The following is a 44889-nucleotide window of genomic DNA, read 5'->3' as shown; positions in this document are numbered from 1 at the left end:
CTACTCCAATAGTGACATTTTCTCGGACGAGTTAGGGTGACATTTTCTCAGACAATTGACAGCGAAACAATCAGTTAACCTAAAGACAGCAGGCGAATGGGCTTCCCTTTCTAACCTAACGTTCATTAAAAACCGTCCAATTCCGCCGATATCGCGTACAAACAAGAAATAGGTATTCACCTTTGTTTCCTTCGATGAGTAACTTATTGTTGGTACCACTTTAATTAACGGAGGAATCGACGTGGGATACTTTGTTACTGTAGAGCCAGGTGTTAATTTATATGTGGAAGATATTAACCCAAGAGGAAACAAGACCATAGTGTTTATACATGGCTGGCCGTTAAGCCATAAACAGTTTGAATATCAATTTAACGTTCTTCCCGCAATGGGATACCGTTGTATAGGTATTGACTGGAGAGGGTTCGGTAAGTCGGATAAACCAATGAGTGGCTACAATTATGACCGATTGGCAGATGATATTCATACTGTAGTCAGTGCACTTCAATTAGAAAATTTCACGCTAGTGGGACACTCCACAGGCGGAGCGATCGGGATTCATTATATGGCCCGGCACAATGGTTACGAAGTATCCAAACTTGTTCTTATTGGCGCTGCAGCTCCCATAGGCTTTACAAAAGAAACTGCTAACAGACTACTTACTGAAACATTAAATGACCGACCTAAGATGATGCGGGAAGTAACAAACACCTTTTTCTTTCAGTATATAACCGGCCCATTCTCAGACTGGTTTTTTCAATTGGGATTAGAAGCAGCAGGTTGGTCAACCGCGGCAATCATAATTTTACTAAGAGATGAGAAGCTTGATGCTGAGCTACAAAAGATATTAGTCCCTACTTTAATCATTCACGGTATTCACGACAAAGTGATTCCGTTTGCACAAGCTCAGCAACTAAATCAAAATATAAGAAATTCACAGCTTATCCCGTTTCAATACAGCGGTCATGGACCATTCTGGGAAGAACGTGATAAGTTTAACCAGTTATTGATACAATTTATTGGCTGATAGTTCTCTTTAGCTACCATGAAACGAGAGCTGAATAACCCTTACCACGAGACTGCCGCTGAAAAGATTGGCAGACTAATTCCGCTAACGGACGTATGCGTCAGTCGGCAGCCTTCTGCTGATATTCAACAATTGGACTTGTTATGTTCAAATGTGTAATGTTTTCGAATTTTCAAAATTAATGTTTACCTCACAAGGGTTATTTGATAATATAATCACAATATTCAAATGTGATGAAGAGAAGAGTAAATAAATGAATTCTTTCACAGAGAGCTCCGGTAGCTGAAAAGGAGTAAGAGTTCCTTATTGAAAAAAGTCTCAGAGCAGCACAACGGAACCCAAGATAAAGGGGGATGGTGTGTCAGGAGCTCCTGTTACAGAGCTAGAGTATAAGCATTACAGGGTAATGCCGTACTTGAAGAGGCTAATATGGTGACATATTAGTGAATCTAGGGTGGTACCACGAGGATACAAATCTCGTCCCTAAGACTGACCAAGTCTTGGGGGTGGGATTTTTTTTATTGGTGCAAAGAAATACAGTTTACATTCAACATAAGGTACACCCAATTAGACTGTTTGAATAGTTATTTTAAAAGATCATACCATATAGAAGGGATTGAATATCTTATGACAGAAAAATTGAAGGTTGGTATTGTAGGAGGAACGGGCATGGTGGGTCAGCGGTTTGTTCAGCTGCTGGACCAGCATCCCTGGTTCAAGGTAACGGCCATTGCAGCTAGTAGCGGTTCGGCAGGTAAAACTTATGATGAATCCGTACAAAACAGATGGAAGCTGTCCACTCCGGTTCCTGAAGGTGTGAAAAATATCATCGTTCAGGATGCTTCGAAGGTGGAAGAAGTTGCCTCTCAGGTCGATTTTGTTTTTTGTGCAGTCGATATGAAAAAACATGAAATTCAAGCGTTGGAAGAGGCATACGCAAAGACGGGCACGCCCGTTGTTTCCAATAATTCGGCTCACCGCTGGACACCTGATGTCCCAATGGTCATTCCGGAGATCAACCCGGGGCATCTTGAAGTGATTGCTGCACAGAGAAAACGGCTCGGAACCCCGACTGGATTTATTGCTGTTAAGCCTAACTGTTCCATTCAGAGCTATGTGCCGGCACTCCATGCACTGCTGGATTACAAACCAACAAAAGTGGTGGCATCAACGTATCAGGCGATATCTGGAGCTGGTAAAAACTTTACCGATTGGCCCGAGATGTTAGATAATGTTATCCCTTATATTGGCGGCGAAGAAGAAAAAAGCGAGCAGGAGCCACTGCGTATATGGGGCAGTATTGTAAATAATGAAATTATTAAAGCAAGTGCACCATTAATTACAACGCAGTGTGTACGCGTTCCTGTATTGGATGGACATTTGGCTACAGTATTTGTATCGTTCGAGAACAAACCATCGAAAGAAGAAATTCTCGATCGCTGGCTGCAATTCAGAGGACGGCCGCAGGAGCTTGGCCTGCCAAGCGCTCCAAACCAGTTTATCACTTATTTTGAGGAAGAGAACAGACCGCAGACGAAACTTGATCGAGACATTGAGCGCGGTATGGGAGTTTCAGCGGGTAGGTTGCGTGCGGATTCCATATACGATTATAAATTTGTAGGATTATCTCATAATACATTGCGTGGAGCAGCGGGCGGTGCTGTTCTGATCGCCGAACTGCTTAAAGCTGAAGGATACATTCAGGCAAAGTAGAAACATGAACACAATCATTCGAATAGCTAGACAAAACAACTAACGAAAAACGATAGCAATGCCAAGAGGGCTGCCACGTGGCAGCCCTCTCGCTTCGCTAACTGACAGGAAGCGGAACAATTACACAATACCCGGGTTGGCTAACAGAAGGTCTTCGGTGGTTTCCCAGAGACGTGGTAAGAAGTGAATGACATTCTCGGCGCGACGAATAATTGAGTCCGAAGAGGTGATTCCAAGGTCGGCAACGATCGCGTCAAAGGCCGGAGCGAGTTGAAGCTGCAGATCTGGGGCGTCAACAGCCAGAATCTTGTGGCAACGGGCAAAGGTCGCAACGATCCAGAATAGTGCTTCGCGGTGATAGCCGGCGCGGATGAGTTCTCGACTTCCGTCGATTGCAATTGGTCTGGCTGTGATTGTGATATCGGTACTAAAGAAAAATTGTGTCTTGGCTTTTGCTGTTGTAACGTCAAATGTTCGGGCGAGCTCGTCGAGGTGATGTTCGACGTGCCGAGGAGTCAAATGATCGCAACCAAGCAATCTCAATAATTCTGGATAGAAGTCGATGTGACCATACTCATTAAGCACGTTGTGAGCGGCGAGGTAGCGGAGTCGTACAGTGGGGTTGCGAAGTGCTGCTACAAGAAGGACGTGTGTAGTTATGCCGGTCGGAAACAGCCATGCCGTTATCTGGTCGTGCCATGGTGCGGAGATATCGATTGCCCGCAACCCGTACTCAATCTTCTGCCGAGCGTTCTCGCATCGGCGACGAACCCATACCCTTTCAGCAAAGTGTTGAGAGACCTGTGTTTGCACTCTACGCAGTTTTCCTGTGGGGTCTGAAATGATTGTATCCATGCGTAAACTGCCTGCAAGGTGATAGGACGTCAAAACGTCCTCGATAGAAGCGAGCTGATTCCATGACAGATACGTGATCTCAATCAACGTAGTACGGTAGACGAACTTCCCAATCTTGGGAGGAGGTTCCGCCTTTTCGGTAACAACCACAACATCGATATCGGAAGCCTCAGACATTACCAACTCATCAGGCAGCCCAATCGTCGAGCCGCTGAAATACGCCCCCATGAACCCTGCTTCCGTACTAGCGTGCTGCATAACCCACTCTGCCGCTGCAGCTCGAGCAGTCCCAACTCTCATGAATCATCCTCCTTAATATTCATGCCAAAGAAATTACCTTTTCGGAATAATTTGAATGACCTTATTATAAAACTTTATCTAAATATTGGTAGTCTGTTTATTTTTTAAAAAATGATTTATTATATGGGTATAAGACAAAGTGGCGGATGAGCTTCTTTCTACCATTGTTCCACAAAGAAAGGGCCATCCCAATGGGTGGCCTTTAAACTTGCCGTTTAAGATGGCGCAGAGAAGTAACTTTTCCTCCGCACGGTAATGCCTTCAATATTGCAACATACCTCCATATCCCACCGTCATAAGCCATTTACCATTGATTTTTTATGAAGGTAATGATGAAAGAGTTGAAATGGTGGTAAAGGAACTGGCAGAATAACACAAGGGAAGGGTATAATAAATTGGCAGAAGCAAAACTAATTAAAATAAGTCAATAGAAATAAAGGTGATACGATGACAGAGGAAGAAGCAATAATAGAAGCAGGATGGAACTTCGACAACAGTTACGCTCGTCTGCCGGAATCAGTTTTTACCAGGATGAACCCAACCCCTGTACGCTCGCCGAAGCTGGCCATTCTTAATGAACCTTTGGCAGCAACTCTTGGGTTGAACGTCCAAGCGCTGCAAAGCAATGATGGCGTAGCGGTGCTAGCCGGCAACCGGGTTCCCGAAGGCGCTTTGCCTCTTGCCCAAGCTTACGCGGGTCATCAATTCGGGCATTTTAACATGTTGGGGGACGGCCGGGCTCTGCTCCTTGGCGAACAGATCACTCCCCTGGGTGAGCGGGTCGATATTCAACTTAAGGGTTCTGGTATAACGCCATACTCCCGCAGGGGCGATGGCCGGGCCGCACTTGGGCCGATGCTGCGCGAATACATCATTAGCGAAGCCATGCATGCGCTTGGTATTGCTACCACCCGCAGCTTAGCGGTGGTGACAACCGGTGAGTCCATATTCCGCGAAATTGAGCAGCCTGGAGCAATTTTGACCCGCGTCGCAGCCAGTCATCTGCGCGTCGGCACCTTTCAATACGTTTCACAGTGGGGCACAGTTCAGGATCTCCGGACCCTGGCTGATTACACATTGCACAGACATTTTTCAGAAGTTGACGCTGATGAGAACCGCTATATTTCACTGCTTAAGGAAGTAATCAAGCGTCAGGCCGTGCTGATTGCAAAATGGCAGCAAGTTGGCTTTATTCACGGGGTGATGAACACCGACAACATGGCCCTTAGCGGAGAAACCATTGATTACGGCCCTTGTGCCTTCATAGATGTCTATGACCCGGCAACGGTGTTCAGTTCCATTGACATTCATGGCCGCTATGCTTATGGTAATCAGCCGCGTATTGCCGCCTGGAATCTCGCGAGATTTGCTGAAGCTCTGTTACCGCTGCTGCATGACAACGAGGAGAAGGCAGTTGAACTGGCCGAGAATGCGATTTCCGATTTTGCCCAGCTGTATCACCGTAATTGGCTAGCGGGAATGAGAGCAAAACTCGGAATCTTTAACGAAGAACAACAGGATGAAGACCTTATTGAAGAGCTCCTCAGTATGATGCAGAAATATCGTGCGGACTATACCAATACCTTCCGTGCGTTAACTTTTGAAAAGCCGGAGGATACGGTCCTGTCTGGCACCGCGGAATTTACACAGTGGCAGGAGCTGTGGCAGGCGAGACTGGGCAGGCAGCAGGAACCAAAAGCCTCCTCGTATCAGTTGATGCGCAGCAGCAATCCCGCACTAATCCCTCGCAACCACCGGGTAGAAGAGGCACTCGAAGCCGCGGTGAAACAAGGAGACTACAGTGTGATGGAGCGGCTTCTTGATGTTCTTTCGAGCCCCTACGCGCACTCCCCAGAACAGGTTGATTACTCCACATCGCCTTCACCATCAGACCGTCCCTACCGAACCTTTTGCGGGACCTGATATAGAAGCAATAGACTGACTAATTATCGTAAAAAACTTGACTTTCACGAGCACGGTTTTATGAGGAAGGGAAAGTTAAGATGTACTAACGCCGGATAAACAAGATTGCGAAGATGCTGGAACAAGGAACAGAGCGCAAAGAGTTTAGCCGCCCGAAAGGGCGGCTTTACTGCTGCCCTTAACCTCGGTACGATACCGCGTGATCAAGTCCGGTACATTTCCTTTATCGTTTTGATAATGGTGTATTGGATTTCCTGCAGCACATCATTTCTATAAATAATCGAGATTGGTGTATCCGGCAAAGGTGGTGTCAATATGATTTCTTCCAACTCGCGATGTTGCAATTCCACTTCAACAATACTTTTTTGCAGAAAAGAAATGCCGAGACCGCTATTGACCATCGTTTTGATCCATTCCAGATTCTTGATTTCAATCGTGTTATATTCCTTCAAACCGTGCTTACTGAAAAAACGATCGATGATGATGTTTTTGTTGGACGCTTTTGCAAACACGATAAATTTTTCATCCGCCAGATCCTTAATCTTTATAGGACCCAGTTTGACGAGAGGATGGTGGGGAGCGGCGACCAGCACTGTTTTTTCCATTGCGATGGGGATAATGGTATAGGACTCATCTGTTGCTTCCGAATCAAGAAATATGAACCCGACATCGGTTTCTCCTTTTTTGATATCATCGACGATTTGCATTGTTGTACTTACGTTCACATTAAACTCAATATCCGGAAAATGTTCATAAAGGGATTTTAAAACGCCTGGCAAGATGAACCGGCCCACATGGTTGGGACAGGATAATCGCAGTCTGCCGACGCCCCGATAGCCCGATTGCAGCACTTCATTCCCCTTCAGAATCGAGCGCAGTCCTTCCTTATAGAAGGGATAAAGTTTTTTTCCTGCATCCGTTAAAACAGCCTTTTTGCCACCGTTACGTTCGAACAAAACCGTATTCAATTCCTGTTCCAATTTCTGAATACGCAAGCTGATGGTCGGTTGGGAGATGTGCATTGAACTGGAAGCTTCTGAAAAGCTTCCCATCTCTACAACCTTTAAAAAGGCTTCTATGTATTTCAGTTCCACTGGACACCCCTCCAAATATTTAAAAACCATATAATTAATATTGGAAAATACAATTATTAAATCTTTCAAAACATCAATATACTATAACTATGAATGCAGCAGCTCACTTCCAATAGTAAGCGCTATCATTTATTTTATTAATGTTATTTGCTGATGTCACGAAATTTCTCTCAAAATGGTGAGTGGAAGGATGAGGACAATGGAAGAACAGTTCGAGATGAAGGAATGGATGAAATCGATACCCGAATCGGAATTCCGGAATTATGTAAAATCCGGGCACAGAAGACCTTTAACGATGGGGAAAAATCCAGCGCTTGTCGTCATTGACGTTACAATCGGATTCGTAGGTTCCAAGCCGCAGCCGCTTGAGGAAGCATTAAAGGAATACTCTTCGGCTTGTGGAGACGCATTTTGGAAGGACGTGCCGCAATATCAGCGTTTGATTGCATTATTCAGGGAGAAGAAGTACCCCGTGATCTTTACAAGAGCTGATCGCTACAATCAGCAGTTTGCGGGGAAGGCGACAAAAGCGGTTCGTCAGATCGACCCGAACGATCCTTACTTCAATGAATTTCCTGCAGCCGTTTCCCCGCTGAAAGAGGAGTGGGTGCTCGATAAAACAAAAGCAAGCATGTTCTTTGACACCTCACTAAACAGCTACCTTGTCAAACACCAGATCGATACGGTTGTTGTATGTGGCGGCTCTACCTCCGGTTGTCTCCGGGCATCGGTCGTCGATTCGTGTTCACACGGGTATACCACATTTGTGGTGGAGGACTGCTGCTTCGACCGTTCTTATTTTGCTCACTGCGCGAATCTGTTTGACATGGATGCCAAATACGCATCCGTACTGTCTTTAGACGAGCTCGAACAGAAAATGGTGTCGATTGATCAAGATGTTCCTTCTCTATCCTGATGTTTAGGTGCAGCAATAACATTCAACACAGGGGGAATTGTAAACGATGAAACATTACCGTCAAACAGGGATACGCCGCATCATTTCCGTATGGATAGCAGTATGCTTGTTTACCTTCCTTATCACAGCTTGCGGTCAGTCCAGTACGAATTCAACGCTAGGGGTACAACAATCTGCACAAGCCGGCAGCCAGGAAGCGGTCTCTCCCTTTGAGGAAATTGCCTCGTATGAGGGAGCGGACAGAGAACAATTCCTGTTGGAAAAAGCAAAACAAGAGGGTGAGATCAATTTGTATACCTCAATGAGTGCACCGGATATTGAGCACATTGCTAAAGCATTCACCGACAAATATGGCATTAAGGTTAACATCTGGAGGTCGGGCTCTGTAGAGGTCCGTGCTCGTGTCGTCACTGAAGCGGGGGCAGGCAAGCTGAATATCGATATGGTGGAGGCGGTGGGGCCGGACATTGAGGCGATTCACCAGGAAGGCTTGTTACAAAAGATAACTTCGCCTTATCATAAAGATTTAATGAAGGAAGCTGTTCCCCCACATCAAGAATGGGTTGCCGCAAGAATTAATCTGATCGTTCAAGCTTATAATACCAATAAAATAAAAAAGGATGACCTTCCGAAAACCTATGAGGAACTGCTAGATCCAAAATGGAAGGGGCAACTCGGAATTGAATCGACCGATGATGAGTGGCTTGCGCCTTTGGCGATGGAATGGGGAGAAGAGAAGGGAATTCAATATTTCAAGGATTTGGTGAAAACAAACGGCTTGACCGTTATTAACGGTCACTCCCTTCTGACGCAGATGGTCGGAACGGGCGAGGTGCCGATCGGATTGACTGTATACAGTTATAAAGTGGATCAGATGAAAAGAGAAGGGCAGCCGATTGATTGGTTCGCACTTGATCCGGCCATCGCTCTGCCAAGCGGGATAGGCATAACCAAAAATGCCCCGCATCCCTACGCGGCAGCTCTCTTTTATGATTATATGTTGACCGAAGCTCAGCCGATTATGTTGGAGAGGGATATGACGCCCACTAGCACAAGTCTGGACACAGGGCTGCAGAACGTACCGATTAAGTTTCTGGATTCGGCCAACCTGCTTGCCGAGCTTGATAAATGGATGAATCTCTATGAAGAGATTATTGTAAGACAAAGTACAAAATAATTGACGTAGAACCGTATAGATTTCTATACGGTTTTTTTATCACATCGTAATGCAGTGCGTTGTGGACACTTTTTAACGGTTTACAAATAACTGCCATATAACTGTAAATAGATATTTTAATCTATAAATAATAGTGATACACTATATAGGGTTATTTTCTTCTAATTTTAGCGTATAAGGACGGTAAAAATGAGCAACAGAAAATCTAAAACAGACGTTATCTTAATTGGTGCCGGAATCATGAGTGCGACTTTGGGGTCACTGTTGAAAGAATTAGTACCGGACTGGGAAATTACAGTGGTTGAGAAGCTCGCAAACGCAGGAGAGGAAAGCTCTAACGAATGGAATAATGCAGGAACGGGGCACGCGGCACTGTGCGAGCTTAACTACACCGTTGAACAACCGGACGGATCCATAGATGTTAGCAAAGCCATAACTATTAATGAACAATTTCAAGTTTCAATGCAGTTCTGGTCTTATCTTGTAAACAGCAAGCTGATAAATAATCCGCAGGACTTTATCATGTCATTGCCTCATATTAGTTTTGTACAAGGAAAACAGGATGTAACGTTTTTAAAGAAACGTTATGAAGCACTATCTAACAATCCCTTGTTTCAAGGGATGAAATTTTCCGATGACCCGGAAAAACTGATGGAATGGATTCCACTTATGATGAAAAACCGTTCAACCAATGAACCTATCGCTGCAACAAAAATTGACTCTGGAACTGATGTCAATTTTGGTGCTTTAACACGCATGTTATTTAACCATTTAAAGAGTAAGAACGTCGAGATAAAATACAAACATAGTGTTGATAATATAAAACGTACTAGCGACGGGTTATGGGAATTAAAAGTGCGCAACGTCGATAACGGTAGCGTCGAACGCCGTACTGCAAAATTCGTCTTTATCGGGGGCGGAGGAGGAAGCCTGCACTTGCTGCAAAAATCCGGTATTCCTGAAGGAAAACATATTGGAGGATTCCCGGTAAGCGGACTATTTATGGTCTGTAATAATCCGGTTGTTGTAGAGCAGCATCACGCAAAAGTATACGGCAAAGCTAAGGTTGGTGCTCCACCAATGTCTGTTCCGCATCTTGACACAAGATATATCGACAATAAAAAATCGTTGTTATTCGGGCCGTTTGCCGGCTTCACACCAAAGTTTTTAAAATCCGGTTCCATGTTTGATTTGATCACTTCCGTAAAACCGGATAATCTCGTAACGATGTTGGCGGCAGGCGCAAAAAACCTTGCATTGACAAAATACCTGATCGAGCAAGTTATGTTATCGAAAGAAAAGCGCATGGAAGAATTACGGGAGTTTATCCCGAACGCCAAAAATGAGGATTGGGATTTAGTCGTAGCGGGCCAGCGTGTGCAAGTTATCAAGGATACTGCTGCAGGCAAAGGAACGCTACAATTCGGTACGGAAGTTATTAGTGCCGCTGACGGCTCGATCGCCGCATTGCTCGGCGCATCTCCGGGTGCTTCTACCGCCGTTTCCGTCATGCTTGAGGTCATAGCAAAATGCTTCCCGCAACATATAAAAGCCTGGGCACCGAAAATAAAAGAAATGATTCCTACTTATGGCGAATCACTAATGAATAAACCAGAGCTTATCGAAGAAATTCAGACTTCAACAGCGCAGACGCTTGGTCTAAGCGAAAACCTGCCGGTACAGACAGCTCGCCGAACTGTATCATAAGTTTGAGTTAATTTCTGTATGATTTTTTAGATAACTTTTTTTAAAGCAATTATGTATTCTCAGTTATAGATATCCATAGATGTTGTTATGACATCCAGTCAGGGGTTCGCAGAAATGCGAATCCTTTTTATGTATTCGGAGGTAGAAATGCTTATAGATATTGTAGTCTATGCAGAAATTATCGGATGAATTTGTCCTGGTACTGGCCGGGCGGAATTCCGAAGTGCTGTTTGAAGACATACGAGAAGTGCTTAACGCTTACATAGCCGATCTTCTCAGCAACGTCATAGACCTTTACCGCGGGTTTCTTTCGCAGTAGGGAGGCCGCATACTCCATGCGGACGCGCGTCAAATATTTGATATAGGATTCTTGTGTATTCTGGTGAAACAAGCTGCTTAAATAGCTATAGGAGAGCCCCATCTTCTCTGCAATATGACCCAGACTAATAGGTTCGGTGAAATTCTCCATGATATAAGCTTTTACTTTTGTTACAATCTCATGTTCGCTGCTTTCCGGTGCATGGAGAGGACGTTCCTGCTGTACCTCGGCATACACGCTTTCCAGCATTTTGCGATATAAGGAAACCGCATCAGCCGAGCTGTATTTCTCCGGTCCGGATAATGTTTGCTGCTTCATGATTTGCAATGCGGCACCGATCCGTTCCTGAATCGTTTCCTCTGGGAAGACGCGTCTCACATTCTTTAATATATATAGGCCAATTAGAACCAGTTTCCTTCGATCCATCGGCTCCAGTTCTTTGGCAATCAACTGAAGCGAAGCGTGAAGCTTCATTCCGAGGTCTTCCGCGGAGGCAGCAGGAAGGGTTGAGACCGCTTTTTCCAGTCTCCGTACCCTCAGATGCAGTTCCGTGTCATCCATGAACAAGGTCCCGGTTTCCTTCGGTTCCGTAAACAAGAGCCGCTTCATCGCTTGAGATGCTTTACGGTAGGAGAAGATGAGCTGCAGAACCTCCATTTCCGGAGAGCCCAATGCCCCATGCAGATGGAGATTCGTCATCTCAACTATTTTCCGCGACAACTCCTCGAATAAATCTTGGCAGCGATGAAAGACATCGGTTGCGTCATCGCCGGCCACAAACAATACCGTTCGCTCCTCATTGTCAATAAAGGGAATTGTCCCCGGGCTGGAGGCTGTCAGCTCGTTTGCGGTCTGATGCACAATATAACGGTATAAGGCCTTGTGACTGGCTGAGATTTCGCGTTCGAACAGCTGGCTCTCGTCCAGGTCCACAATCATGATGGCTCCTTCTGCGTCAAGCAAGCTGATCTTTAACCGATGCAGCATAGGATACAATATTTTAATTTCCATATTGTTGTCAGAGATGACAGCGCGCAGAAAATTTCTGGCCACCTGCTCCCGCGACTCCGTCGACAATGACAACAGTGATCGATAAGCCGCTTCATCCGATCGCTCGGCTGTCAGCTGCGAAGCAAGCTTACTTAAGACAGCGGTCACCTCCTCATTTACGATCGGCTTCAGCAAATAATCATGAACGCCATGCTTCATCGCTTCCTTGGCCATGAGAAATTCGTCGTATCCGGAGAGGATGACGGTGTGAGGCCTGGAAGGTCGTTCGGCCAGTTTCTGCACAAGCTCGAGTCCTGACATGCCCGGCATCTTGATGTCAGTTACGATCAGGTCGAAGACTTCTCCTTGATCAAGAAGGGCCAATGCTTCCTCTCCGTCGCCGGCTTCGCCGGCGCATAACCACTGCGGGTGCATCAGGCTTATGTTTGTCTTGAAAAATTGCCGCGTTAACGGTTCGTCATCTACAATCATCAGCTTAAACATCGCATGCCTCCTTAGGTGCCATATTAGGAATCGTAAGGACCACTGTTGTTCCTTCATGAATCGAACTTGAGATGCTTAACCCGTATTCCTGCCCGTAACGCACCTTGATTCGTTGATTTACATTGACGAGCCCGATGCCGGAGCTGCTTCCGTTACCGCCGCTGTCTTCTTCCAATCCGTCGACTTTTCGCTGAAGGCGATGCAGCGTCTCCATGTCTATGCCTTGGCCGTCGTCCTTTACTGCAAAAACAACACGGTTTTGAACGATTTCGGCAGTGACGGTAATCGTTGTTGGCCCTTTTTTTCGCTCACAGCCGTGCAGGACAGCATTTTCCACCAGCGGTTGAAGCAGCAGAGCGGGGACGGGATAACGTTCCAAGGCGCGATCGACCGCAATGTGATAGGAGAGTCGTCCCTCGTATCGGCTGCTTTGGATGCTCAGATAAGCATGAAGCAAGTCCACTTCCTTGTACAGCGGTATTTCCTTGTCCCATTGCGACATGCTTCGCAGAATTTTGCTCAGCTCATGAATATGTTGATTCGCCTTGTCCGGCTTGCCGGATTGGATCGACAAACTGATCATGTTGAGCGTGTTAAAGATGAAGTGGGGCTGAATCTGGCTGAATAAGGCGTTGATCTGCGCTTCCTGCTGCAGCAGTTTGGTTTCATAAACCTCGCGCACCAGCGTCGTATTCTCTTGCAGCATCTCGCCGATTCGTTTGACTAAGCGATTGAAGGCGGATCCCAAATAGCCCATCTCATCTCTCCGGCTGCTTTGAAAGGTCACGTCCAGCTTGCCTATTTCTACTTCTTTCATAAGCATCACAATGGATAAAAGCGGTTTTAGAAAGTACCGTACATAAATCATGAGCAGCAGGATAAAGACGAGCGCGCTGCCAATAGAGAACATCAAGGCTCGATTGCGCGTTTGGATGGCTTCGCGATTCATCTCTTGTACCGAATTAACCGCAACAATCTTCCAATTGGTCCTGGGAATAGCAGATGTATTGTATAAGTAATTATCATTGTTAGGAATATCCTGAGACAGTGCAGATAGCGCCGTACCCTTGTGCGTTTCATCAGAGGCATAAATAAATTCATTATATTCGTCAAGGATGAATAATCCGCCTCCCCAACCCATCTCGGCCCGGTCTACAATTTCCACGATGGCGTTATAGTTGGCGTCCGCTTTGATCACACCCAAGATGTTTTGCGTATTGCTTATGCTTCTGAGCTGCTTGATCACTGAGAATACCTCCACACTGCCTTTGCTTCGGACGAACTCATTATTACGCGCAGGCACAAAGATATATTCCTGGGAAGCCAGCGCTTGTTTGTACCAGTCGTAGGCTTCCAAGCTCTCATCCGGAACGAGATTCGTAGGCAAGCGGGCGCTGGAGTAAATATGGTCGGTAACAATCGATACGCGCAAAATATCCTCGCGGGGATAAATCATGATTTCATCCAAATAATTTTCAATCAAACGCCGTTTCTCCAGCTGCTCCAGCTCCGTTTCCCCGGGAGGTTCCTCAAGCGCCTTCATGATGCCGGCATTTCGATAAGGGGATAGGGTCAACCGGTACAAGTCATCCAGATACGTATCGATATTCAGAGCAGCCTGATCGATGATTTGCTGTACTCTTTCTGAGGACTGGCGCTGAAAATCACGGGTGTATTGAATATAAGAAAGATAGGATTCCAAGAAAACCGACAGACAGAGCAGGAGACAAGACATCACGGTCAGCTTGGACATCAGGCTCCATTCACGGTAGTGTCTAAGACGAAAAGGAAGTTTAATAGGAATCCCTCTTATCTTTATTAGATATTTACTAGTCAAATTAATTTTATAGGATATTATGGACAGATTGTAAAGCACATCTAAAAAAAGCGTACCAAAATCGCGAATATCAGGTATTTTAAGAAGTAAGGATGAAGAGTTACGCTAGAGAGGCAATAGACAAACAATTTATGGGGAGGAAATAAAGTGAATCGACGTCTTATTTCATGGTTGATGTGTGCCGTATTGGTTATCATGCTTGTTGCGGGTTGCAGCTCGACCGGCAGCAGCACAGCCGGCAATACAAGTAACGGGGAGAATGCCGCTGCGGCGAATGACACGAACGTTACGAACAACACGAACGACTCCGCGACAAACGAGCAGAAAGAAGAGGTAACGTTAAAGTTTTTCACAGGTAAGGTTGAAACGATCGATCTCATAAATGAGCTGATCACAAAGTTTGAAGCAGAGCATCCTCATATTAAAGTAGAGCAGGAATACCAGAAGGATGCAAGCAACGTCATTAAAGTTAAATTCGCCTCGGGGGACGTGCCGGATATTACGACGGTTTATGCACAGGATTATGTCGATCAAGGCAAGTACCTGGATCTGTCCAATGAAGCCTTCTGGGCGCGCGTTCTGCCGGCTATCAAAGAACTGAACACCGATATCAAGACGGGCAAGCAATTCCGCGTTGCGACGAATGTGACGATGGCGGGCATCTTCTACAACAAGCAAGTGTTCGAGGAGCTCGGACTCAAGGAAGCGGCGACATGGGAGGAATTCAAGTCAAACCTCCAAACGATTAAAGACGCGAAGCCGGAAATGACGCCGATGTTCCTGGCGGGCAAGGATTCCTGGACGCTCGGACATCTGATCGAGTTTATGGCACACGGCGTCATTAAGCAGAAGCATGGAGTAACGGACGCAAGGAAGGCATTCATCAACAATGAATCCGACAAGCTTGAATTCGATGCGGCAGGCGGAGGAATTGAGGCTTTCGCCGGAAGGCTGCTGGAGCTGAAGGAAGCGGGACTGATTAATAAGGATGCCTTGACGGCGACTTACGATAACCAGAAGGAAGCATTCGCAAGCGGCCAGTCGGCGCTGTTCAGCCAAGGGATGTGGGTGCTTGGAGACCTGCTGAAGCTAAACCCTGACATGGCCGGGAATATCGGGTTTGCACCGTTTCCCGCCATTGTGGACGGTACGGAGCCCGTCGTGCTCTCCGCGGAGGATTCCGTGTATGCCATCACATCGGAGTCGGAGCATCCGGAAGAAGCGAAGCTGTTCTTGGAATTCCTGTTCCAGCCTGAGAATTTAAAAGCGTACAGTGAATTCTTGAAATCTCCTCCGGCATTCACGGATGTCAGTGCGGATTGGGGTCCGCTGAAGGATCAAGCTGCAGCGGCGCTGGAAACGGGCGTGAATATTGCGTTCACCGAAACACCTTCGGGCTTCTCAGGCGATGATGCAGGAAGAATGGTACAGGAGCTTCTCGCAGGCAAATACGCAAGCTCCGGCGATTTTGCCGCTGCTTATAAGGAAGCATGGGATAAAGCATGGAGTGCCACGAATAAATAGCAATCACATAACAGGAGAGAGAAACCATGCGAATATGGATTCACAAAATCAATGCTAATCTGCATCGTTATATGGCGCTGCCTGCAATCCTGCTGTTTGGTTTGTTTTTTCTGTATCCGCTTGCCCAGGGCATTGGCATCAGCCTGACGGATTCCAACGGCATGACTACTCCGAATTTTGTCGGGCTGCAGAACTTTATCGATTTCTTTGCGGATGACCGGGCCCGTAACGATGTGCGGATCACGATACTCTTTGCCCTTGGCAGCGCGCCGCTCCTGAATTTGTTCGGTCTACTATACGCGCTGTTCTTGGACCGGGGACTGCCGGGCAAAGGGTTCGTAAGAGCCGTCGTTTATTTGCCCGCCGTCATCAGCCCGCTCATTATGGGGTACGTCTGGTACTTCATTCTCCAGCCGGAGAGAGGTTATCTGGCTCATGTGCTGAAGGAGATCGGACTGGGATTTTTGGATGTCAATTGGCTGGGGGAGAGTTCTTCAGCGCTCGTCGTGCTCATCGCGGTGAATGTGTGGCAGTATGTCGGCATGACCATGATCGTTTATCTAGCCGGACTTCAAGGGATTCCCGCGGACCTTTACGAAGCTGCGACGATCGACGGAGCAAGCAGGTGGGGGGCTTTGCGCTATGTGACGCTGCCGCTGCTGTACCCGGCAATCAAGATCAATGTGGTCACGAATATTATCGGTTCCTTATCCGTCTTTGAAATTATCGTTGCTTTAACCGATGGCGGACCCGGTTATGCAACGGAGTCGCTTAGCATCTATATTCTGAGAATGCTATATGGAAGCTTTACGGGATATTCCACTGCCGTTGCGCTGATCCTGTTCCTGATTATACTGATTCCGGTTGTGCTCTTTCTACGAATCACAAGGAAATCCGAATATGAGCTGTGAGAGGGAAACGATATGAGCCCAGAATTAAGACAAGGATTAAAATATTTAATCGGCGGGATGATGGTTCTGATATCGATCATCCCGTTCTATGTCCTATTGTACCTTGCAATGAATACGCCGGCCGGCAGCATGTTTAAAGGCCTGTTCTTGCTGCCGGACTTTTACTTTACCAACTTCGTCGACGCGTGGAACGGCTCCAAGCTGGGAAGGGCGATGCTCAATTCCACGATCATTACTTGCTTGGCCGTGACATTGATTGTGTTTGTCGCCAGCGCAGCCGGCTATTCCATTGCCCGGTACCGAAGCAGGTTGAATCTTACAATATTCAACACACTGCTGGCCTGCATGATGATACCCGCAATCATTATTACCGTACCGCTATACAGCCTGATGAAATCGATTGACGGGATCAATACGTACTGGGCGATGATTCTGCTCACCGCCGCCAACGCTTTGCCGTTGTCCGTATTTCTCTATGCAAGCTTTATCCGTACGCTGCCGAAGGAGGTCGAGGAATCGGCGGTCTTGGATGGCTGTACTTACTTCACCGCATTTTACCGTGTGACGTTTCATTTCCTGCGGCCTGTAACGTCAGCAGTTGTGATCTTGACCGGGCTCGGTATTTGGAACAATTACGGACAAGCGGTGTTCTTCCTGCAGAGTCAGGAGATGCGGACGATTCCGCTCGCCATCAGCATGTTCTTTCAAACGTATGGCGCGAAGTGGAACCTGATGGCAGCAGCGGCTTTGATCGGCCTGGCTCCGGCGGTGTTGGTATTCTTACTGTTCCAACGTTATTTCATTAAAGGTATCACGGCTGGAGCGCTGAAAGGATGATGGATTTGGATCAAATTAGCGTACGAATACAAGATATATACCCCACCAAGGCACAGTTCCAAAGCGGGGAGAAGATTACGTTAGCTATTGAACTGGCGAACGATGGGGCCACGGAGCAAACCATGGCAGTAAGCTGTACGATCCGGGAACTGGATATGGAGGTGGGATTTCATTCTGTGCCATCGATTGCAATCTTACCTGACGATACCGTGACAGTATATATAGAGGCTGGGCCGTTTGAAACCGCATTCACTGGATACGGAGCTGAGGCAGTGCTGTCCATTGAGGGCATAGCAGCGGATTTGTCGACAACAGCTTTCGATGTCGTCTCGGATTGGCGGGTTGCGCCGCGTTATGGCTTTCTCAGCGACTTTGGCAGCGCTGAAGCCGGTGACAGGGAGGACGTGAAGTGGCTGGCCAAGCTTCACCTGAATCTTGTGCAATTTTACGATTGGATGTACCGGCATGATGACTTGGTGAGCGAAGACGATACGTATGTGGATCTGATGGGGCGGGAGGTGAGCCGCGCAGTCGTGGAGGAAAAGATTCAGTTTTGCCACGACTGCGGCATGAAAGCGATGGCCTATGGCGCAGTATATGCGGCCAGTAAGGAATTTGCCGAGCGGCATCCAGATTGGAGGTTATATACAAGCGCAGGGGAACCGTATGATTTTATCGGAATCTTCAACATTATGAATATTGCACCGGACAGTCCTTGGCATCGCCATATTGTGAACGAGTACAAGAGGGCTGTGAAGATTCTGGATTTCGACGGAATTCATATGGATACCTATGGTTTTCCTAAGACAGGCTGGTCGCGATTGGGCGGAGTGCAGAGGCTGGAGAGGCTTGAGACGCAGTTCGCACCATTGATTGAAGCGGCGAGAGCCGAGCTTTCAGAAGCAAAGAACGATATTGCGCTCATCTTTAACAACGTGGGCAACTGGCCTGTCGATCCCGTTGCCAGAACGAGTCAGGATGCCATATATGTGGAGGTTTGGAAGCCGTATGAACGTTACCATCATTTAGCGGATATCATTCGTTGGGCTAAACATTGCAGCGAAGGAAAGCCAGTGATACTCGCTGCTTACCTGAAGCCGTTTCGCGAACTAGGACCACTTGGCGAGGAGGGAGCTGAGCATGCATTCCGCTTACTGAATGCGGTGATCACGGCAAACAGGGCTTACCATTTGCTTCATGGGGAAGCGGGCGGCGTATTGACGCAAGGCTACTATGTCGATCACTCCAAGCTGAGACCGGATTTTATGGGCGTCGTACGCAATTATGCCGACTTCGGCGTGCGCTATGGTCATATTCTCTACGATAACAGACTGAAGGACGTGTCGATGACCCACGCCGACGGCGATAATTTGGAGTATCGGTTGGAAGGGTTTCCTTACAGCACCTACGGGGAAGCAGGGAAAGTATGGACGATGATAGTGGAATGCGAGTCTATGAAACTCCTTCATTTCATTAATCTGGTCTCTGCGGCGGATGACTTCTGGAATGAGCCTAAGCACGCGCAAGCTCCGGTCGAGCATCGCCTAGTTTCAGTTGCCTTGGACGGCGAAGTGGAGTCGGTTCTTCTCGCAAGCCCTGATGTAAACTACGGAAGACCGATTCCCTTGGATTACCTGATCGAGGTTACTCCGCGAGGGAAGGTGATTAGGCTGGAGCTCCCGCCGCTGCTCTATTGGGATATGGTGATTATACGAATAAAGCAAGCTGATTAGACCATTGTTCCTTATTAGCCTCCCTAGATGGGAGATTGCTATAACACGGGACAAGATTCAATATCTTGTAAAAGGAGAGATGTGATATGCGAAGAGTAAGTTGCCTGGTTGGACTGGTCATGTCGTTCGTACTCATTGCGATGTCCGGGATTGTGCCGCCTTCTGTGCAAGCTTCCGGGACAGGGATCATTAAAAGGGTGTACACCGACAAAGCGAGGTACAATCCCGGAAACGCGGCTTCAATCAAGGTGGAACTTACGAATGAATCCGGCGCTTCGTTTAGCGGAAATGTCGATCTTTCGATTCATCATCTGGAAACGCTATTGCATACCGACTCCTCTTCTATTCAACTTCCAAACGGAGCTTCCACCACAATCACATTCACATGGACGACGCCAAATACTGATTTTCAAGGCTACTTTGTTCATGTTGCAGCCGGCGCATCCACAGGTGCTACCGCAATCGACGTATCCAGCAACTGGACCCGCTTTCCTCGCTACGGGTACATGAGCGAATATCCTTCTGAAGCTTCCTCTGTTACGGACGCCAGAGTAAAGCGAACGATGGAGGATTATCACACGAATGCTTTTCAGCTATATGACTGGATGTGGCGCCATGAGAACAACATTAAACGTACAAATGGGGTGATTGACGAATACTGGACGGACTGGAGCGGCAAGCACACGATGTACTGGCAAACCATTCAGAACCTGATTTCATCGATGCACAACTACAATGCAGCTGCGATGCCGTATACGATGAACTATGCTGCGCTTCACAACTATGAGTCGATCTCCGGTGTAGACCCCAAGTGGGCGATGTATGAGGACAGCGCTCATCAGACACAAATGGGATTCGACTTCGTTGACAATGACCCCGATACGTGGCTATGGCTCTTTAACCCGGCCGATACCAACTGGCAGAATTACATCTTCGCCCAGTACCGGGACATGATCTCCACAGCCGGGTTTGACGGCATACATCTTGACCAGATGGGCGAGCGAGCCGACCCCTATGACTACTATGGAAACGTGATCGATCTGGATAACAGTTTCTCCGGATTTATAAATAATCTGAGGAGCAACTTGAACAGCAACAATATGAGCGACAAGGTCCTCACCTTTAACAACGTCGACGGCGCAGCGAATGGCTGGGCATTCGACGATGTCACGAAGAATGCGCAATACGATTTTACCTACACGGAAATCTGGGGCAATGCAAACGACTACATCGAGTTGAAGGCTCTTATTGACAAAGCAAAGCGCAATAATGGTCAGAAAGCGGTTGTGCTGGCGGCCTATATGAACTATGAGGAAAACACCGGCACCACGTATGAGGCGGAGTCTGCGACGCTGAACGGCGTTACGACGAACAATAATCATGCGGGTTATACGGGAAGCGGTTTCGTGGACGGGTTCGGTGATAACGGCGACTATGTCGAGTTTTCGATTCAAGTGCCGGAGGATGGCTGGCATGGCCTCGTATTCCGCTACGGAAACGATACGGGGACCAACAATTCCCGCAGCCTGTATGTGGACGGCAATTTTGTTAAACAAATCACCGGCTTCCTGGATCAGGACAGCTGGGGCACCTGGAAATTCGACGCTTACCACACCGTCTGGCTGACAGCCGGTTCGCATACGGTGAGAGTGGCGAAAGAAGCAGGAGATACAGGCTTCATCAACCTGGACAGCATGACGCTCGGTACGTTCAATGAGCCGTCCGTCCGCCTGACGGGAGCAGCCCTCGCGGCCTCCGGCGCTACCCGGATCGAGATGGGCGAGGGCGATCAGATGCTGGGCCATCCGTACTTCCCTAACCGGTCGAAGCAAATGCGCAGCAGTCTGAAGGAAGCGATGAAGAATTACTACAATTTCATTACCGCATACGAGAATTTGTTGTTCGATAAAGATGTGTTCAACAGTGACTCAGGCGCGCAATTCGTTGAGATCTCCGGCCAGCCGGTTGCGGGGAGCGGAACCGCAGGGAGCATCTGGCACTTCATGAAGCAAAGCGACAACTATAACATCGTGCACCTGATAAACTTGAAGAACAGCACCGATACCGATTGGCGCAATTCCGACTCGGCTCCGACGACGCTAACCAATTTGGCTACTAAAGTCTACATCGGTAATCAGGAATCCGTAACAGGCGTTTATCTGGCATCTCCTGACATTTCGCTAGGGGGCACGCAATCGCTCAGCTTCACGACGGGTACGGACAGCAAAGGCAAGTATGTTTCGTTTACAATACCTTCTTTACAATACTGGGATATGATTTATATGAAACGTGCCTTTACGACGCCTACAGACGATATTTACGAAGCGGAGGATGCGATCAAAGTGAATGTCGGCGTCAATACGAACCATGCCGGGTATTCGGGAACCGGTTTTGTTGACAACTTTGACAACAATGACGGCGTTACTTTCACGGTCTCGGCTTCTCAAGATGACGATCAAGTGCTGCGTTTTCGTTATTCCAACGGCGGTTCGGATGCGACGCGTGATATCTTCATAGATGGTAATTATGCCGGAACCATCTCATTTCCTGCAACCGGGAGCTGGAGCTCTTGGGCAACATCTGAATTGACGGTAAGACTGAAGAAGGGTATTCATACCGTTACGATCTGGAAGAACGCATCCAATATCGGAGCCATCAATCTAGATTACCTCGATCTCGATAAAACCTACATTTGGCAGTTCGACCGTCAGATCACTTCTGTACCGGCAGGTTATCGGATCACGTTCCGCACCGGCGCTTCCGGGTGGGTGCATCAAGGGGTGAACAATTGGCAAAATGTTGTGGATGTCAAGATGATGCCCAATGGATCTCAAGACGGTGGTCTGGATCATGAAATATCGGTTGGTCCATTCACCTCTGGAACAATAGTCGATTTCACCTTCCTTTGGGACGATAATGCGAATGGCATTATGGAACCCATTATCGATCGATGGGAAGGAACGGACTTCCATATCACAGTGAATTAATTCACGAAAGGTGGCGAACCAATGGGGAGCTTTTATAAGAACACGATGAGAAGTATTCTACTGTCGGGTCTCGCACTTGCGCTTTTCTGTTCTGTACTTGCGCCGTTTCCCATTCCACGGGCGGACGCATATGTCAATGCGCTCGGCAACGTGATTGGAACAACTGTAACGGGAGACACCCTCACGTTAACCATAGATAACGGAGCAGAGGCGAATGACGATACGCTCATATTCGATGTGTTGAAGGAAGATATCATAAAAGTATCGTACCGGCCAAACAATGTATCGCCTAGTCCCGACACCCCGATGATTGACCCGAATAAAACTTGGAGTGCCGTCGGGTCGGCCATCGATACATCGGGTGATCCAATCACGATTACAACAGCGAAGATGAAAGTGGAAATTGTTAAAAATCCGACTCGAGTTACGATCAAAAAAACAGACGGCACGACATTGTTGTGGGAGCCATCCGGCGGAGGCGTTTTCTACGATGGAATCCGTTTCATGCATAGCGCTAATCATAATATCTATGGCATCCGCAGCTACAATGCTAATGAAGCGGCACCGGATATTCTCAGAAACTCAAGCGATCATCCAGCTCACGCGGGTAATCAAGGGGACTCGGGCGGACCGCTGATGTGGTCGACGGCCGGATACGGAATCCTGGTTGACAGTGACGGAGGATATCCTTATACCGATACTACCGGCAAGTTGGAGTTTTATTATGGAGGCACGCCAACGGAGGGCCGCCGATATACAAAGACGGATGTTGAGTATTACGCAATTGTCGGCGAACCGGAGGAGATTATGTCCGGCGTTGCCGAGATCACAGGGAAATCGCCGATGCTGCCGAAGTGGTCTCTCGGTTTTATGAATTTTGAGTGGGACACGGATCAAGCCGAAATGACGGGCATGGTCGATATGTATCGCGCGAAGAACATTCCCATTGACGGGTACGGTCTTGATTATGATTGGAAGAAATACGGAGAATCAAACTATGGAGAATTCGCTTGGAACACGGCGAACTTTCCGGATGCCGGCCCGGCTTTCAAATCCGCCATGGACGCGAAGGGTATCAAAATGATCGGGATTACTAAGCCAAGAATTGTTACTCAAGATCACAACGGAAACAGAACAAGTCAGTATTATGATTCGGAAGCCGGAGGCTATTGGTACCCTGGCCATAATGAGTACCAAGATTATTTCATCCCCGTGCTGGTAAGGAGTATAGATCCTTACAATGCCAGCATGCGGTCATGGTATTGGGATCACTCAAAGGATGCTTTCGACAAAGGCATTATTGGCTGGTGGAATGACGAAACGGATAAGGTGGCTTCCGGGGCTGCGCAATATTGGTTTGGTAATTTCACGACGACTCATCTCTCCCAAGGGATGTACGAAGGGCAGAGGGCTTATACGAACAATGCGACAAGAGTGTGGCAGACGGCTAGAACGTTCTACCCCGGTGCACAGCGGTACGCGACGACGTTGTGGTCGGGCGATATCGGCGCTCAATTTGAAATGGGCGAGAAGGTGGGCTGGGCTTCGGGCATGAAAGAACAGCGCACCGTAATGCTTTCTTCCGTCAACCTTGGGCAGCCGAAGTGGGGAATGGACACGGGCGGATTTAATCCGTCTGACAGCAACCCGAGCCCTGAGCTATACGCCAGATGGATGCAATTTGCCGCATTGACACCGGTATTCCGCGTCCATGGTAATCTTTATCATCAAAGACAGCCTTGGCTTTATGGAAACACAGCAGAAGAAGCCGCCAAGAGTGCAATTCACTTAAGATATAAGTTGATTCCTTATATGTACGCATATGAAAGAAGCGCGTATGAGAATGGCAACGGACTCGTAAAACCTCTGATTTTTGATTATCCGACGGACCCGAATGTCAGCAACTACGTGGACGCTTGGATGTTCGGAGATTGGATGCTGGCAGCTCCCGTCGTTGACAAGGGCCAGACAGTTAAAAAAATCTATCTGCCTGCAGGAAGATGGACCGATTATTTTAAAGGTGATACGTATTCCGGCGGTCAGACAATCTCGTATCCTGTGAATGCCGAAACGTGGTCGGATATTCCGCTGTTCATCAAGCAAGGCGCGATCATTCCTTCGCAGGAAGTTCAAGATTATATTGGGGAAAGCGCGGTTTCGACGATCGAAGTGGATGTGTTCCCGGATACGGCAGCAACCAGCTTTACTTACTATGATGACGATGGAGCAACTTACGATTATGAAGACGGTGAAAATTTCAAGCAAACGATGACGGTACAGGATAAAGGAGCAAACGGTATTTCCTTCAACATTGCTGCCAAATCGGGTACTTATATCCCTGATGTTCAGGATTATATAGTCAAGATTCACGGCAAAGCCGGCACAGGGGTTGCAAGCAACAGCATGCCGCTTCCTGTTTATGCGGATCTCGCTGCTTTGAAAGCGTCGGATGGCGAAGGATGGGCCACAGGGAAAGGTATTTACGGCGATGTGACTTATGTCAAGGTAACCGCCGCCAGCTCAACTGCAAAGGACATTGTCGTAACCGGCAATGGAACCGTATCGGCGGCATCCATGAAGCTGGAAGCGGAAGAAGCTTCGCTTTCCGGGAATACGACAAGTACGAAAGCATCGGTTAATAACAACCATGCAGGCTATTCCGGCAATGGATTTGTAGATGGCTTCCATAACACGGGTGCTGCTGTTACCTTCTACGCGGATGTAACAGCAGGCGGCGATTACAATGTTGATTTGCGGTACGCCAATGCCACGGGGGCGGATAAGACGGTAAGTATATTCGCAAATGGAAAGCAGGTAAAACAAACAAATCTTCCCAATCTTGCGAACTGGAGTACTTGGTCTACCAAGAGTGAGACGATTCCATTGTCATCCGGCCGGAATGCTATTGCGTATAAATATTATAACGATGCAGGCGATACAGGTAACGTCAATATAGACTATATCTCCGTTCCATTCCATCCTGCCATCGCCAAATATGAAGCGGAAAGCGCAGCATTGTCGGGAGGGGCAAGTACGAATCAGAATCATAAGTTCTACAGCGGCAAAGCATTCGTGGATAACATGACTCTCGCGGGAGCAGCGGCTTCCTTCCAAGTGACCGTTCCATCGGCAGGCAACTATGAGGTTGCGCTGCGATATGCGAACGGCACGGGCACAACGAATACACTCAGCACCTATGTCAATGGTGTTGACGTTGTTCAAGCGAGCTTAACCAGTCCGGGAACGAGTTGGGATGTGTGGCAGGACCAGACGCAGACTTTATCCTTAAATGCGGGCAGGAACACCATCGCCTACAAGTATGATCTTGCTGACAGCGGCAATGTCAATCTGGATCGTATCCTGGTTTCATCTACACCGCCTGGAACACCATTATCTGAGGTGAATCTACTGGATAATCCGGACTTCGAGCGGAATGACGCATTGGGAAGCAACTGGACCGAGTGGCATCCTTCCGGCCAGGCCATTGCTTACGGTGTCGACAGCGGATCGGGATCTAACCCGCCGATGTCTTCATGGACGGGAGATAAGCGTGCTTACTTTTATTCCAGCAGTGCTTATCAGCAGAGCATACATCAGGTCATCAATGTTCCGTTAAACAACAGTAATTACAAATTTGAGGCTTGGGTCAGGCTGCAATATGCGACCCCGACGATCGCGAGAGCGGAAATTGCAAATTATGGAGGCAATGCAATCTATCAGAATATTTCAAATGACGGAGTATGGAAATATATCAGCGTTGATAACATTTACGTTACGAATGGACAAATCGATGCAGGATTCTATGTGGATTCCCCAGGCGGCACCGTACTGCATATCGATGACGTAAGAATTACCCGGAAATAAACTGTAAAATTAAGAGGAGCCGTCCCAAAAGCAGTTTTTTGCTACGCAGGGACGGCCTTGTCTTCAGAGTTTAAGCAAAAAAGCGCGAGTTTGGGGGTTACTTGACCCCCACGATTCGCGCTTTTTGGTTCATCGTTACCCATTTGACCAGATTATGGGCAAGCGAAAGCCACCCGACTTCCAGGCTCACCTTCGGTAAGCCGCGAAGCAGGAATCGCCGGAAGCTCCAGTTGCTCTTCATTTCTCCAAACGCACTCTCCGGTTCAATCATTCGGCGTACCGAGAGCTTATAGCCTTCAAACAAACATCTACTTATTGACGCGCTTAATTATAAGGATTCTAATTCCGCATGTACAGCGGCTGCTACATTCTTTTGATAATTTAATCCCCAGACTTCCATCACGCTTATAATGGGCCGTAACGAATTTCCGAGCTCGCTAAGCTGGTACTCGACTCTTGGCGGAACCTCGGCGAAGACTTCGCGAGTAACAATCCCATCTTCCTCCATCGATCTCAGGTTTTGCGTTAATACCTTTTGACTAATATCGGGTATCCTTTTACGAAGCTCGCCGAAACGTTTGGCACCGGGAAGCAGCTCCCGTAATATAAACAGCTTCCACTTGTTGCCGATTAAGCCGACTGTTGTCGCGACAGGGCATAAGGGCAATTCTTTGCTATTGGGTAACATTCGTGTCCCTCCATTAGTTACTTTTAGGTTCCTACATAATAAAAAGGTGCCTACTTTCAAATGTACTTTATTGCTTATATTATAAATGCAGAGATACGAAATGCAAAATGTTCCGAAGAGAAAAGGAAATTGTCACTCTAGAGGGAGAAAAAGGGGGGCCTCCGTATAACTTGGCTCCTGTCTTCCGCGACAATGTATTGAACGCTAATCCTAGGATTGCAGAGGTTATCAATAAGGTTAGCAGCAGGGGAAACGCTGCTGATTCGAGGCGGTACCAGCTCGGTCGGATTGGCTGCGCTACAGTTGGCCATAGCCGCCGGGGCGAAGGTCTTCTCAACGACGAGAGACCCCCGCAGGATAGATATCGTGAAGCAAGCGAGATTCCGGATATCAAGAGCGTCGCTTTTTGCGCGATCTCTACTGGGGTATTCGGGTTTCCCAAAGCGGAAGCCGCCCAAATAGCCGTTGAAACGGTGAATGACTGGCTAAATACGCACGACCACCGTTTTGAACGGATTGTCTTTAATGTTTATAGCGATGAAGATTATCTGGAATACCTTCGGGTATTCACGTCCTGATCTTCGGGAGAGAGTGTCTTTTAACTCAACGAACGGATTGGAGCTGTAGATCGAAATGAATTTAATGCGAGATCATCATCAGCTTAGATTTGCTCTCATACTGGCGGCTTTTTCTGCGCTGGGGCCATTTACAATCGATATGTATCTTCCGGCATTTCCTGAAATGATGAAGTTTTTTGGAACCAGCGCATCGGTCATACAGGTGAGTTTAACCGCATGCATTTTAGGATTAGCCATAGGCCAAATCGTTATCGGAGCTTTAAGCGATGTGTATGGCCGACGTAAACCGCTATCAATCTCGATGATACTCTATTTCCTTTCCTCATTTGGATGTGCGTTTGCACCGAATGTTACGGTGTTCATTCTATTACGTTTTATTCAAGGATTTGCCGCGGCCGGCGGAATTGTGATCACTCGGGCGATTGTTCGCGACAAGTACAGCGGGATCGAATTGGCAAAGTTTTTTGCCCTCCTCATGATGATTGGGAATGCCGCCCCATTGCTTGCGCCGCTTGCAGGGAGTGCTGTACTTTCTTTCACCGAATGGGTTGGAATGTTTATCTTTTTGGGGCTTCTTGGGCTGTTATTGACGAGCATAACAACATGGAAGCTCAAGGAGAGCTTACCTGTTGCGCAACGTGTCCCCAGCAATGTAGTGGGGTTGTTATCAAACTTTAAAACATTACTTGTAAATCGGACGTTTATGGGTTATGCGTTAGCTCCAGGCATCATGTTCGCAGGCGTCTTTGCCTACATTTCGGGAACTCCATTTATTTATCAGAAGATATACGGTGTGTCGCCTCAAACGTTTTCGATACTCTTTGCGCTTAACGGTGTCAGCTTAATCTTAGGATCCCATCTGGCAAGGCGACTGTCCGGACGTATGCCGGAACGTCGTTTTCTTCTATTCGGAATGTCGCTGGCCATGATCACCAGCACGGCAGTCCTGATTGTGGTTCTAGCACATGGACCTTTATTTACGCTGGTTATACCGCTTTTTTTATTAGTCGGATCGATCGGAATGATCTCACCCGTATTTTCTGCATTAGCGATGGATTTGCAAGGGCATATTGCAGGCAGCGCCGCCGCGCTGCTGGGTGTCTTCCCTTTATTATTCGGTTGTATCACTTCCCCGCTTGTGGGGATTGCGGGGGAATATTCTGCTTTACCATTAGGGATCATTATTTTTACAACGAGCTCAATAGCCATTATCACATATGTAGTCCTGGTTTTCAGGAAAAAGGAGCGAAGTGTACGGTGATCGCGGTTCAAGATATTGTTGCAAAGAAAATTCTCACGGAAGCAAAGGGCTATTTGGATGTCGGATTTACCCATTCCTTAAATCCATATGGCGGCTGCGCGTTCTCCTGCCGATATTGTTATGTCAGGGAAATGCCGATTCAACGATTCAAAGATATTCCTTGGGGAGAATGGGTGGATATCAAAACGAACGCGGCGGAAAATTATCGGACCGAGATGGTTAAGTTACGCCGCAAAAACAAACCCATCCATATCTTTATGTCTTCAGCCACAGACCCCTATCAGCCGATTGAACGAAAGGCGACGATTACGCGGCGAATATTGGAAACGATGATTGATATGCCGCCGGATTTGCTGCAAATCCAGACACGAAGTCCGCTCATTAAGAGAGATCTTGATTTGTTAGTCCAACTAAAAGAGACATGCAGCATCCTGATCTCGATGACGATCGAAACGGATCGGGAAGATATCAAGCATATCTTCGCACCGTATTCGCCTGGCATCAAGCTGCGGCTAAAAGCATTAAAAGAACTGCATGAGGCCGGAATCGCTACGCAGGCCTCGATTTCGCCCGTACTGCCGTTTACCCCTCACTTTCCTAAATTGCTGGAGGGTATCGTAGATCGGATATGGATCGATACGCTAAATATCGGGGACGGTTCAATGGGGAAGCGTTCGGCGAGCCTTGGGATGCCGCAATTGTTTGAAGCAAACGGTCTATCGGATTGGTACCAGCGGGATATTCATACGCGAGTCGAAAAGTATTTTAAGAAAACGTTCCCCCAGGAAATGATCCATGTCTCCAAAGAAGAAGCTTTCCCGATCCAAGAGAAAGGATCGAATTGATGAATCAAGAAGCTCGATCAGGCGGGTCAAGCAGGGGGCATATGATCACGGGACCGCTCAGCGATGCATTAGTCAGAAGAAGCCAATGCACCATCGCACCGTAACGATTAATTAAGGAGGAAACTACTATGAACACACAGACCATCACTTACGACCTTGGGAAGCTGCCAGAAGGAGCCCGAACTCAGTCCGTGACCGCCAATCCGACTACAATGGGTGGGCGGCAGGCATTATGCATTACACTGACGGATGAAACTTCAAAAGGCGAACCAAACATTGATTTCATTGATATGCCGACATTCTTGTTGATTCCTGGAGATTTCAAAAACGGAACGATATCGGTAGACTTGTTCAGTAAGTTACGAGACGATGCTCCGGCTTATGCACGCGGGTTCGCAGGACTGGCATATCGCATAAGCAATAGTGATGATGTCTTTGAAGCAGTCTACCTTCGTCCGTTAAACGGCTTAAAGACAAAGCCCGAGTCGCCTCGCGATAAGCGTGCCGTCCAGTATTTCGCATACCCTGATTGGCGGTTCGAACGGCTGAGACAGGAATACCCGGACGGTCGTTTCGAGGCGGGAGCGGACATTGGTCCTGCCGAATGGATTAATCTCACGTTGGAAATTGACGAGATCCACCTGACAGTATTTGTCGATGGGGCCGAGTACATGTCATTAGACAAGACTAAGGCGGAGGCAACCTCGGGAAACATTGGTCTGTTCGTAGACATTGGGACCGAGGCTTTCTTTTCTGATCTTCGGATTACACAGCGTTGATGTCATCGAAAAGGGAGAATATGACATCTAACTAAAAACTGCAGTAATTACGGGAGGAAGATCTGGAAGGAAGTCAAGTGCTGCTATCGGAGTTCTGAGGAAGAGGAGTATTCTTGAATATATTGCGGAAAGCGACATCGCTATCGAATCCTTCGTTGCTAGACTGGACAGAAATAAGATAATCATCGGTTTCATGTCCTTATTAACTCTATATAATTTGCAATATCGCTTTCCGTCATGGCACCGGTGATCACCTGCAGCAATTGCAAGTGAAGGAAATTTTAGTGAAGCGAGACGGCATGTCGATTTACGGACAGGCCTATATTCCTGGTGATGGAGCCGGATGGTATATCATGAAGAAACAACAATCCGGCCAGATTGTTACGACTGACTCCGTAGCCGGACATGTCGTTTCTGATTAGATATCCGATTAAAGCGTTCTTTCTAACAGGGCTCCCACTTGTTTGGCCATTGCTTGCGGCGGATGAGGCATGCCATTTCGGATCCACCACTCAATCACCCCTACATAAGCTGTCCCCGCATATTGCAACATAACATCTTCACTTAAATCCGTATTTCGTTCACTTTCTTTGTCAATCTCACCTTTAAAGCCTTCCATAAAATAAGCAAGAAGCCGGGTTCTGAAAGAGGATGGGGCACCTTTCGCCTCTTTGCTTGCTAACATGGTCGAAAAAAATAAGTAATTTTTCTCAAAATATTCAAAATAGGGTATAAGCGCTTCGCTCCAATCCATCTGGCAAGCCCACTTATCCATTTCCCCTAATTCATTTAAATGGCCTTCTATGAGTTTATCTAATAAATCGTATTTATCCTGAAAATGTAGATAAATGGTTCCGCGGTTTACGTTTGCCCGATCCGCAATATCCTGAATGGTAATATCATCAAAGTTTTTTTCAGTCATCAGTTCGATAACAGCTTTTCTCAAGGATTCTTGTGTTTTAAGAATTCTCCGATCTAATTTGGCCATTGTGATCGTCACCAAGCTTTCTGAGATAATTAACATTTTGTATAATTCTGTTGATATATCAACGTTTCGGATTCTTTTAACCATTGAATGTCCTTTCCTTGCTTATATAATAATAAACATAGGTTGATTAGGCAAAGCGTTTTGTTTATCGATCTTATGTTGCGCTTATTAGTATTTCTAAACAAGCATGAAAATATTGAAATTCTATTCATGGATTACAGGAGGATATGTATGATTCAAACTAATGCACGTGCTGTATTTAATCCGGAAGGCCCCTTCAAACTGACAACGATCGAACGCAGGGATCTGAAGCCGCATGATGTTCTCATTGAGATTAAATTCGCTGGTATTTGCCACTCCGACATTCATACCGCTCGCGGCGATTGGGGACCGGTCCAATATCCTCTCGTGCCAGGGCACGAGATCGCCGGTATCGTTACCCAGGTCGGTTCGGAAGTGACCAAGTATACCATTGGCGACCGAGTAGGGGTTGGCTGCATGGTTGACTCCTGCGGAGAATGCGCGAGCTGCCATAAGGGGGAGGAGCAGTATTGCCTTAGCGGGAATACGGGCACCTATGGAGCCATCGACCGATACGGGCAATATACGCAAGGTGGTTATTCTACCCACATCGTCGTAACGGAAGACTTCGTGGTTCGAATACCTGACGGTATGGAGTTGGACGCCGCCGCTCCTCTCCTGTGCGCCGGCATTACGACGTACTCGCCGCTGCGTCATTGGGGAGCCGCTCCCGGCAAGAAGGTAGCTGTCGTCGGACTTGGCGGGCTTGGACACATGGCTGTGAAGCTCGCTCATGCCATGGGGGCAGAGGTAACGGTTTTATCGCAATCTTTAAAGAAGAAAGAAGACGGTTTGCGGCTTGGCGCGGACCATTACTACGCGACGAACGATCCGGAGACGTTCAAGAAACTGGCCGGTACGTTCGACCTCATCGTGAATACGGTGAGCGCGGAAATCGATATTAATGCCTATCTTTCGTTGTTGGCGTTGGACGGTACATTGGTCAACGTCGGTGCGCCGGCGGAACCGCTGCCGGTTCAGGTATTCTCGCTGATCCCTCATCGTCGGTCGTTCGCCGGGTCGATGATCGGTGGCATCCGCGAAACGCAGGAGATGTTGAACTTTTGCGCCGAACACAACATCGCTCCCGAGATCGAGGTCATTTCCGCGAATCAGATCGATGAGGCCTGGGAACGGGTACTCGCTTCGGATGTCCGGTATCGTTTCGTAATCGACATCGCCACGATGGAGAACGAATAACGAGTCATTCTGGCGATATTTTAGGGTTGGCTTCGCGCAACAACTGAGGGATTCGACAATGGACGTTACCTTGAAGTGTCCTACCAAGGCGCAGGCGCTTTTTCAGATATGGGCGGACCATCTGTCCCGAGAACGCCTAAGCAAGCCGCGGAGTCCATCCTTTGGTTGGCGACGATCGGACCTGAAGGGCCTAACGGGGGATTGTTCAGAGACGGCAAACAAATCGATTGGTAATGGAGGTTCTTGAAAATGGAAATCAAAAGAATCGGTACGCAGCCTTCCGGCAAGGGGCCTTCCGAATATTTTACTGGCACGGTTCGGATTGATCCCCTGTTTGGAGCACCCGGTCCTGCACGCGCGGCCGGAGCGAGCGTTACGTTCGAGCCTGGTGGACGGACGGCATGGCATACGCATCCGCTAGGTCAAACTCTGATTGTAACCTCAGGCTGCGGAAGAGTTCAACGTTGGGGAGGTCCCATTGTGGAGATTCGTCCCGGCGATGTAGTCTGGTTCCCGCCGGGCGAAAAACATTGGCATGGCGCTTCTCCAAGCACAGCAATGACTCACATTGCCATTCAAGAGCATCTTGACGGTAAGGCGGTCGATTGGATGGAGCAAGTCACCGACGATCAGTACAACGCCCAGCCGGACTAGGAGACTCTCGAGGACATGACCAATAACAACAATCGGCATGAGGTTAGATTGGCATTGCTGCTAGGTTTATTTTCGACGCTGGGGCCATTTACGATCGATATGTATTTACCTGCGTTCCCGGAGATGGCAGAACAATTCAATACGACGCCTTCCCTAATCCAGTTCAGTCTCACCGCTTGTTTACTTGGACTCGGCGTGGGTCAACTCGTGACGGGGGCGCTGAGCGATGGGTATGGCAGACGAAATCCATTGCTCATTTTTATGGCAGTTTATGTCGCCTCTTCGTTAGCTTGCGCATTCTCACCCAATATAGGGCTATTGATCGTATTTCGGTTTATGCAGGGGTTTGCCGCTTCGGCGGGCATCGTGATCTCTCGAGCCATCGCACGGGACCTGTATAGCGGTAAAGACCTCACTAAATTTTTCTCGTTGCTTTTGCTTGTAAGTAATTTGGGACCTCTCACGGCTCCCGTTGCAGGCAGCGGCGTCCTTTCGTTCACGACATGGATCGGTGTATTTATAACTTTAGCACTTCTGGGCACGTACTTGTTCATAATGACAAAATGGCGTTTGCAGGAAACCCTGCCTTCCGAGCGCCGCAGTCCTACGAATTTCGGGCATCAGCTGCGCGCCTATAACTTGCTTTTGCGGGATCGCCAGTTTTTGGGCTATATGCTGGCGCAGGGCATTATGATCGCCGGGGTATTCGCTTATGTTTCCGGTACGCCCTTCATTTATCAAAATATATATGGAGCATCTCCCACCGTATTCGCTCTCCTGTTCGGGTCTAATGGGATTAGCTTGATTATTGGCTCCCAAATCGTCGGACGGATGTCTCATCGTGTATCTGAACGCACCTTCCTGCATTTCGGCCTGTGGCTAGCCCTAGTGGCAAGTGCGGCTGTCATAATCGTCGCTGTCGTCAATGGACCGCTGTTCACATTGGTGATCCCGTTGTTTTTCTTTGTAGCCGCAATCGGGATCACCTCGACAGCCGCCTTCCCGCTTGCGATGGAGGGTCAGGCTCGCATGGCGGGAAGCGCGGCAGCGCTGCTCGGCGTTGTTCCCTTCCTGCTAGGCGCGGTCGTCGCTCCATTGGTTGGCATTGCAGGCGAAGATACAGCCGTTCCGCTGGGCGTCATTTTACTTTGTGCGAGCGCAGCTGCTATACTGGCATACTTCTTACTCGTAAAGTCTCAACAAGGCTCGTCCCAGAATGCTGCGAATGAATCCAAGTAGCTAGGAAATGAAGGAATGAGGTAAAATCTTGATAAAAAACAGTACCCTAGTGGGCACACTAGAGGTACTGTTTTTGGTTTCCTGCGTTATGGGGCTATAGATTCAACTGGGTCCCGGTAAATGCGAGTGCAACAAGTAATTGAAATTGCCTTTCCAAGGTATTGACTTGGAGTTAACTCCAGACGGTAGAATCATTGATGAGGCCTAGTCCAATAAAGAAGGAGTGTATCGGTCAATGGAATATGTGAAGCTAGGAAATACCGGTCTGGATGTATCAAGGATTTGTTTGGGCTGCATGGGATTCGGTGATGCATCGCGTTGGACGCATCCATGGGTACAGAATGAAGAACAAAGCCGTGAAGTGATCAAGAAAGCGCTCGAGCTTGGGATCAACTTTTTCGATACGGCAAACGTATACTCGGCTGGAACAAGCGAGGAATATGTCGGACGCGCGCTCCGGGATTTCGCGAACCGCGATGAAGTAGTCATCGCGACCAAGGTTCATTTCCGCATGCATGAAGGCCCGAACGGGGCGGGGCTTTCCCGTAAGGCGATCCTGAGCGAAATCGACAAGAGCTTGAAGCGATTAGAGACTGATTACGTGGATGTGTATCAAATTCACCGATGGGACTACAATACGCCGATCGAGGAAACGATGGAGGCTCTCCATGACGTCGTGAAAGCGGGGAAGGTGAGATATATCGGCGCCTCCGCCATGTTTGCCTGGCAGTTTCTGAAAGCGTTGCATGTGGCCGAGAATAACGGCTGGACGCGGTTCGTTTCGATGCAGAATCATTATAACCTCATCTACCGGGAAGAAGAGCGCGAAATGATTCCTCTCTGCAAGGCGGAAGGGATCGGCGTCATTCCGTACAGCCCGCTTGCATCCGGCCGCCTGACGCGCGGTGGGACGGAGGCGTCGCATCGTTCCGAAACCGATAAGGTGCAGAAGTCTAAATATGATGCTTTCGCCGAGGCGGACCGCCTGATTGTGGAGAAGGTGGCCGCAATCGCCGAGCAGCGCGGAGTCTCGCGCGTGCAGGTCGCGCTTTCCTGGCTGTTGCAAAAGGAACCAGTTACCGCTCCCATCATCGGTGCGACGAAAGAATCGCATCTCGAGAGCGCGGTCTCCGCGCTTGAAGTCAAGTTGACGCCGGAAGAGATTGCGTCGCTTGAGGAGCCATATGTACCCCACCGGGTTGTCGGCGCTTTGTGATAACCGCAGGGATTCGGGATTTGATAGGGGAAAGAGTACGCTTCGTTATTACGAGCGCATTGGTTTAATTCCCCCCGTAAACCGGAACAAAATCGGTATACGGGATTATACGGAGGAAGACATCAAGTGAATTGGTTTATCAAATGCATACGGCAAAGCGTCGGTCTTCCTGTCGAAATGTTGATTGAGTACGTGAGCCTATTTCAAAAAGGCGACGATACGCTCGTGACACGGAAAGAGCTTCTGGTCGACCAACGCAATCGGCTGGCTGACAAGATAGAAGAAATGACGAACACGCTTATTGCGTAACAATAATTGCAGCTAGAGAGCCGATTTTCGTCCCCGTTGACCATTATACAGAAACAAAATCGGGATAATAAGAATAATACCAATTCTGAAGATGGAGTCCAAACCTGAATTTACAGAGTCGGCTTATTACGAATCTGCAGAGTAGGGAGGAAGAGTAATTGTAAATGTTGTTCCAACGCCCTCAACACTATCAATACTAATATCACCTTTGTGTAAGGTTATAATCTCTTTGCAAATAGCCAGCCCTAAGCCGGCACCGCCTGTTACTCTTGAACGTGATTTGTCAACACGATACAAACGCTCCCAGATATGAGGAAGATCTTTTGCCGGAATACCAATGCCTGTGTCCGAAACCTTTATGAAACAAAGATTATTTTCATTGTGAGTTGCGAGATGAATCGTTCCATCCTTGTTTGTGTACCTTTTAGCATTTTCAAGCAAATTAATGATAACTTGCTGCAGCCGTCTTTCATCACCCCAAACATAAATGGAGGCCGGCGAAGGAGAGTAGGTAAGGCTAATACTTGCTGACTGTATAGGTTCTGCCATTAAATCGAGAGCGTTAAGAATGACCTTTTCAACAGAAATGCGTTTACATTCAAATGTAAAGGACCCCTGTTCAAGGTTGGCCAAGTCAAAAAGATCTTGGACCAGTCTTTGTAGCTGTATGCTCTGTGAATGCAATAACGAAAGATACTTATTTCGATCTTGATCGTCTGGAATCTGGTCTTTGTTTAAGAGCTCAGAGTAACCTTTAATGTATGTTAAAGGTGTCCTTAATTCATGTGAGATATCTGCTAAAAACTGATTTCGTTGTTGCTTATAATACTGAATGTTTTGGGACATTTGATTTACTGCTTTGGATAATTGCGCGATTTCATCGGTCCCTTTCTGAGTTAGCTCCCAGTCATGGTGACCGTCCGAAATCCGTTTTGTAATGTGAATGATACGCAACAGAGGCTGGACAATCCGATTGGAAACTAGATAAATGAGGACCGCGCTGATAACCAAACCTATAATAGCCACACCAATAAAGGTTGTATTCAGCGTAGCCACAGCTTTGCGTATAGGAGAAGTAGGGCTGAACATAATCACCTTACCAACAGTTTGCCCGTCCGAACTGATATCGGCTTCTGTGACAAAGTAATCTTCTTCTTTCCAGTTTGAAGCGATCACCGGCCCGTGGCCTTCATTGCCATGAGTAATAATGTCATTCAGATATGCAAGGGACAATTGTGAGATCCCCTGGGAACCTCGAAGAATATTTCCCGAAGCGTCCAGGATCAACAGGAGATTATTTGATGAACTTTCCATGCTTACCACATGCTCCATCGTTGCTGGATCGAAATGATCGGTTAGTATCGTAGCGTAGTTATGGCTCCGCTGGTTCAAATAACTAATCGTGTCGTTTGTATAAAACCGTATGAATAAACCATACAACACGCCTTCAATCAATAAAATCAAGGCCAAAAAAATGAGGACAAGCATCGTCCCAAGCTTACTTGCAATACTATTCAATTTAAGAACTCTCATGGCATATATATCCCGTTCCCCAGACTGTTTTTATTACTTCCTGCCCTGGAAGGCCTGCTTTAGACAGCTTTTCTCGTAAGTTTTTTATATGCGTATCGACGGTTCGATCGTCATTGACATAGGCCGTTTTCCATATTAATTCGAGTATATCATCCCGATGAAAAATTCTTCCCTTATTAGAGAGGAAGAGTTTCAAAATGGCATATTCCTTCGGGGTCAATGCAAGTTCTTTGGAATGAACCATCGCCCGATGGGTCGCTAAATTTAACGTCAGTCCCTTATAGATAAGAAGTTGATTTGGCTTTTTAAGCTGTCTATCGTCTTGTAGGAAACGTTCCCGTCGAAAGATGGACTCGATACGAGCTAGTAGCTCCTGCTGCTCAAATGGCTTAGTTATATAATCATCTGCTCCTATGCGCAAACCTTCAACTTTGTCGATCGTACGTTCTCTCGCCGTTATCATAATAACAGGCGTCGTGTAAGAAGCCCGAATGGCTCGACAAACTTCAAAGCCATCCATAATCGGCATCATCACATCCAACAAGACCAAATCATACGATGTTTGTTGCATCTTCAAAAGCACATCTTCGCTATTGCTGATTGCATCAGCTGTATACCCATCTGCTTTTAGATACAGCATAAGAAGTTCACGCATTGGTTCTTCATCATCAACGATCAGAATACGCTGCTCTTTCATGTTGCACCTCTCAAAATTAGATATGTCCTACTATCTATTCTATCCGTAGATTTTGAAGAAAAAGTGAAGAAAGTATAATGCCTGTAGGGTTGTTCTCTTCTTATAATCGTATTACTTTCCGCAGTAAGAAGCTACATTATTAAAAAGGAAATTGATATTATCCTATTTTGTATCAGGTGAAGGAGTTATAAATATGGAAGTCATTTTCTCAATCCTCATGATGCTCCATGGTATTTTTACAAGTGATTCAAGTGAAGCGAATTTATCATAACAAAATGTATTAGCGCTCACAACTAAGCAGCAGACAATCACTTCTCCAGGAGAAGCTATCTTTGTCAAAAAAGATCCGCAGCCTCAAACGCCTCTTATTAAGGGGATCTACATCACTTCACATAGGTATGGATATCGATATCAAAGATGATTTTGGCTATATTACCTTCAAAACTGATGAAAATTATTACTACAGCTAGGGACGGTTCAAAACAATATCCGAGATGTCACTCGCCTGATGGAGCGTCTAAATGAACACTATGTGTATCCAATTTTAAAGACAGTGTGCTTTCAGAGAAAAAACCAGAACTTTCTTTCCAGCGCAAGGACGGGAGCTTATGGAAGAATAATCGGGGGAGAGCTTTGATAATCCATACCTTAAAGTGGATCGGCAACATCGCCATTGCAAAAGAGGCAGCTAAACCTAGGTTTTTGAGAAATACAATTTGATTACGTTCGATTTCCGGAAGGGTTTGAAAACATCTCAGATAGCCTGATTTATCAGAAAACTGATGAGAGCAGAGTGGATGTGATCACCGGATTTATAAAATACTCCCGAGAGCAGCTTGAACCACTAGGTATTTGTGTCTCCGTAGACATTTTTGGTTATGCTGCTTCGGTTCCCGCGGCCGAAGGTATAGGTCAAGATTTCATTAAAATCTCCAAACATGTGGATATTATTGTACCTATGATCTATCCGAGTCACTATAGTACAAGTTAACTATACCGCTGGCGTGATTTACTAATAAGTCTATATACAAGTCCAGGTCATGAATAACTTTTTCATGACCTGGACTTTATCAATCAATGTGACACTGCTTTTTTTAGGGGAGAGAGTGAACCAACACAAGCATCTTCAATGTACATTTGATGCCACATCATAAACACAAGAATGGTCCATAACTTCCGACTTGTATCTGCTTTGCCTTCTTTGTGCATTTCAAGTAAATGCAACACATACGTTTTGTTTATCCAGCGATCAACGTTAGCGGAGTTAATCAGTTCTTTAGCCCAAGTGTACCATTCTTTTTTCAACCATACTCTTGTCGGCACCGGAAACCCAAGCTTTTTTCGGGATTGTACATCTGGTGGTACGATATCCCTCATTGCCTCCCGTAGCAAAACTTTGGTAGCATCGGGAGTCACCCTATATTTAGAAGGGATACTGGCTGCGAATTTAAACACTTCGATATCGACAAAAGGCACACGGAGCTCAAGCGAATTTGCCATCGACATTTTATCAGCTTTCATCAGGATATTACCACAGAGCCAGGTATGAATGTCGATGTACTGCATTTTAGTCACGTCATCATAGTGCTTGGCTTGCTGATACAAAGGGGCAAGGAGTTCGTGCGTAGGGAGGATGCCATCCTTATTCCAACCCTCTGAGAGAACGTTCTTTTTCTCTGAGTCCATGAATATTTTCGCATTCCCAAAGAAGCGTCTGTCCAGTGGCATACTGCCTCGTTCCAAAAAACTCTTACCTTTCATACCAGTTGGCATGAGATTAGCCATAACTCCCGCCATTTTTTGAATCATGGGCGAGGCTTGAAACATACGCAGGGAATGAGGTTCGTGATAGATATTGTATCCGCCAAAAAATTCATCCGCACCTTCGCCCGAGAAAACAACCTTAACATGTTGGCTGGCTAATTTGGAGACAAAATAGAGGCCGACAGCGGATGGATCGGCAACAGGCTCATCCATATGCCAAATAAGAGAGGGCAAGACATCCATGTATTCCTGAGCAGTCACCTTGATTTCGTGGTGTTCCGTACCAAGATAATCTGCAATCTTTCTTGCAGCCTCCAATTCACTGTAACCTTGCATGTCAAAACCAACAGAGAAGGTCTTGGTGGGCTCCAGCCGATGTAGCATGCCCACGAGACTACTGGAATCAATGCCGCTTGATAAAAAAGCACCCCTGGCTGCGTCAGAGTCACGATGAAGTTTTACAGAATCATTTAGAACAGAACGTGCTTCTTCTGCCAAATCAGAAAAGCTTCGGTTTTCGTTCGGGTTGAATTTTACATCATAGTAGGACTTAATAAAAAGGGTGTCGTTCTGAATGACCATGTAATGACCGGCTTTTAGCTTGTTAATGGATTGAAACATTGTCGCTGGCTCAGGAACGTATTGGAAGGTTAGATAATGATACAGAGAATGCTCATCGACTTCACGATCCACTTTTCCGGAAGCGAGAAGAGATTTAATTTCAGAAGCGACCATGAATCCATAAGGGGTGGTGCTGTAATAGACAGGCTTTATACCAAACGGATCACGTGCAGCAAAAAATAGCTGATTTTTCTTATCCCAGATGGCAAACCCAAACATGCCTCTCAAATAAGTCGCGCACTCTATGCCAACCTCTTCGTACAATCGAAGCAGAACTTCGGTATCCGACCGGGTATGAAAGATGTGACCTTTCGTCAACAACCACTCCTTCAGCTCCAGGTAGTTATAAATTTCGCCGTTGAATACAAGACATACATCTTGGCTTTCATTTGCAAGTGGTTGGGCGCCATGTTCGATATCCAAGATACTCAGTCTTCGAAATCCAAGTCCGACGTATCCATCGGTAAAAGTCCCTTCGTCGTCTGGCCCTCTATGGTAAACAATATCCGTCATCTTCTGCAAGACCTCTTCATTTACCGGAACTTGATTTTTATTATACAATCCAACAAATCCACACATGTCACTGATTCTCCTTCAAATACTGAGTGATACTTTTAGTGTAACAATGGACTTTGTGGAATTTGTGAAGATGAAAAATGCGAATTAGAAAGCCCTTTCCATCTTATTTTAGATGTGAAATTGTTGAGTTGCGCCGCGCGAATGAAATTCTCAAGGATGCACTCGGTTTTTTCGCAAAAGACCGGAAGCGGTAAAGGCATGCCAGCTCTATGCATATATCCGTGAACGACGGGATCGGTGGACCGTCATGAAGAAAGTCAAGCGTCATCCAAACGGCATTACACGTGAGGATGCCGCAGCTCAGAAGAGCGAAAACCTTCCGCAGAGACTTCAAATCCTCAGTATCCAATTAAAAGTGGCTATCGGATATCACCGAAGTCCCTTGTTCAGACGGCAAGCGATAAATTGCTCAAAGTTAAATGCTGGATTTTCTGAAGCACGATAGATATAAATTGTCATCCCATTATTCAGTATAAAGTATATCTTGATGTCCCGAAATTCGGCCTAATATATTGCAACCTGAAGGAACTATTACATATTTGAGCGAAGTCGAACCTTTAAAGCCGCATTAATCGCGGCTTTTTTTTAATAGGATCACGTTCTTGACAAGAACGTGATCCTATTCCCAAGACTGGTAACTTGGAATAAGCGAAAGACAAAGTGGAACTATCATAAGCCTGATCTGATGTGCTGGAACCCGCAAGCTAAATAATGAAACGTCACAAGGATGGAGGTGTGGTAAAATAAGGGTTAAGCTAACTGGCAGGATAATGCAAGAAGGCAGTGGAATAAAATTAGCGGTGACGTTGACCTTACTTTAGTTTTGGAAGGGGATGAAATGTTGGACGAAAAACAAATTCAAAAAAAATTGAATGAAATGTTGGAAGCTGATTTTCAAAAAAGAAGAGAATTAATAGAAAGAGGAACTCTTTTTCATGGTTATGATCCTGAAATGGAAGAAATACATGTTATCAACTCAAAAAAGCTAGACCAACTTATCACTGAATTTGGTTTTCCGACAAAAAGCAAAGTTGGTAAAGAGTCTGCAGCTGCCGCATGGACTATTATTATGCACTCAATTAGTAATCCACCTTTTATGAAGAAGATTTTAGCGTTACTAAAAAGTCCAGATTATATAGATGAAGTAGAATCTAAGGAAGTAGCCTATTTAGAAGATAGGATTCGTGTACTTGAAAGAAAACCCCAAATATATGGCACACAATTTGATTGGGACGAAAATAATTTATTGTCCCCATATCCTATCGAAAACTTGGAAAAAGTAAATGAATTAAGAGAGAACCTCGGGTTGCCTCCAATAGAAGAACAAACTGAAATCATGAGAGAACGAGCTGCAAAAGAAGGTGAACGTCCAAAGAACTACCTTGCAAGACTAAAAGAGAGTGAAGATTGGGCAAGAAAAGTGGGATGGATTACAGACTAATGATTTGAGCTTTTTTCCTTTTTTATCATTTGCTTTTCACTCCCATGTCTCAACGGGTCCAAGCCCTTTCATTCCTTCGTCACATCTAACTAAGGGGTGGAGGTCGGTTTTTCTAACGGAACGGGTCCGAGCCCTTTTGCGTAACGTCTCCCGATACTCCGTGCTTCTTGTCCATCCTGCGAATGCATGAGCTGGTGAGTAAAAGCAGCTTAAGCTGCTTTGCTGCGCCAAGTCGTATTCTTCGAGCAGTTGAGCTAAGTGCAGCTTGTAGGCGTGCAAAGCCTGCTTGGCGCCAACGCTGCGTTTAGCCAGCGCAATGAGCTGCTCGGCCCGATGCACCCCCGCATGGCGTTTCACATATTGCTTCCAGCCGGCAATGACTTGCTCCGTCGTTAACCGGCTAATTTCCTTCGGGAGAGGAAACAGCCTTAACGTGGCAATGGCACTGGTGCAGGTGAGGATTTTAAAGACGTTCCGCAGTTCTGGGAACACAATATCTACCCAGCGGTGAATTTGGTTCACGGCGGTGTTAAGCCGTTTGGCGACCGTGTCGCGGTTGGCCATGAGAATCCGCAGCTCCTCGTAAGCTTCCGGGTTGAATCGGACAGGAGAGTAGTAACCGTTTTTCACCATGTCTGCGATGACGAGTGCGTCTTTACGGTCACTTTTGGATGGGGTATTGTCGCGGTTTTCCTTGTTCTTTTTGACGAGATGGGATTTACGAGAACGGCAAGTAAAATTGAACACTATCATCCCTAAATATGGTCGTTCGATGCCTCATGCGGTAACTCGGACCGCGTAAATGAATGACTTCAGCCAGATGAATAATCCGATCTAAAACCGCTGTGTTATGGCGGGATCCCCCAGCAATTCACCCCATTCACTATTTCAATTTTCGCCTTCCGCTTGCTGAATGAAGTCCGGTAGAGCTTTAGCTGTTTCAACGAGTTGCAAGACGCGTAACTGTTCTTGTAGCCGTTCTAAGGTAACGCTCATGCGGACTCACCTTTCGCTGCCCTCCACCCCTGATATATTCGCTGAAGCACTTTGATACATCGAATGGAGGAAGATATTGATTGGAAATTTCCGTTAGGGGCCGACCTGCAGGGCGGCCCCTAACATTGCCTCTGCATACCTTTGGTAAATAAGTGTTCAATCTTATCTGTCGATTTCTGTCTAATCTAGTCTAGCATTCACAGCAGTCATTGTTTGTGTAGTGTAGAGGATTTATTTGGATAAAGAAGTTGGGAGAGATAATAAAAAAGCCGATATTTTGAATTAAATTGATATTAGACCAACTGGTAAGGTTATTTAACTGATAATTTGCAAAATTTGCTTAGAAATTTGCCTCCTGAAAAAGAAGCACTAAAATTATTCATCTTTAAAATTTTACGTCTTAAAATCAATCTCAGCTCATATTGTAAGTATGGGATAAGGGACAGGGCGAATATAAGAGTTTGAAAACGAGAACAAGCCACTGTCGAAAGAGTTTTTAGAAATTACGGCGCTTTCATAGAAGTCAAAATCGATTTCTCAAAACGGTTTCCTAATAGCAACCTTTGTTACAATTTTCGAGGAATGATGATATAACTTGGGGAAATAGCTAAGGTTTTTTTTATTTTAATTATTGGAAATCGGTTTCCTAAATCGATTTCCAACCGAAATGAAATGAATAAACAACGAAAGAAACGGTGACCAAGATGAAAATCACTATCGACATCGTGGCGAAGAAAGCAGGAGTATCGAAGACTACCGTATCCCGCATTCTGAACGGGAACTTTGCTCATACCAAGGATGAAACCAAAAACCGTGTGCTTCGCGTGATTAAAGAGTTGGATTATCGCCCGAATGCGCTTGCCAAAGGGTTGAAATCATCACATACGAACGTCATCGGTATCGTGTTGTCCAACCTTCAAAACCCTTTCTGGATAACTGTGCTTGATGGAGTTGAGGCTGCCTGCCAATCATTGGGTTATAACCTGATGATCAGCAACTCCGCGGAGCAGCCTGAAATGGAGGTGCAGTATATCCGGGAGTTTCAGACAAGGCAACTTGACGGAATTGTAATCAATCCGACAGTCCGAAATCTGGCGTTATATCACAAACTTGCAGATTCCAAATTCCCGATGGTTGTCATCAACCGACGGGTCCCCGAACTGAATGTTCATCATGTCATTATGAACAACATGAAAGGCGCCTCC

Annotated in this window: 35 protein-coding genes, 4 pseudogenes and 1 other annotated feature (1 of these 40 only partly in view); of the genes and pseudogenes, 27 read left to right on the top strand and 12 right to left on the bottom strand. The window is 46.8% G+C overall.

Annotated elements, in window-relative coordinates; translation table 11 throughout:
- Window positions 1-241 precede the first annotated feature (241 nt).
- A complete protein-coding gene (locus IEW11_RS02685; protein WP_188528730.1) occupies window positions 242-1024 on the top strand; it encodes an alpha/beta fold hydrolase in 783 nt (260 codons plus the stop codon).
- 224 nt (window positions 1025-1248) lie between these two features.
- Window positions 1249-1512, top strand: a binding site (T-box leader).
- A gap of 139 nt (window positions 1513-1651) precedes the next feature.
- Window positions 1652-2737 carry an aspartate-semialdehyde dehydrogenase gene (gene asd, locus IEW11_RS02680; RefSeq protein WP_188528728.1) on the top strand — a complete coding sequence of 362 codons (1086 nt, stop codon included), beginning with the start codon at window positions 1652-1654 and terminating at the stop codon, window positions 2735-2737.
- Between the two features lie 120 nt (window positions 2738-2857).
- Here asd and IEW11_RS02675 read toward each other — a convergent pair whose 3' ends face one another.
- Window positions 2858-3892 carry a hypothetical protein gene (locus IEW11_RS02675; protein ID WP_188528726.1) on the bottom strand — a complete coding sequence of 345 codons (1035 nt, stop codon included), beginning with the start codon at window positions 3890-3892 and terminating at the stop codon, window positions 2858-2860.
- A 447-nt stretch (window positions 3893-4339) separates the two neighbouring features.
- Between IEW11_RS02675 and IEW11_RS02670 the strand changes: the two genes are divergently transcribed.
- Window positions 4340-5815, top strand: a complete 1476-nt coding sequence (locus tag IEW11_RS02670) for a protein adenylyltransferase SelO (RefSeq protein WP_188528724.1) — start codon at window positions 4340-4342, stop codon at window positions 5813-5815.
- 203 nt (window positions 5816-6018) lie between these two features.
- Here IEW11_RS02670 and IEW11_RS02665 read toward each other — a convergent pair whose 3' ends face one another.
- Window positions 6019-6909: a LysR family transcriptional regulator gene (locus IEW11_RS02665; RefSeq protein ID WP_188528722.1), complete on the bottom strand. Its 891-nt coding sequence runs from the start codon at window positions 6907-6909 to the stop codon at window positions 6019-6021.
- Between the two features lie 199 nt (window positions 6910-7108).
- On the opposite strand from IEW11_RS02665, the gene IEW11_RS02660 reads away from it, so the two are divergent.
- From IEW11_RS02660 to IEW11_RS02650, 3 genes are all read left to right on the top strand, one after another.
- On the top strand, window positions 7109-7825 hold the full coding sequence (locus IEW11_RS02660) for an isochorismatase family protein (protein WP_188528720.1): 717 nt from the start codon (window positions 7109-7111) through the stop codon (window positions 7823-7825).
- A gap of 46 nt (window positions 7826-7871) precedes the next feature.
- Window positions 7872-9002 carry an ABC transporter substrate-binding protein gene (locus tag IEW11_RS02655; RefSeq protein ID WP_188528718.1) on the top strand — a complete coding sequence of 377 codons (1131 nt, stop codon included), beginning with the start codon at window positions 7872-7874 and terminating at the stop codon, window positions 9000-9002.
- Window positions 9003-9191: 189 nt separating this feature from the next.
- On the top strand, window positions 9192-10709 hold the full coding sequence (locus IEW11_RS02650; protein WP_188528716.1) for a malate:quinone oxidoreductase: 1518 nt from the start codon (window positions 9192-9194) through the stop codon (window positions 10707-10709).
- A 178-nt stretch (window positions 10710-10887) separates the two neighbouring features.
- Here the strand turns inward: IEW11_RS02650 and IEW11_RS02645 are convergent, their stop codons facing one another.
- Window positions 10888-12522 carry a response regulator transcription factor gene (locus IEW11_RS02645; RefSeq protein WP_188528714.1) on the bottom strand — a complete coding sequence of 545 codons (1635 nt, stop codon included), beginning with the start codon at window positions 12520-12522 and terminating at the stop codon, window positions 10888-10890.
- Window positions 12515-14275 carry a cache domain-containing sensor histidine kinase gene (locus IEW11_RS02640; protein ID WP_188528712.1) on the bottom strand — a complete coding sequence of 587 codons (1761 nt, stop codon included), beginning with the start codon at window positions 14273-14275 and terminating at the stop codon, window positions 12515-12517. The genes IEW11_RS02645 and IEW11_RS02640 overlap by 8 nt, the downstream gene beginning before the upstream one ends.
- Window positions 14276-14506: 231 nt before the next feature.
- Here IEW11_RS02640 and IEW11_RS02635 point away from each other — a divergent pair, with 231 nt between their 5' ends.
- From IEW11_RS02635 to IEW11_RS02610, 6 genes are all read left to right on the top strand, one after another.
- Entirely contained in the window at window positions 14507-15883 is a 1377-nt protein-coding gene (locus IEW11_RS02635; protein WP_188528710.1) for an ABC transporter substrate-binding protein, read from the top strand.
- A 26-nt stretch (window positions 15884-15909) separates the two neighbouring features.
- Window positions 15910-16794, top strand: a complete 885-nt coding sequence (locus tag IEW11_RS02630) for a carbohydrate ABC transporter permease (RefSeq protein ID WP_188528708.1) — start codon at window positions 15910-15912, stop codon at window positions 16792-16794.
- A gap of 12 nt (window positions 16795-16806) precedes the next feature.
- Complete coding sequence (locus IEW11_RS02625; RefSeq protein ID WP_188528706.1) at window positions 16807-17631, top strand: carbohydrate ABC transporter permease; 825 nt, start codon at window positions 16807-16809, stop codon at window positions 17629-17631.
- On the top strand, window positions 17628-19364 hold the full coding sequence (locus tag IEW11_RS02620; protein WP_188528704.1) for a glycoside hydrolase family 66 protein: 1737 nt from the start codon (window positions 17628-17630) through the stop codon (window positions 19362-19364). The genes IEW11_RS02625 and IEW11_RS02620 overlap by 4 nt, the downstream gene beginning before the upstream one ends.
- 86 nt (window positions 19365-19450) lie before the next feature.
- Window positions 19451-22351: a glycoside hydrolase family 66 protein gene (locus IEW11_RS02615; protein WP_188528702.1), complete on the top strand. Its 2901-nt coding sequence runs from the start codon at window positions 19451-19453 to the stop codon at window positions 22349-22351.
- Between the two features lie 21 nt (window positions 22352-22372).
- Entirely contained in the window at window positions 22373-26215 is a 3843-nt protein-coding gene (locus tag IEW11_RS02610) for a TIM-barrel domain-containing protein (protein ID WP_229724923.1), read from the top strand.
- Window positions 26216-26312: 97 nt separating this feature from the next.
- Here the strand turns inward: IEW11_RS02610 and IEW11_RS02605 are convergent.
- Both IEW11_RS02605 and IEW11_RS02600 read right to left on the bottom strand, forming a co-directional pair.
- Window positions 26313-26513 (bottom strand): annotated as a pseudogene (locus IEW11_RS02605) (transposase); the annotation flags it as partial.
- Between the two features lie 30 nt (window positions 26514-26543).
- Complete coding sequence (locus IEW11_RS02600) at window positions 26544-26903, bottom strand: winged helix-turn-helix transcriptional regulator (RefSeq protein WP_188528700.1); 360 nt, start codon at window positions 26901-26903, stop codon at window positions 26544-26546.
- A gap of 170 nt (window positions 26904-27073) precedes the next feature.
- On the opposite strand from IEW11_RS02600, the gene IEW11_RS02595 reads away from it, so the two are divergent.
- The 5 genes from IEW11_RS02595 (at window position 27074) to IEW11_RS02575 (ending at window position 30788) form a co-directional block, all read left to right on the top strand.
- On the top strand, window positions 27074-27481 hold the full coding sequence (locus IEW11_RS02595; RefSeq protein ID WP_229724921.1) for a macro domain-containing protein: 408 nt from the start codon (window positions 27074-27076) through the stop codon (window positions 27479-27481).
- Window positions 27482-27536: 55 nt separating this feature from the next.
- The gene (locus IEW11_RS02590) at window positions 27537-28742 is read left to right on the top strand and encodes a multidrug effflux MFS transporter (RefSeq protein WP_188528698.1); all 1206 of its coding nucleotides are present in this window, start codon (window positions 27537-27539) and stop codon (window positions 28740-28742) included.
- Window positions 28742-29587 (top strand): SPL family radical SAM protein, encoded by an 846-nt coding sequence (locus IEW11_RS02585; protein WP_188528802.1) that lies wholly within the window; start codon window positions 28742-28744, stop codon window positions 29585-29587. Before IEW11_RS02590 ends, IEW11_RS02585 begins: the two co-directional genes overlap by 1 nt.
- Before the next feature lie 128 nt (window positions 29588-29715).
- The gene (locus tag IEW11_RS02580; protein ID WP_229724920.1) at window positions 29716-30366 is read left to right on the top strand and encodes a hypothetical protein; all 651 of its coding nucleotides are present in this window, start codon (window positions 29716-29718) and stop codon (window positions 30364-30366) included.
- A gap of 269 nt (window positions 30367-30635) precedes the next feature.
- Entirely contained in the window at window positions 30636-30788 is a 153-nt protein-coding gene (locus IEW11_RS02575) for a hypothetical protein (protein WP_188528696.1), read from the top strand.
- 8 nt (window positions 30789-30796) lie between these two features.
- On the opposite strand, the gene IEW11_RS02570 is transcribed toward IEW11_RS02575, so the two are convergent.
- A complete protein-coding gene (locus IEW11_RS02570) occupies window positions 30797-31354 on the bottom strand; it encodes a TetR/AcrR family transcriptional regulator (protein ID WP_188528695.1) in 558 nt (185 codons plus the stop codon).
- Window positions 31355-31585: 231 nt separating this feature from the next.
- On the opposite strand from IEW11_RS02570, the gene IEW11_RS02565 reads away from it, so the two are divergent.
- The 7 genes from IEW11_RS02565 (at window position 31586) to IEW11_RS25285 (ending at window position 36053) form a co-directional block, all read left to right on the top strand.
- Entirely contained in the window at window positions 31586-32635 is a 1050-nt protein-coding gene (locus tag IEW11_RS02565) for an NAD(P)-dependent alcohol dehydrogenase (RefSeq protein ID WP_188528693.1), read from the top strand.
- 75 nt (window positions 32636-32710) lie between these two features.
- Window positions 32711-32869 (top strand): hypothetical protein, encoded by a 159-nt coding sequence (locus IEW11_RS02560; protein ID WP_229724919.1) that lies wholly within the window; start codon window positions 32711-32713, stop codon window positions 32867-32869.
- Window positions 32870-32884: 15 nt separating this feature from the next.
- Entirely contained in the window at window positions 32885-33289 is a 405-nt protein-coding gene (locus IEW11_RS02555) for a (R)-mandelonitrile lyase (RefSeq protein WP_188528691.1), read from the top strand.
- A gap of 15 nt (window positions 33290-33304) precedes the next feature.
- Window positions 33305-34528 (top strand): multidrug effflux MFS transporter, encoded by a 1224-nt coding sequence (locus IEW11_RS02550; protein WP_188528689.1) that lies wholly within the window; start codon window positions 33305-33307, stop codon window positions 34526-34528.
- Window positions 34529-34763: 235 nt separating this feature from the next.
- A complete protein-coding gene (locus IEW11_RS02545; RefSeq protein WP_188528687.1) occupies window positions 34764-35744 on the top strand; it encodes an aldo/keto reductase in 981 nt (326 codons plus the stop codon).
- Entirely contained in the window at window positions 35713-35874 is a 162-nt protein-coding gene (locus IEW11_RS25290) for a MerR family DNA-binding transcriptional regulator (RefSeq protein ID WP_373289288.1), read from the top strand. The genes IEW11_RS02545 and IEW11_RS25290 overlap by 32 nt, the downstream gene beginning before the upstream one ends.
- Complete coding sequence (locus IEW11_RS25285; RefSeq protein ID WP_373289287.1) at window positions 35871-36053, top strand: MerR family transcriptional regulator; 183 nt, start codon at window positions 35871-35873, stop codon at window positions 36051-36053. The genes IEW11_RS25290 and IEW11_RS25285 overlap by 4 nt, the downstream gene beginning before the upstream one ends.
- Window positions 36054-36179: 126 nt before the next feature.
- Here IEW11_RS25285 and IEW11_RS02535 read toward each other — a convergent pair whose 3' ends face one another.
- Both IEW11_RS02535 and IEW11_RS02530 read right to left on the bottom strand, forming a co-directional pair.
- Window positions 36180-37586: a sensor histidine kinase gene (locus tag IEW11_RS02535; RefSeq protein WP_188528685.1), complete on the bottom strand. Its 1407-nt coding sequence runs from the start codon at window positions 37584-37586 to the stop codon at window positions 36180-36182.
- Window positions 37573-38283 carry a response regulator transcription factor gene (locus IEW11_RS02530; RefSeq protein ID WP_188528683.1) on the bottom strand — a complete coding sequence of 237 codons (711 nt, stop codon included), beginning with the start codon at window positions 38281-38283 and terminating at the stop codon, window positions 37573-37575. Before IEW11_RS02530 ends, IEW11_RS02535 begins: the two co-directional genes overlap by 14 nt.
- Before the next feature lie 334 nt (window positions 38284-38617).
- Here IEW11_RS02530 and IEW11_RS25280 point away from each other — a divergent pair.
- A pseudogene (locus tag IEW11_RS25280) lies at window positions 38618-39268 on the top strand (putative glycoside hydrolase); the annotation flags it as partial.
- 89 nt (window positions 39269-39357) lie between these two features.
- Here IEW11_RS25280 and asnB read toward each other — a convergent pair.
- Window positions 39358-41247: an asparagine synthase (glutamine-hydrolyzing) gene (gene asnB, locus IEW11_RS02520; RefSeq protein WP_188528681.1), complete on the bottom strand. Its 1890-nt coding sequence runs from the start codon at window positions 41245-41247 to the stop codon at window positions 39358-39360.
- An 838-nt stretch (window positions 41248-42085) separates the two neighbouring features.
- Here asnB and IEW11_RS02515 point away from each other — a divergent pair.
- A complete protein-coding gene (locus IEW11_RS02515) occupies window positions 42086-42688 on the top strand; it encodes a DUF6624 domain-containing protein (RefSeq protein WP_229724918.1) in 603 nt (200 codons plus the stop codon).
- Window positions 42689-42913: 225 nt separating this feature from the next.
- Here the strand turns inward: IEW11_RS02515 and IEW11_RS02510 are convergent.
- Window positions 42914-43402, bottom strand: a pseudogene (locus IEW11_RS02510) (IS110 family transposase); the annotation flags it as partial.
- Between the two features lie 4 nt (window positions 43403-43406).
- A pseudogene (locus IEW11_RS25425) lies at window positions 43407-43573 on the bottom strand (ATP-binding protein); the annotation flags it as partial.
- An 815-nt stretch (window positions 43574-44388) separates the two neighbouring features.
- Between IEW11_RS25425 and IEW11_RS02505 the strand changes: the two are divergent.
- Window positions 44389-44889, top strand: partial view of a LacI family DNA-binding transcriptional regulator gene (locus IEW11_RS02505; protein WP_188528679.1) — the beginning only. The gene runs 507 nt beyond the window's last position; 501 of the gene's 1008 nt are visible here — the first part of the coding sequence; its start codon is at window positions 44389-44391; the stop codon falls past the right edge of the window.

The organism is Paenibacillus abyssi (assembly GCF_014640295.1).
In the GTDB taxonomy this organism is placed as follows: domain Bacteria; phylum Bacillota; class Bacilli; order Paenibacillales; family Paenibacillaceae; genus Paenibacillus_D; species Paenibacillus_D abyssi.
Note: the sequence above shows the minus strand (reverse complement) of the source record. Positions and strands in the feature narration are given on the sequence as shown.

Coding starts and splice junctions, on each gene's coding strand:
- IEW11_RS25290 (WP_373289288.1), top strand. CDS start 35,713: ATGTACCCCACCGGGTTGTCGGCGCTTTGTGATAACCGCAGGGATTCG.
- IEW11_RS02580 (WP_229724920.1), top strand. CDS start 29,716: ATGAACACACAGACCATCACTTACGACCTTGGGAAGCTGCCAGAAGGA.
- IEW11_RS02550 (WP_188528689.1), top strand. CDS start 33,305: ATGACCAATAACAACAATCGGCATGAGGTTAGATTGGCATTGCTGCTA.
- IEW11_RS02515 (WP_229724918.1), top strand. CDS start 42,086: ATGTTGGACGAAAAACAAATTCAAAAAAAATTGAATGAAATGTTGGAA.
- IEW11_RS02570 (WP_188528695.1), bottom strand. CDS start 31,354: ATGGCCAAATTAGATCGGAGAATTCTTAAAACACAAGAATCCTTGAGA.
- IEW11_RS02610 (WP_229724923.1), top strand. CDS start 22,373: ATGGGGAGCTTTTATAAGAACACGATGAGAAGTATTCTACTGTCGGGT.
- IEW11_RS02565 (WP_188528693.1), top strand. CDS start 31,586: ATGATTCAAACTAATGCACGTGCTGTATTTAATCCGGAAGGCCCCTTC.
- IEW11_RS02660 (WP_188528720.1), top strand. CDS start 7,109: ATGGAAGAACAGTTCGAGATGAAGGAATGGATGAAATCGATACCCGAA.
- IEW11_RS02530 (WP_188528683.1), bottom strand. CDS start 38,283: ATGAAAGAGCAGCGTATTCTGATCGTTGATGATGAAGAACCAATGCGT.
- IEW11_RS02640 (WP_188528712.1), bottom strand. CDS start 14,275: ATGTCCAAGCTGACCGTGATGTCTTGTCTCCTGCTCTGTCTGTCGGTT.
- asd (WP_188528728.1), top strand. CDS start 1,652: ATGACAGAAAAATTGAAGGTTGGTATTGTAGGAGGAACGGGCATGGTG.
- IEW11_RS02620 (WP_188528704.1), top strand. CDS start 17,628: ATGATGGATTTGGATCAAATTAGCGTACGAATACAAGATATATACCCC.
- IEW11_RS02555 (WP_188528691.1), top strand. CDS start 32,885: ATGGAAATCAAAAGAATCGGTACGCAGCCTTCCGGCAAGGGGCCTTCC.
- IEW11_RS02645 (WP_188528714.1), bottom strand. CDS start 12,522: ATGTTTAAGCTGATGATTGTAGATGACGAACCGTTAACGCGGCAATTT.
- IEW11_RS02535 (WP_188528685.1), bottom strand. CDS start 37,586: ATGAGAGTTCTTAAATTGAATAGTATTGCAAGTAAGCTTGGGACGATG.
- asnB (WP_188528681.1), bottom strand. CDS start 41,247: ATGTGTGGATTTGTTGGATTGTATAATAAAAATCAAGTTCCGGTAAAT.
- IEW11_RS02615 (WP_188528702.1), top strand. CDS start 19,451: ATGCGAAGAGTAAGTTGCCTGGTTGGACTGGTCATGTCGTTCGTACTC.
- IEW11_RS02545 (WP_188528687.1), top strand. CDS start 34,764: ATGGAATATGTGAAGCTAGGAAATACCGGTCTGGATGTATCAAGGATT.
- IEW11_RS02625 (WP_188528706.1), top strand. CDS start 16,807: ATGAGCCCAGAATTAAGACAAGGATTAAAATATTTAATCGGCGGGATG.
- IEW11_RS02590 (WP_188528698.1), top strand. CDS start 27,537: ATGAATTTAATGCGAGATCATCATCAGCTTAGATTTGCTCTCATACTG.
- IEW11_RS02630 (WP_188528708.1), top strand. CDS start 15,910: ATGCGAATATGGATTCACAAAATCAATGCTAATCTGCATCGTTATATG.
- IEW11_RS02600 (WP_188528700.1), bottom strand. CDS start 26,903: ATGTTACCCAATAGCAAAGAATTGCCCTTATGCCCTGTCGCGACAACA.
- IEW11_RS02655 (WP_188528718.1), top strand. CDS start 7,872: ATGAAACATTACCGTCAAACAGGGATACGCCGCATCATTTCCGTATGG.
- IEW11_RS02675 (WP_188528726.1), bottom strand. CDS start 3,892: ATGAGAGTTGGGACTGCTCGAGCTGCAGCGGCAGAGTGGGTTATGCAG.
- IEW11_RS02650 (WP_188528716.1), top strand. CDS start 9,192: ATGAGCAACAGAAAATCTAAAACAGACGTTATCTTAATTGGTGCCGGA.
- IEW11_RS02670 (WP_188528724.1), top strand. CDS start 4,340: ATGACAGAGGAAGAAGCAATAATAGAAGCAGGATGGAACTTCGACAAC.